Raw genomic sequence first — 57,671 nt, 5'->3', positions numbered from 1 at the left:
AACAGAACTGGGAATCTTTTTGGAAGGACAAGTCCGACGTCAAGGAGGTGTACGCAAACACGGACCGCATCCGTCGAAATCTTCGATCCGTAATGGATGTGTCCGGCAAGCGCATCCTTGAAGTCGGAGCCGGCACCGGACGCGACAGCTTCTATATGGCTGGCGATGGTGCCGAGCTTTTCCTGCTCGATTATTCCATGAACTCGCTCAAGATCATCCGGTCCGCCGCGCCGCCCGATACCCGCGTGCATGCCATCGGCGGTGACGCTTTTGCTCTGCCGTTTCATGACGGGACCTTCGACGTTGTGTTTCATCAGGGTTTGCTGGAGCACTTCCGCAAGCCCGCCGCAGAAGCGCTGCTGAAGGAAAATGTACGTGTCCTCCGCACCGGAGGCCTGTTGGTGGTCGATGTGCCGCAGCGCTGGCACGTCTACACCGTCATCAAACATGCACTTATTGCAGCGAATGCCTGGTTTGCGGGCTGGGAGCGCGAATTCTCCGTGCGTGAATTGAGGACTTTACTGCGTTCGCTCGGACTTACCCCGAAGGCCGCCTACGGTGAGTGGATGTATCCAAGTTTGTTTTATCGCACCTTCAGAGAAGCGGCAGGTAAAATTGGGCTCAAGATGCCATTATACCCGCAACTTCTGCCGCCTGTGTCAAGGCTGCGAAAGCAGATCAGAGAGAAACTTGATGGGAGCCCACTGAAGCTGAATACGTCCTTGTCGATCGGTATCATTGCAGAAAAGCAATAAACGAACTACGTCGAATAAGATTTAATACAGCGCCGTATTGCATTGAAAATACTTGTACTTAACTGGCAGGATATCACGAATCCACTCGCGGGTGGAGCCGAGGTCCATCTCCACGAAGTCTTCGAACGGATCGCAGCCCGCGGCCACGAGGTAACGCTGTTCTGCCACCGCTATGAGGGTTCGAAAGCGGAAGAAATGCGGAATGGGATCCGAATCGTCCGACATGGCGGTCGCAGCGTATTTAATCTGCATGTCCCACTGGCTTGGTGGAAACGGTTCAAAAAAGAGGGCTACGACGTGGTTGTGGACGACGTCAATAAAATCCCCTTTTTCACTCCCCTGTTTGTGAATGCTCCGATTCAGGGTGTCACGCATCATCTATTCGGGAAGAGCATTTTCCTGGAAACAATCTTTCCTCTTGCGCTCTACGTCCATCTTTGCGAAAAACTCATCAAGCCGGTATACCGGCACGTCCATTTTATCATCGGATCACCGAGCACACACAAGGAATACCTTGAATGGGGCTTTCCACCCGAGCAGGTGACCATCATCAATTACTGCGTCAATCGAACCGTGTACTTCCCTGCTGAAAAGGACGTCCATGATCCCGACCGCATATGCTACTTCGGCCGACTGAAAAAGTACAAGTCGGTCGATCATCTGCTCCGCGCGTTCGACGGGCTCCGTCATGAGTACCCGCGCCTCACGTTGCATATCATCGGCGATGGCGACGACCGCCCGCGTCTCGAGGCGCTGGCGGCGGAACTCGGTCTGGGGGATCGTCTCGTCTTCCACGGCTTCATCGATGAGGATCAAAAGGCGCCCTTGCTGCAGACGATGAATTTTGTGGTCAACACGTCTTCCAAGGAGGGCTGGGGACTGACCGTGGTCGAGGCCAACGCCTGCGGGATTCCGGTTATAGCCGCCGACGTGCCTGGCCTGCGCGACTCGGTCGTGAACGGCTCCACCGGATTGCTCTATGAATTCGGAAACATTCAGCAGCTCGGAGCCCACATGCGGACCCTGCTCGAGAATCCAACGCGGCGCGCGGAACTGAGCGAGGCGGCGCTTCAATGGGCCGACAAGTTCGACTGGGAAAAGGCCGCCGACGAGACGCTCGGTTTCCTGCAGGCTGCCATCAATAAAAAGAGAAAACGATCCTGATGTCCGTATAGCGCGGGCTCAATACCCGAGTCCGCCGAGAAAATCCGGAGTGATACGCCCCGGCGCGGCGGCATCGCCTCGGCGTGCGAGTGCGGCGAGCACGTATTTCCCCAGCACGTCGAACTCGATATTCACGAGACGGCCCGGCCTGCTATCCTCGAATACTGTGGCGTGATAGGTGTGCGGTATCACCGACACGGTGAAGGAATTGCCGCCCAATTCGGCGATGGTGAGCGAGACACCGTCGACAGCGATGCTGCCCTGAGGCACCAGGAGCGCTGCGTCCGCGGGGTCGTATTCAATATCAATCAACCAGCTCTCGGCCTTTTCGCGGATCTGCACAATACGCGCGACACGATCAGCATGGCCCTGCACAAAATGCCCGCCGAGTTTTCCATCCGCGCGGAGCGCGGCCTCGAGATTCACACGATCACCCGCCTGCAGGCCTCCGAGTGTGGTATTTGAGACGGTGTGTTCGACCGCTTCGGCAGAAAACGAGGAGGCGGTGAATGCGGTGACCGTAAGGCACACGCCATTGATGCTGATACTGTCTCCGAAAGCCGCATCGGCAAGAACCGTATGCGCTTCCACAACGAGGCGCCGGCCGTTGCCGAAACGCTCCGTGACGCGGATGATGCCTCGTTCGGCGATGATACCTGTGAACATGTCTCAATCCCTGCTGTGTGGTCGAAGCACAAGATGCACATCTCCGCCGGAGCGGTGTATTTCGTCGACACGCATACGAAGAGCTGCCGGAAGGTCGCGTGCCGGGAGCTGTGCGGCGCTTGCCAGGCCCGCGCCAAGAAACAATGGACCGATAAAAATATCGAGGCGGTCCGCAAGATCCTGTTTCAGGAAGGACGAGAAGACTCCCGCGCCACCTTCCACCATCAGAGTATTGACGCCCTTCTCGAAGAGTAAGGTCAGCATCGAGGGGAGAAAGTCCCTGAAGCCGCGGCCCGGGGCGATCGGGAGTAAGGTGATGCCGCGTCCCGCGAGTGACGCCGCCGCTCTCGGTGCGCCGCGCAGTGCGGCGGGAGTTGTGGCCACTATCGTTCGATGTGCGTCGGTATCGGAGAACACCGCGGCGCCGAGCGGCAGGTGCATGGTGCGTGTCACCACGATGCGGCGCGGATTCGAGCCGTGAATGCCGCGCACCGTGAGAGCCGGATTGTCGGCGCGCACAGTGCCCGCGCCAACCAGTATCGCATCACTTGCCGCGCGCATAGAATGTACGCGTGCGCGCGAGGCCTCGGAGCTGATCCATTGCGAGGACCCGCGCAGTGGTGCGATGAAGCCGTCTAGGGTTTGCGCGATTTTCAGGAGAATCAAAGGACGCCCGAGTGTGGTGTTCACGATGAATCGCTCGTTCAGGCGGCGAGCGGCAATGTCGGACAGGCCCGTGATACATGGTATGCCTGCTTTCTCGAGCACCGCTATACCGCCCCCGCGTACGGAGGGATTGGGATCCCTCATGCCGATGATCACTCGTCCGACACCCGCCGCAATCAGGGCATCGGTGCACGGAGGCGTTTTACCGTGATGATTGCACGGCTCGAGGGTCACGTACACGTCGGCTCCGCGCGCGGCGTCTCCCGCCTCGCGGAGAGCAAACACTTCGGCGTGCGGACCGCCATACTTCTTGTGCCACCCCTGTCCCACAACACGTCCGTCCCGAACGACGATGCAACCGACAAGGGGATTGGGCTCCACCGCCCTTCCCCCGCGACGCGCGAGCCGCAGACAGCGATCCATGATCGCGGCATCGACGGGCGCGTCCCGCAGCGTGATGCGCGTGGAATATCGGCCTTTCATCGCTCGTTGGTACTGCGCACTACCATCAGCGCGGTGGATATTTTACGGCTGTATGGATTACCAGCCGGAGGCGAGACGGTTGCGTCGCCAACCACCATCGTCGCGGATCCTCCTCCGTCGAAGTTAAAGGCGTCCCATGCGCCGCGCTCGATCATCAGTGAAGCCAGATCCGGCAACGATATGCCTTTGCGGCGTTGCCGACGGTTGGGCGGCTCGACGGTGACAAGCACCGCGCGTTTCCCGTCCCGCGAGAGGCCGAAGGCGGTGCGGCCGTATCCCGACTGCACGAAGCGCAACTTGCGCAATCCCTCCTGCTGCCACTCGACGCTTACACGCCCGTCGCGCACGAGGCGCGGGGTGCCTGTTGTCATTTCTACCACGGGGCCCTGCACCGCGGGAGTCAGACGGCTGACCAGAGTCACCGTATCACCGACACCCATCGTGAACAACCACGGCAACGGTCCTTTCCCGAGGGAGATCACGCCTCCGTTTTTTGGAACCATGACAAAACCGGTGTCGATGTACGTGATGCGACAGGGCACCTCTCCATTCGCCACGGGCTGCGACAGGTATTCGAATTGGGCCTTGAGGGAGCCGCTCTCGATGCTGATGGACCAAATAGAATCGACAGCGGCGCCAAGGGAACCGATCTCCGTTTCGGAATCGTCTGTGATCGTGTCGGCGCTCGCCATCGCGATCCAGGATGTATCGATGTACGGTACAGTCGTTCCGTAGTAGGAATTGTACACCACGATGCTCGAGGTGTCGTGACGCTCATTGAATCGCGCTACCGGCATCACACCGTATCGTGTGCGCAGTTCCGCCTCGATACGGAAGGTGTCGAGGTACAACTGTTTGTTCTGTGTGATCGCGAGAGCCGACCAGTTCTTGTACTTGCGGTTGTTGAGTATCACGCCGTTCGACACTGTCGGACCGATCGGGTGATTTGAACCGGCGGCCCAGTAATTTGCGTTCACTCCCGCCACGACGCTCTGAAACGCCGTGACGCTGTCGTAGCGGTGCATGATGGAATGAACACGCTCGAGTCCCGCGATGTTGTCGAGTCCCTTGCCAACCTTCAGCGACACGTCGTTGCGACCCAGATCCACAAGCACGGTGTGAACGGTACATCGGAGTTTCGGATATGATTGTACGTAATACGAGACGCCGTCGGCAACACGGCGGACAGGCGCGTCGCCCGGCGTGGAGGCGGTTGGCGGATCACCCGGGGCCGCCGAAAGCCGTGTGAAGAATGCCGTGCACACCAGGAGGCAGAACACGGTGATGCTGCGGCGGCGGAACATGGCGCGTCCCGCGTGGAGCTGTCTCCGCGTGCTCGTGTCCGCCACCATGTTCTACTCCGCGGGCTCCACGCTCTGGCCGAGTGCCGATGCGCGGTACGCGGCGTCGACGAGGCGCATCCGCGCGGCGGCCTCGGCGCCCGTCGAAATGGTGGGGTGTAATCCGCGGATGGCGCCAAGAAAATGGCGCAACTGATGCTCGTAGGAGCGGCGGAAAATACTTGCGTTCGATTCGGGAAGAACCGGCGTCACGTTCGACGGCACGCCGGCGATGATCTTGCGGATGCGCAACGGATTGACACTCGCACTTCCTTTTGTGCCGACAATATCGAGCGACAATTGCGATTTCTCGACCGGGGCGTTCCAACTGCAGTGAAGCGACACGGCGGTGCCGCCTTCGAGACGGAAAAAACAACTCGCGGAGTCTTCCACGTCGCGAACCTTTCCATGCTGCATCACTGCGCTCACGCTATGTGCGACGGGAAAATCGAGCAGCCATAAGACAAGGTCGAGCATGACGAGACCGAGGTCCATGAACACACCGCCGCCCGAACGTTCCCGCTTTCGTAGCCAGCTCTGATTGGTGCTCTGATAGTTCAGCCAGCTTGCCTGCACGAGGAAAATGTCGCCCAACTCGCCGCTTTGGATAAAACTCCGCAAGGTGGTGTTGTCCTGCTTGAACCTGTGATTCATGCCCACCATCAACACCACACCCCGCTTCTCCGCGGCACGTGTCAGCGCGGCAGCGTCTTTGTGCGAGGTTGCCAGGGGCTTCTCGATCAACAGATGTTTGCCTGCCTCGATCGCCGCCAGGCCGATCGGGAGATGTGTATCGGTCGGTGTGGCAATCACCACGGCATCGATATCGGACCGCGCAAGCAGACGCTGATGGTCGGTGTCGATCGCCGTGATGCCGTACTGCCCGGCCACGTTTGTGACTGTGCTTTTGCGGGAGTCGCACAGAGCCGCGACCGTCGCGTCCTGCATGCGGGACAGGATGGGCAGATGCGCTGTCTGTGCGATATGTCCGGCGCCGATAACGCCGATGGAGAGCGGTTTCATGGTGTCAGCGTTCCTCGTGTTCCACCGGAAGTGTTGCCGCTTTGCCCATGAATCCCAGCGCGGTCCGGGCGATACCCAGAGGATCGAGATCGATGCTCCGGTACAACTCTTCCTGCGTTCCCTGTTCAACGAACGAATCGGGCAGTCCGTGCACACGCACTCGCGTTTCGTGCTTCCCGTTCTCGCTCAGATACTCGGCCACGGCGCTTCCGAAGCCGCCGATCCGCGCATTGTCCTCCACCGTCAGGATGAACGGATGTGTCTCAGCGATACGGTCTATCAGGTCGGTATCGAGCGGTTTGACAAAACGCATGTTCACAACTGTCGCCTGCACACCCTGATTTGCAAGCAAATCCGCGGCCTTCAAACAATGTTGCGACATCGAACCGATGCCGAGCAGCGCGATCCCGGATCCTTCACGCCAGACCACGCCCTTCCCCACGGGCACGTTCTCATACTCTTCGCGCAACTGTTTTCCGGTCCCGTTTCCGCGTGGATATCGCAGTGCGACCGGACCATGAACGTGCTCGACGGCGGTATAGAGCATGTCACGCAGTTCCTGCTCGTCCGCCGGAGCCATGATGACCATGCCGGGTATCACGCGCAGATAGGACAGATCGAAAGAACCGTGATGTGTGGGACCGTCGGCGCCCACCAAACCTGCGCGATCGATCGCAAAGACCACGTGCAAGTCCTGAATGGCGATATCGTGAATGATCTGGTCGTACGCGCGCTGGAGGAAGGTGGAATAAATCGCCGCGACGGGAATGAAGCCCTCGGTTGCAAGACCCGCAGCGAATGTGATGGCATGTGGTTCGGCGATGCCCACGTCGAAGCAGCGGTCGGGCATCTCGTTCTTCAGTATGTCAAGCCCGGTACCGGTGAGCATGGCGGCGGTAATTCCGACAACCTTGTCGTTTTTTTGTGCGAGATCCGTCAGGGTTTTCCCGAAGATCGTCGTGTATGCCGGAGGTGCATCCTTCACCTTGGGCGATTTCCCCGTGATTTTATCGAAGGGATTCACGCCGTGGAGATTCATGCCGTCCTTCTCGGCAGGTTCGTACCCCTTCCCCTTCTGGGTGACGACGTGCACGAGGATGGGTCCGCTCCACTGCTGCACCTCGCGGAACATGTGCACTAGTGTGACGATGTTGTGCCCGTTCACCGGACCGAAGTACCGGAAGCCGAGTGCTTCAAAGAGCATGCCGGGAGTGAGCACGGCTTTGAGGCCGCCTTCGAGTTTTGCGGCCACTTTTCTGAAGCGGTCGCCGAGGTGATCAAAATGTCCGGCGAGGTCCCACACGTTGTTACGAAAACGATTATAGGTGGGTGACGCGATCACCTCGTTGAAGTGATTCGCGATCGACCACATGTTCGGCGAAATCGACATCTGGTTGTCGTTTAAAACGACGATCACGTCTTTCTTGAGGAGGCCGCAATTGTTCATCGCCTCGTACGCCATGCCGCCGGTCATGGATCCGTCGCCGATGACCGCGACAACCTTGAACTTCTCGTGTTTGTAGTCGCGAGCCGTTGCGATGCCCAGCGCTGTCGAGATCGAGGTGGTGGCGTGACCCGCTCCCATCACGTCGTATTCGCTCTCCTTCCGTTTCAGAAAGCCGCTGATACCGCCGAACTGTCGCAGGGTCGAAAAGCGGTCCTTGCGTCCGGTCAGGACTTTGTGCGGATAGGCCTGATGACCGACGTCCCATACGATTTTATCGGTGGGAGTGTCGAACGCATAATGCAGGGCCACCGCGAGTTCGACCGTACCGAGTCCTGCGCCCAGATGGCCCCCGGTCTTCGACACGTGGTCGATGAGAAACTCGCGCACTTCCGCGCTGACGTGGCGCAAATCGTGAACATCGAGCTTCCTCAGATCCACCGGTGAGTCTATGTGGTCGAGAAAAGAGACGGCTCCGCCTGGGGAGTCGTTATTGCTGGAATCTGCATGCATGGGTTTTAGAATCGGGCGCTCACACCGAGCGTTGGGAGTAAGGGAAACATGGTGACAGTCCTGCGGCCGAGGCGTCCTGATGCGTCAACAAAGTACCGAAAACTGGCCACATTTCCATGATTGTACGCGTTGATGATATCGAGGTAGAAAGACCAGTCCGCGTTCCAGAAACGGGTCGTCGCTGTCGCGCGCAAATCGAGGCGGTGGTACAGCGGTTTGCGGCTCTGATTTATGTTGTCTTCATCCCCATAATCGATGTCGAGAATCACATTGCCGGAAAAATCCCTGGCGAACTGCGGCACACCCTGCTCAAGCACGATACGCGGGCGCACGCCTCGCGGTTGTGTGATGGGGAAATTCGAACCGATCCTCCAAAATGCGCCGATGTCGAGCCATGGCAGCACACGGTAATTCCCCACGATGTTGGCCGTGTGCCGCTGATCGAAATTGAACGGCGTGTGAACTCCGTCGCGCTCGCGGTATGCCCAGGCGAGGGCGTAGCTGACCCATCCCGAGAGGCGATCATCGCCCGCGAGCGAGCGTTTCTCCAGCATGAGTTCCATACCGAACGCGTCGCCGCGCGCCCCATTGATGGGGATCGAGGTCAGGGAATCCCTTCGCACGAGCGAGGGTTGTGACCAGCCGGCGGCTGTGCGGGGATCCACTCCTGTCGGATCCGATTCCCAACGCAGCGCGGACGTTTTTTTCTGCACAATCAAATCGGCGAAACGTTTGTAATATGTCTCTACTCTCGCGAGCCACTGCTCGTCGATCCATCGTTCGAGTCCGAGCACCGCGTGCCAGGCGCGTTCGGGAGAAAGCGTGCGCAGGTTGTCGGAACTGAAATCGAAAAACTGATTTTGATCGAACAGCTTTTCGTATCCGGGCGACTGGTAATACAGCCCCGTGGAGGCGCGAAATGTTGTAACGGGATCAACCGCATAGGAGGCGGACAGCCGTGGGGAAACAACAGCGCTTTCGAGCTGCCCGTAGTAATCCACTCGAATGCCGGGGGTCACTGCGAAGGAAGTGCCAAGGAGAATGCGGTCCTGCACATAGGCATGCGCCTTCACGTACGTTAAACTCTGTGCTATATCGTCCACCAGTGCCGAGGAGCGCGGATTTGCCTCGATGATCTGACGCAGCTCGGGCGATACACGGAAAGCAAAAGTGAGATCCGTCGCGAGCACATCGACACCGACACCTGCATCCAACGCGTGGGATTCGTCTGTGAGTAGAAGCATGTTCTTTACGGAGGTCTTCCGGAAACGGAATTCGTTGTCGAAGGAAATTCCGAACAGACGCGCCATAGCGCGTAAACTGTCAGTCTGTTGTCCCCTGAATTCCTCACGGTTCAGAACCGGATCGAGAAAGCGCCCATCAAATTCGGTCGTGCCCGTGTTGTCGTAATACGACAGCACAAGCTTGTTGACGAGTCGCTCGTTTGGTGTGTAGTACCAGGCCGCACCGAGCACGGTGTTGAACAGCGTGTTGAAGACTGAAACGCTGTCGGGGGTTTCACGCCCCTCACCCGTCACGAGGTCCACGCCATCGCGGCTGCTGAGAGCGTTGACGACAAACCGTGAGTGGTTGAAAGGACCGAATGATAGCTTTGCCTGTACGTCGCGGAAATTCGGGAAAGCCACATCGCCAGTGACGAGGCCTGTCTGCCGTGCTATGGGACCGAGTATGAGATCGTAATACGTCCTGCGTGTCGACAGCAACCACGACCCCGGAATCGACCCAGGGTTGCTCCCCTCGAGCACCACGTTCGCATTCGTTATGCTCATGTTGATGTTCGCCCCGATGGCACGATCCGCGTTGCCATTCCTGTTTGTCACATCGAGGACGGCGGAGAGCCGATCGCCGTAACGCGCGGGGAAACCGCCTGAAATGAGACTGATGTCTGTGATGGTCTCGGGATTGAACATGCTCACGGCTCCGTACAGCCGGTACGGGTTGAACACTTCGATCTCGTCCATGACAATAAGATTTTGATCGGGTCCGCTGCCGCGAATGATAAGCTGTGAACTGAAATCGTTCGGAGCCACAACACCGGGCAATGATTGAAGTGATCGCATGACGTCTTCACCCGCGCCGGGTAATATCTTCGCTTCGCGCGGCTGAAGCTGTTGCACACTGACGCGTGTGTCTTCCGCAGGCCGCCGTAACGCGTCCGATACGACCTCGACGGCATCGAGAACGACAGGACGCTCGATGAGCTGCACCCGCTGCGGTGCCGGATCTGAGGATGCGGTCATTCGAACGTTCCTCGATTCGAAACCGATCATCGACACCTGCACCTGATACACTCGAGCCTCGAGTCTGTCGATACGGAATCGCCCGTCCGCATCGGTCAATCCTCCCGACCCTGTGCCGAGTACACGCACGGTTGCGCCGACAAGTGGTCCGACCTCGGATAAAACAACGCCCTCGAGACGGGCGTTTTGCCCCTGCGCGTAGCTTCCCGCGCCCAGCATCATGCAGAGGTGCAAAATAGCCCAAATTGCGCCGAATCGGTTTGTGTGCGTACGGAGTATCATCACCTCCCGCAACACGTGTTACGCCGGGATAATTCCGCAGAAGTGGTGAAATCGGCAGTATTGCCACGCGGGAGTACCGGCCGAGAGTGCGGATTTTTGTTGATGGACGTGGCGTCTCAGCGTGTGCTGGCGTCCGCTGCCAGAATCGTGTCGCGTGTGCTCAGTGCGGGATCGGACGCGGGAAAATCGGTGGTAAAATGAAGCCCCCTGCTCTCCTTCCGAAGCAGGGCGCAATCGACGATGAGCCGCGCGACGAGTGTGAGGTTGCGGAGTTCCACCAGCGCTTCCGATACCCTGTTCCGTTTGTAAAAACTCTCGACTTCTCCGTGGAGCATTTCTATACGACGCCTCGCGCGTTCGAGTCTAAGCGTCGAACGCACAATGCCGACAAAATCCCACATCAGGGATTGCAATTCCCGTCGATTATGCGAAATAAGAATCCATTCCTCTGTGTTGTAGGTGCCGCTGTCGTCCCACGGCAGGATCTCCGAGGGATCCGGCGCGCTGCGGGGTTCGGCGAGAGTGCTGCGTGCTGCGCGCTCTGCAAACACGAGCGCTTCGAGAAGCGAATTGCTCGCGAGCCGATTGGCGCCATGCAAACCGGTCATGCTTACTTCGCCGCAGGCGAGAAGTCCGTCGATCGATGTACGCGCGTCGATATCACACACGACGCCGCCGCACACGTAATGCGCCGCGGGGACAACAGGGATCCACTGTTTCGTGATATCGATGCCGAAGCGCGAGCATGTTTCGGTGATATGGGGAAAACGACTGGTGACGTCCTTGGGATCCAGATGTGTCATGTCGAGGTACACGCAATCGTCGCCACGGCGCTTCAACTCGGTGTCGATGGCGCGTGCCACTATGTCGCGCGGCGCCAGTTCCGCCCGCGTGTCGTATCTTTCCATAAAGCGCACGCCGTCGGCGGTACGGAGCATGGCTCCATGCCCGCGCACCGCTTCCGAAATGAGGAACGATCGGGCCGCGGGATGGTAGAGCGAGGTGGGATGGAATTGGATGAATTCCATGTTCGCCACCGTGGCTCCGGCCCGGTACGCCATGGCGATCCCGTCGCCCGTGGCGATGTCGGGATTGGTGGTGTGGAGATACACCTGTCCGCAGCCGCCGCTGCTCAGGACCGTTGTGCCTGCAAGGAAGGTGCGCACGACGCCGTGTTCCTTGTCCAGAACATACGCACCCCAGCAGGTGACACCACCATTCTGTGAGGAGTTGTCGCGCAGGTTGTGCTGCGTGATCAGCTCGACTGCAACGTGATCCTCGAGCACGGTGATACGCGGATGTTTCCGAGCCCGGGCTACGAGAGCCCGTTCGATTTCCTTGCCGGTCAAGTCCTTCGCATGGACGATACGGTTGCGTGAATGTCCGCCTTCCCTGCCGAGGTCCAGGTGTCCATCGCTTTCCGTGAATCGTACACCCATCTCCATGAGTTCGCGCACAAGAAGCGGACCGTCGCGTATGACGAGCTCCACGATCTCGCGACGGCACAGGCCGGCGCCTGCCGTCAGCGTGTCTTCGACGTGCAGATCAAAAGAGTCGCTGTCGGAGAACACGGAGGCGATGCCGCCCTGCGCGTAATTAGTGTTCGATTCGACGGTCTGTTTTTTTGTGACCAGGATCACGCGCCGGTGATCTGCGACGCGGAGCGCGTAAAAAAGGCCCGCGATCCCGCTGCCGATGACCAGCACATCGGATTGTGTCGTGGTCGTGGATGTGTGTTTCATGCGGCGTCCTCGAACGCAGCGGGGATGCACCCACGGAGCGTCTCGACTGCAACATCACATTGTTCGTCGCTGAGTATCAGCGGGGGCAGCAGCCGGATGACCCGTTCTCTCGTCACATTGATCAGTACGCCCTGCTCGAGACAGCGGCGCAGTACTGGATAGGCCGGAGCTGCGAGCTCTATGCCGATCATACATCCGCGACCGCGCACATCCACGATCATATGCGATGATTCCTGCGCAAACGCGCGCATCGCGTTCATGAATGTTTCACCGATGTGGAGCGCGCGCGCCATGAGCTTCTCATCGCGGATGACATCGAGCACCGCGAGTCCGGCCGCACATGCCACCGGATTTCCTCCGAAGGTGCTTCCATGCCCGCCGCGTCCGAACACTCCCGAGAGCTCCTCGCGTACGAGCAGTGCACCCAGAGGAAGGCCGCCACCGATTCCCTTTGCAAGCATGACCACGTCGGGGCGGAGGAGTCCCGGATCCGCGGCGAGGAACGTGCCCGTGCGTCCGACACCGGTCTGCACTTCATCTGCCACAATAAGGAAGCCGTATTTTTCGCGTAGTCGTGACAGGGCTTCTATGAAGGTTTCGCTCGCGGGGACTATCCCGCCCTCGCCCTGTATGGGTTCGAGAAAGACAGCCGCTGTGTCTGAATGCACTGAGCGTTCGAGTGCGGCTGTGTCGTTCCAAGGCAGATGGAGACAGCCATCGAGGAAGGGCTGATACCCCTCTCGGTACGGTGCGTGAGACATCAGGGAGAGCGGGCTCATGCTCCGGCCGTGGAACGCACCGGAAAATCCGATGAGGGTCGTTTTACTGCGCGTGCTTCCCCACTTCCGTGCCAGTTTCACCGCGGCTTCGGCCGCTTCGGTACCAGAATTACAGAAATAAACCGCTGGATATCCGGTAAGTTCCTTCAGCCGTTCCGCCAACAACACCTGTGGTTCCTGCGCGAAGTAATTCGACAGGTGTGCGTACAAACGCAACTGTTTTTCCGCCGCCGCCACCATGCGTGGATGTGCGTTCCCAAGCAGATTCACCGCGAGGCCGCCGAAAAGATCGAGGTACCTGTTCCCCGCGCGATCAAATATGTACGCCCCTTCGCCGTGCGTGATGTCGAGGGGAAGGCGCCCGTATGTTGGCATGATGGCGCGCGCGTCGCGCTCAGGCACCTGCATGTTTCCTCGCAATCGCCTCGAGTACGATGAGCGCCATGGTTGTTGCACCCCGCAACTCTTCCATCGTCCCATCGTTGTGCAGCACGATGTCTGCGCGGGCCGCCTTTTCTTCTGGAGCGAGTTGTCGCGCAAGGCGCGCCAGGACATCGTGCTCTGTGAATCTCCCAGCTTCCGCCGCTCGGCGCAGCACAGTCTCCTGCCGAGCCACCACGGCGATTACGGCGTCAAAATGGTTTTCGAGCCGCGCTTCATACACGAGTGCTGATTCCACGATGACAACGCCGCCAGCACGCGCGACGCCATGTGCGCGGCTTTCGATTTCGGCGATGGTTGGAGGATGGACGATACGGTTCAACTTCGAGGCGTGTGCGTCGTCGGCGAAGGCCACGCGCGCCAATGCCGTGCGGTCGAGACGGCCGGATGAATCAAACACGGCACCCCCGAACGCCTCGCGGATCTGCATGCGGACCGAGTCAGATCCGGCGATCACCTCGGCGGCAATGAGATCACTGTTCAGAACGGGATACCGCTCGGCAACCATGGCCGAGACGGTAGACTTCCCGCTGCCGAATCCGCCCGTTAAGGCGACAAGCAGATACGGGCGTTTCGGATATTTACGATCGGGCATACAAGGCGGAGCTTACTTCGCATAGGCGATGGATCGTTTCTCGCGGATTACCGTCACCTTGATTTGACCGGGGTACTCCATCTCCTGTTGGATTTTGTCGGCGATATCGTTCGCAAGCTGATCGGCCAGCGAATCGTCCACACGGTCGTGTTCCACCACCACGCGCACCTCGCGGCCCGCCTGTATCGCGTATGTTTTTGCGACACCTTCGAAACTCTTTGCCACGGTCTCGAGCTTCTCAAGGCGTTTCACATACCCCTCCAGCGATTCGCGTCTCGCGCCGGGACGGGCGCCGCTGATTGCATCGGCCGCCTGCACGAGCGCGGCAAAGGGGGTCTCCATCTCGATGTCTTCGTGATGGGAACCAATCGCATTGATGACCGCGGCGTGCTCGCGATATTTCTTCGCGATTTCCATGCCGAGCAAGGCGTGCGGACCCTCGATGTTCCTGTCGACACATTTGCCTATGTCATGCAGGAGGCCGCAACGAACCGCCATTTTGCTGTCGAGATCCAGCTCCGTCGCCATGATGCCGCAAAGCCAGGCCACCTCCACTGAGTGCTGCAGAAGATTCTGCCCGTAGCTCGAACGGAATTTCATCTTGCCGACATGGCGCTTTATTTCGGGGTGCGCAGAATGTATGCCGAGATCGAGCAGCGTGTTCTCGCCCACGCGGAAAACTTCCTCTTCGAGATCCTTTCGAACCTTCTCCACGACTTCTTCGATGCGCGCCGGATGGATGCGGCCGTCGGCCATCAACGTTTCCAGTGAAATGCGCGCAACCTCACGACGGAAGGGATCGAAGCCGGATAGGATGACCGCCTCGGGCGTGTCGTCGACGATGACATCGATTCCCGTGGCCGCCTCAAACGCGCGGATGTTCCGGCCTTCGCGGCCGATGATACGGCCCTTCATTTCCTCACTCTGAAGGTTGAGCACGCTGACGGTGGTTTCGACCGAGTGGTCGGAGGCGGTGCGCTGAATGGCCTGGATGATCACTCTGCGTGCTTCCTTCTTCGCGGTCGCCTTCATCTCGTCGCGCACTTCCTTGAGCTGCTGCGCGGCGGCCAGCTTGGCGTCGTTCAGAAGATTCTCGATGAGCTGTTTCTTGGCTTCCTCACGCGAAAGACCTGCTATGCGCTCAAGTCGTTCGGTCTGTTCGTCGATGATACGTGTCAATTGGGTCGCGCGCTCGGCGATTTCCGTCTCTTTCTGCTGGAGGCGAAGCTCCACCTGTTTTGCTGCACTTTCCTTCTTATTGATGAGGTCGAACCGGCTGTTAAGCGACTCTTCCTTGTTCTGGAGCTGCTTCTCGGAATTTTGCAGTTTGCTCCGCTGCCTGTTTGCCTCTTTTTCGAACTCCTGCTTTTTCCTGAACCATTCGTCCTTTACTTCAAGCAGTTTTTCCTTCTTCAGGTTGGCGATGTCCTTGTCGGCATCCTCCAGGATCTGCTTTGCACGCAGTTCCGCATCGGCGATTTTGTTTGTGCCGATACGCGCGTAGAGCATCCAGCCAATCCATAAAAACAGGGCTGCGACGGCCACGAGGACCGGCACGAGCCAGTATACTTCAACATTCATCGTGAACCTCCACGGAAATGAATGTGCCGCACTTCTCCGTCACAGAAAAGGAAGGTTTAAGAAAGAACCCCTTCGTGCACATTTGGGTAAATGCCTTATCATCGTTTGCTTCCACTGTCGAACCTTGCGGTCCAAGTCCGCCTCAGCGGACTGAGGCCTGCAATTGATGAAAAGAGTCAGATTCCCATCGTTAAAAAAATGTTGGTTCTTTTTAAACGAGTGTCTGCAACAGGATTGAAGTGCGGCACATACAATGAATGCGGCCGCGGTGGTCGAAGTTTACTCCTCCAGCGCTTCGTCAAGATACCGTGAGAGCGCGTGCACTTCCTGCTCCACTTCCTTCAGCGTCTGCATGGTGAAACGCTGCTCGTGAAACAGGGATTCGGAAACGTTCAATGCCGACAGTACAGCGAGCGTGGCGGGGGGTTGGTCCGGCAATTGGCCGTGTAATTCAGCCATCATCCGGTCGATGTGTTGTGCGGCTCGATAGGTGAGCTGCTCGTCGTCAACCCGGAGGGGATACTCCGTGCCGTATATCCGAACCCGAATGCTCTTCTGTTCCATGGTGACCGTCTGGGTGTAACTGCTTCGAAACGCAATTCAATCGCAATCAGAAACAAACGCTTTTCAAGATCAACGCAGATGGGCTTGCACCCTTTCGAGCAGTTCATTGATCTGCCGTTCGAGTGCCTCTCGTTCATCGGGGGAAAAATATAAAAGTCTGTCGCCAAGTTCAATGGTATTTTGAGATCCGTCTGATTTTCGTTCAGACGTGGCGACCGGACGTTCTTCGAGCCTTCGCACGAGTTCCTCGAGTTCGACGACGCGCGATTCAAGCTGTGCCTTCGATTCTTTCAAACTCCGGATCGTTTCCGCCGCTTTGGTGACTCTCTCGCGTATGGAGGCCATGGCGTTCTGAATGTTCTTCAGAACAATGTTCTCGGCGGCGTGCTGCAGATCGGCATCCATTGTGGCTGCTCCTGAATGATGGGCGGAAACTGGTTCAGGATCGAAGTTTTGCGGAGAAGGTCTTTTCAACAGCGGAAACTATGGCGTCCATCTCCGGGGCGATATCGGCATCAACGAGTGTCTTGCCTTCGGCCTGGAACTGAAGACTCAGAGCGAGACTCTTGTTGCCCTGCCCGAAACTCTCGTGAGTGAACACGTCGATCACTTCCGCATGTACCAGATGCGCAGTCGTGACCTCTTTAACCAGAACAAGGATGTCCGCAGCGCGTGTTTTTACGGGAAGAAGGAAGGCCAGATCACGTTTCACCGCAGGAAAGCGGCTCGGCGCCGCGTATTTCCTGTCTCGATACATGTGTGACCGAAGTGCCTCTGCTTCGAATTCCGCGTAAAAGACCGGACGCTCGATGGAGAACATCGAACGAAAGTTCTGAGGAACTTCCATCATACGTCCAATGATAGCACCGTTGAAATCAATCGGTAAAAAGGAATCCGTTAAAGACTCGCTTCTATCATAACAAATGTCATCACCAATGTCAATATGAATTCGAGCGAGGAACGAGGTGACGAGTCCTTTCATATCGAAGATATCAAAACCGCGCTGCTGCGTGTGCCAGCTCCTCGTGTTGGCGTCGCCGGTCAGGAGAATTCCGATCATGGTCTTTTCGTCGACACCGGCCAGCCCGCTCCCTCCCCCATCCTTCCGTACGTAGGTCGAACCGATTTCGAAAATGCGCATGCTCTCCGCGCCATTGCGCAGATTCAGATCCGCCGCCTCCAGGAGCGACGATAGGATTGTGGAGCGTAGAGCTGGTCTTTCCGTACTGACTGGATTGAGCACGTCGAGCGTCCGTTCCGGGCTGTGACCTATATGAGCAAAGTCACGCGGCACGAGACTGGAGGAGACTACCTCGTCCAAACCGAGTCCCAGCGCGGATGCGCGCATCATCGAAATGTGTTGGAAGTCGTCGTACTGCCTCGCGGTGGTAATTTCGATCTTTGAGGGCGAGGGAATGTTGTCGTAGCCGTGTATACGCGCGATCTCCTCGATCAGATCCACCTCACGATCGATGTCGGAGCGGAAACCAGGAACTGTCACCTCAAGTCTATTATCGACCGAGCGGATTTTATACTGCAAGGCGTTCAGAATTTCGCCAATCCGATCATCGGAAATGTCGATGCCGAGCAATGAACGAACACGTTCAGGTCGTAGAACAACGGATGGCCGCTCCTTAATGTGGGTGTAATTATCGTTGACTGCTATAAGTTTACCACCGGCCACTTCAAGCAGAATATCGATTGCTCTGCGAAGTGCGACCATGGTGCCGTCGGGATCGGTGGTCCGTTCAAAGCGGTAGCTGGATTCGGACGCCGCCGCGATTGCGCGAGCTGTTTTGCGAATGGATGAAGGGTGGAAATGTGCGCTTTCAAGCAGCACGTCCACAGTATTGTTGTTGATCTCTGAATTTTGTCCGCCCATGACTCCACCCAAAGCCACGGGTTTCTCCGCATCACAAATCAGAATGGCACCTTGACGCAGGGTGTGGGTCCTGCCGTCGAGCGTGGTGAAGTTCTCCCCTTCCACGGCGGAACGCACGCGAATTTCGGGTCCGGCCAGTGCCGATAGGTCGAACGCGTGCATCGGCTGGCCGAGTTCAAGCATGATAAAATTGGTCACGTCGACCACCGAATTGATGCTTCTCACTCCGGCTGCTTCAAGAAGACGTGCAAGCCAAGCGGGGGACGGCTTCACCGTCACACCGCGGATGATGGCGCCGGAATACCGGGGGCACAGTACCGGATCAGCAATGTGGATCGGCAGGGCCTCGGGGAAAAGTTGTGCCGAGGTTACCGGAGCGGGAATGCGCATGAGGCGCCCGAGCACAGCCGCCAAATCACGCGCGACGCCGATATGCGAGAGCGCATCCCCCCGGTTCGGTGTGATGCCGATCTCAAGCGAGACGTCGTTCTTTCCCAGGTATTCGGAGAAAGGTTGGCCGAGCTGGGCGGTGTCCGGGAGCACCATTATCCCGCTGTGATCGGCGTTCAGGCCTAGTTCCGACGAGGAACATATCATGCCCGAAGACTCCGCGCCACGTATCGTACGCTTCTCGATGCGGAAGCCGGCGGTGGATATCCATGCGCCGATGCGGGCGAAGGGAACCTTCTGTCCCGCGGCAACATTCGGGGCGCCGCAGATAACCTGCACCACCTCGATGCCATCGTCGACCGTACAGATCGACAGCTTGTCGGCCTTGGGATGTTTCTCGCAGGTCACCACACATCCGACGACTATTCCGTCGAACTGGCGGGCGTGATCTTCGATGGATTCGACTTCGAGTCCGGTGCCCGTGAGGAGCGCCGCGATCTGTTCGGGAGATTCCGGGAGGTCGATGTACCGGCGGAGCCAGGTGAGTGAGACTTTCATATCAGATGAACTGGCGGTTCACGCGTAAGTCGTTTTCGAAAAGAAGGCGAATATCGTCGATGCCGTAGCGGAGCATGGCGGTGCGCTCGACGCCCATGCCGAAGGCGTACCCCGTGTATTCCTCGGGATCGAGGCCGACGCTCCGGAACACATTAGGGTCAACCATGCCGCACCCGAGAATTTCGAGCCACCCGCTGTGTTTGCAGACGCGGCATCCCTCACCACCGCAGAGGTAGCAGGTAATGTCCATCTCGGCGCTCGGTTCCGTAAACGGGAAATAGCTCGGTCGGAAACGGTAGCGCAGGGCTTCGCCGTAAAACCGCTTCGCAAACGTTACCAGCGTCCCCTTCAGATCTGTGAACGTCACACCCTTGTCCACGTACAGCCCGTCCACCTGATGGAACTGCACATGGCTGCGGGCGCTGATGACTTCGTTGCGGAACACACGGCCGGGCATGATGATTCTGATCGGCGGTTTTTCATTCTCCATCACGCGCACCTGGACCGGCGTTGTGTGCGTGCGCAGGAGCAGATCGTCACCGAGAAAGAAGGTATCCTGCATGTCGCGCGCGGGATGGTCCGGCGCGAAATTGAGCGCCTCGAAGTTGTACCAGTCGCTCTCGATTTCCGGACCCGCCGCGACGCTGAATCCCATGCCCGCAAAGATGCGGGTGATGTCGTCGATCGTGCGTGTCACAATATGCTGGTGACCGACGGGCACCGTGCGACCGGGCAGCGTAACATCCACGGCGTCGGCTGCATGCGTGTCACCGCCCTCGAACCGTTCCGCGGCCGCGGCATGAAGCGATTCCGCCTCCGTGCGCAGTTCATTGAGCAAACGGCCTGCTTCGCGGCGCTCCTCCTGCGGGATCGATTTTAGTGTATCAAAAAGCGCCGCGATCCTTCCCTTGCGTCCGAGGTACTCGATGCGGAAATCTTCCGCGTCACGCGCGACGGCAAGGTGTGTCGCAGACGTTCGCATTTCCGCGCGCAGCGCGTCGATGGACTCCTTCACAGCGATATTCCTTGATTGGAAAGTCTGGAATGAACATAAAAACGGGCAGTGCGCCCGCAGGCACACTGCCCGGCGGAAGGGTACCTTACTTTGTCGCGAAAGCGACGATGTCGGCGAAGGCCTTGGCGTCGTTCACCGCGAGATCGGCGAGGATCTTGCGGTTGATGTCGATGTTCTTCTGACTCAGCCCGTGAATGAGCTGCGAGTACGTCACGCCGTGCGAGCGGGAGGCCGCGTTGATACGCGCGATCCACAACTGACGGAACGAGCGTTTCTTCGCGCGACGGTCACGATAGGCGTACTGGAGGCCTTTCTCGACCGTGTGTTTCGCGACGGTGTAAACCTTGCTGCGCCCCTGGAAATATCCTTTCGCGCGCGAAAGCAGTTTTTTGCGGCGCGCGCGGGAGGCGACTTTGTTTTTTGAACGTGGCATGGGGGAATCCTGTAGAATTAATTCGCGAGAATGATCGTCTTGATTCTCTTTTCCTGCGTCGAATCAACGAGCGTGGCTTTGCGGAGACTCCGTTTGCGCTTCGTGGATTTGCTCGTCAGGATGTGGCTGCGGTAGGCCTTCTCGCGTTTCAGCCGGCCGGAGGCCGTGACACTGAACCGCTTCTTCGCTCCTGATTTGCCCTTGTACTTCGGCATGATGCGTCCTCGTGGTGTTGTATCGGAAATGAACGTGTTCGCTATTCGTCTGCCGTATCGTCGGATTTCCCGGTCACGGCTTTGATTTTTTTCTTGTCCGGCGCAAAGATCGCGATCAGCGAGCGCCCTTCCATCAGCGGTTCGCGCTCAACAAGCGCGATGTCTTCGAGCTGCTCACGAAAACGGCGGATCAGTTCGACGCCGAATTCCTGATGCGCCATCTGCCGGCCGCGGAAAACCACCGAGGCCTTCACCTTGTTGCCGTCGAGCAGAAATTGACGCGCGTGTCGGAGCTTGAAGTCGAAATCGTGTGTGTCGATGTTCGGATGAAAGCGGACCTCCTTGACCAGGATGACCTGCTGTTTCTTTCGGAGCAGTTTGTCTTTTTTCTGCTGCTCGTACTTGAACTTTCCGAAGTCCATAATCTTACATACGGGCGGTTGCGCCTGGGGAGCGATCTCGACAAGATCGAGTTCCTGCTCCTCGGCCATACGCAGGGCCTTGTCGGTCTGGAGGATGCCGAGCTGGCTTCCGTCAGACGCAATGACACGGATTTCACGCGCGTTGATGTCGCCGTTGATCCGCGTGCGAGGCTGTTTGTTGTCGTTGTTCGTGGGACCTCCCGCCATGTTACTGTCTGCCCTGCTTTTCTTCCTTGATGCCCGCGATGAATTGATCGAGCGGCATGGCACCCTGGTCTCCGTCCTTGTGCTTGCGCACGGAAACGGAGCGGCCTGCCTGCTCTTTCTCCCCTATCACAAGCATGTAGGGGATTTTATGCATTTCCCAGTCGCGGATTTTATATCCGACTTTTTCACTGCGCAGATCGAGCTCGGAACGGAACCCGGCTTCCTGCAGCGCGGCCTGCACCTCACCCGCATACTCGGCGAAGCTGTCGCTGATAGGCAGGACGGCGAGCTGCACGGGCGCGAGCCAGAGTGGAAATGCCCCGGCGTAATGTTCGACCAGCACGCCGATGAAACGCTCGAGTGAACCCATGATGGCGCGGTGAATCATCACAGGGCGCTTGCGCTCGTTGTTCTCGTCGATGTACTCGAGTTTGAAACGCTCCGGCATCTGAAAATCGAGCTGTATCGTCGCGAGCTGCCACGAACGCCGCAAGGCGTCCTTGATGCTGATATCGATCTTGGGTCCGTAAAAGGCACCGTCGCCGGCATGTAACTGGTACGCTATATCATTTGCTGCGAGAGCGTCCGCGAGTCCTTTCTCCGCGGTATCCCACAGCTCCGCGTCACCCATCGCGTTTTCGGGACGAGTGGAGAGCGCGTAGGTCGGTTCGAAGTGGAAGATGCGGTAGAACGCGTCCACGAGGCGAAGCAGCGCGGTGATTTCGTCGAGTATCTGATCCGGACGCACAAACAGATGCGCGTCGTCCATATGGAACTGGCGCACACGGAACATGCCGTTTAGTACGCCTGAAAGTTCGTTGCGATGATTGCGCCCGATCTCGGAATAACGAAGCGGCAGGTCGCGATAACTGCGCACCTTGTGCCGGTACACCAGCGTGCTCTCGGGACAGTTCATGGGCTTGAGACTGAACGTCTCGTTCTCCGCTTCCACCAGGAACATGTTTTCCTGATAGTGTTCCCAATGGCCGGACTGTTCCCACAAATCCTTCTTCACCATGATCGGTGTCAGGATTTCCTGATACCCTGCGGCGTCGAGAAGTTCGCGGATCAGTTTCTCCAGCTCACGGAACACGATCATGCCGCGCGGAAGCCAGAACGGCGCACCCGGCGCGATATCGTGGAAAGTAAACAGCTCCAGTTCACGGCCGAGTTTCCGATGATCGCGCTTTTTGGCCTCTTCGAGAAGGCGAAGGTATTCCTCGAGATCCTTCTTCTTCGGGAAGGAGATGCCGTATACGCGCTGCATCTGCTTGTTCTTCGCGTCGCCCTTCCAATAGGAACCGGAGACGTGCAGCAGCTTGACGTAGCGGATTTTGCCCGCCGATGGAAGATGCGGACCGCGACACAAATCCGTGAAAGCACCCTCGGTGTACGTGCTGATCGTTTCGGTGGACTCGTCGAGGCCGCCGATGATCTCCAGCTTGTACTGATCACCCTTTTCCGTGAAGAAGGCGAGCGCGTCCTGTTTCGACAGCTCCTGACGGGTGAACGCCTGATTTTCCTTCGACAGCTCTTCCATACGTTTCTCGATCAGGACAAGATCGTCCTGCGTGAGAACATGGTCGACGTCGATGTCGTAATAAAAGCCCTGCTCGATAGCGGGACCGACGCCGAACTTCGCGCCGGGCCACAGCGATTCAACAGCATGCGCCATAAGGTGGCTCGTGCTGTGCCAATACACTTCCTTCCCTTCCACATCCTCGAAGGTCAGTATGCGCAGCGTGCCATCAGCCTCGATGGGGCGATGCAGCTCACGCACTGCGCCGTCGAACATGACGGCGAGCGCATCATCGGCGAGCCGCGGACTGATGCCCTTCGCGATTTCGAAACCGGAGATACCGGCAGCGTATTCGCGTGTGTCGCCGTTGGGAAAGGTTATGCGGATGGTTTGCTTTTCGCTCATATGGTGTTGAAAGTTGTAAATGAAAAAATCGGAATGGATCCGATTTTTTCCTCTTTCGAGAGTGGGTTCTACAGGAGTCGAACCTGTGACCTCTACCATGTCAAGGTAGCGCTCTAACCAACTGAGCTAAGAACCCGACAAATCTTGACAAATATAAGTCCTGTCTTTGAATTACACAAGCAGGTTCAACTTTTTCTTTGAGTGACCGCGCACTTTTTCACGCATGAACAAGCCGGGCCATTTCTTCCACCGCGCGCGGGAGGCCGACGAAGAGCGCGCGTGCCAGGATGGCGTGCCCGATGCTGACTTCGTCGATTTCAAGCACACCCGCGATTGCACGCGCATTGGTGTACGAAATTCCGTGCCCCGCGTTGACTCCGAGACCGAGCGTTTTGGCGTACGCCGCAGCGCCGCGGATTTTCTGCAACTGCATTTCCTGTTCCTCAACGCTGCGCGCATTCGCGAATTCACCGGTGTGGATCTCGATGATGTCGGCGCCGGCTTCCGCCGCCGCCTCGATTTGTGCGTCGAGCGGGTCGATGAAAAGACTCACCTCGATATCGTGCTCGTGCAGCCGCGCGATTGCCGTCGCCACTTCCACAGCGTTGCTCACAACATCGAGACCGCCCTCTGTCGTCAGTTCCTGCCTTCTTTCCGGCACAAAGGTCGCCAAATCCGGCAGCGTTTCGATGCAGATGCCGATGATCTCGTCGGTGATCGCCATCTCGAGATCCAGCTTGGTTTTGACGGTCTCACGCAACAGCCGAAGGTCGCGGTCGTTGATATGGCGGCGGTCCTCCCGCAGATGACAGACAATCCCCTCCGCGCCGTGGAGTTCGCAGATATGTGCAGCGGTGACGGGGTCCGGTTCAAGGCCGCCGCGCGCTTCGCGCAAAGTGGCCACATGATCGATATTGACGCAGAGTCGCATGAGAGGTGTGCTGGTGTGTCTTCGTGCCCCGTGGGTCGTGTGATGAGGTCACATCCCGCGATTCATTCAGGCGGAGCATCACAATATACGACATATCACGATCCGCTCACAATGTGCAGCAGCGCATCGAGGCCGATGCCCGACGCGCCGGTCCGGAAGCGCAGCGTCGCGAAGAGGTCGATAGTCAGCATCACGAGCCAATGCGTAAGCACGCAGTACCAGAACGAGCGCGTGCGGATGGCGAGGGCGCCGAGCGCTATGCCCGCGACAATGGCGCCGAAAGTTTCTGGCATCGGCTTCCCGTTGTGCAATATCACGAACGGGATCATCTGCGCCAGGATTGCGACGGCAGCACCCGTGTGTTTCTCGAGACCAAAAAGCATGTAGCCGCGCCACACAAATTCCCAGCCCGTGAAATACAGGAAAAAGGCGGCCTCGTAGATGAGGAAGAGGGTCCAATCCCCTTTCACCAATTGTGCGTGAGGATACATCGCCTGAAAGTCGGGTGCATCACTCACGATCCACAGCACGGGCAGCATCACCGCGTAAAACACGGCGGTGATTTTCAACCCGAAACGCCAGTCGCCGAAACCGAGCCCGAACGTCGCGAATCGCCTGCGATGCACAAGAAGTACGATAAAGAGCGGCGCAACGAAGTAGATGGTGAATTCGCTCGCAAACCAGTACAGGTACTCATACAACTGATACAGCGGATCCGACGAAAAGTCCTGGCCCCACGTCTGATAGAAGAAGCGCTTGCTGCCGTAGTAGTATGAGACCACACTCAGCACCGCCACGGCGATAAATGTCACCGACACATCCCGCGGCACGGCTCGTGCGGCAGCGAAGAATTCCGTTAGTGCTGCGCGGATGCTTCCCGAACGCTGCTCAGCACGGTGGGGTCCGCGCGGGGCTCCGGAGCGCTGCTGCGGCGCGGGCATCGATCAGAACGCCGCGGAGAGACTCACGCGGTGCAACGATCCGATCTGTCCGAACGACGTGTAGCCGTAGTCGAAGAAGTACTGCGACACGGTGATTCCCACGCCAGCGGAGAAGCCCGCGAGTTTGGCTGTCTCCCCGACTTTCAATTCCCTGCGCATCTCGTTGTTGTATCCGACGCGCGCACGAAGCGCCTTGCTCAGGACAAACTCGCCGCCGATCGAAAAGTCGGACAGATGATCAAACACGCCGTCGCGCTGCTCGTTGAGTTTGTGAAAGTTGAGCATGATGGTGAGAGGCAGATGCTCCAATTTTTTGCCGATGCCCACCTTCACGTCGAGCGGGAGTGCCTCGCTCGTTGTTCCGTACGAGCTGAGCTGCGCACCAAGATTCAGCACACTGAATCCGATGACCAATTCCTGGCCCGGGATCACATAGTCCACACCCGCGTCGAGGGCAAGGCCGCTCGAGGAAAATTCGGCGTACGAGGAGTAGATGATTTTTACGGCGGCGCCGACATGGACGTTATCGAAGGCGCGCCCGTATCCAAGACTGAGTGCGATGTCCGATGCCGAAAATTCCCCCAGCACCGTGCCGAGTTTGTCGGTCTCTTCGAAGCTCCCGTAATTCATGTACACAATACCCGCGGCGAAGTGGCCGAGATCCTCGTACGACTGTGTGTAGGTGGCGTACCCCGCGTTGATGTCGAGGAGGTACTTGACAAACCCTATCGAACCCGCGGGTTTTTCGATGGTACTGAGTCCGCCGGGATTCGTAAATAGGATGGCGGGATCATTACGCATCGTGAGGAAGGTGTTCCCCAGGGACGCCGCGCGCGCGTTCATCGGCACGCGGAGAAAATCGTACACGGCGGTACCGCCGCCTCCGCCGGCCGACGATGACGGACCAGACAGAGCAAATACGAGAAGCAGGATACAGGCGGTTGAGAGTGTGCGGGTCATGCTGATCACGTGTGTGGGCGGAGAAGTACGAAGTTAGGTGCTTGTGTGCCGATGCGCAAGGGATATCGCAATGGGGAACGCCTCAGTGAATGGAATACAGGCGCGCGCGCGCGTCTTCGTATTCACGAAGCAGCCGCTCCATCGCCTCTCGCGCGGTCGGGATGTCGTGTATCAGACCGGCGCTCTGCCCCGCTTCAAATTCGCCTTCCTCCACGTCGCCCTCAAAAATACCGGCGCGTTCACGTTTGCTGCCAAGCAGCGCCCGCAGCTCCTCGTGTCCGGCGCCTCTGCGCTCTGCTTCCAAGGCGCGTGCAGCGAAAGGTGTTTTTATCAGACGAACAGGGGCGAGAGAGCGCAGCGCAAGCACCGTTCCCGCGTCGCCGCTCTCCACAACGAGACGCTTGTACGTTTCATGTGCCGACGATTCCACGGTTGCGGCGAAGCGCGTACCGATCTGGACGGCATCCGCGCCAAGTGCCATGGCGGCGAGCATTCCCCTGCCGTCCGCGATGCCGCCCGCTGCAAGCACGGGGATGGAAACAGCGTCGACAACCTGCGGCACCAGGCACAGCGTTGTGCTTTCGTCCATGCCGTTATGTCCGCCCGCCTCGAATCCCTCGGCCACGATCGCGTCGCATCCGGCCTGCTCGGCCTTGACCGCCTGCTTGACCGACGAGACGACGTGCACCACGATACACCCCGCTTCCTTCAGCCGGCCGATGAACTTCCCCGGATGGCCGGCGGAGGTGAACACGATCCGGAGCCCGCCGTTGATGCTCGTCTCTACCAGTTCCGCCGCGTCTCCGCGCAGAAGCGGAATGTTCACTCCAAGCGGCGCCGTTGTCGCGGACAGGGCTTTCCGGATATGTTCCTCCAGAAGGTCCGGTTTCATGGATCCGGCGCCGATGAGACCGAGCCCGCCGGCATCTGAGATGGCTGTGGCCAGACGCCATCCGGAGACCCAGACCATGCCGGCCTGGATCACCGGATGACGAATGCCCGCAATTGCTGTGAAACGGCTCATCCGCTTATTCGGAGTAATCGAATTGCAGTATGCTGATGCCGCCGTTGTTCGGATTCGAACCCTGCGATTTGAAGTTGAGCAGCGCGAGAGTCTTTGCGTTGAAAGTGATCTTGCTGTAATTGAGAGACACGTTCGTCGCATTCATGAACGCGTCGTAGCTGTTCACGCCATACGTGTTCAGTGCGGCTGCGGGTGCGGAGCCCGCGCCGTCGGTCTTGTCGGCACCGACGTCGAACACGAACATGTGCACGGTGTTTGAACCCTGCGCCGAGACACCCGCGGCGGGCGCGGTCTGTGTGGTGGCCAGTTCCACCTTCTTGTAATCGTAGTAGTCCGGCGGCGTGGCGCCATCGTACGACTCGAGCGTGAGCCGGTCGCGGTTGTTGTAGATTGCGCGGTACGGGCTGAACACCCATGCGAGAGCATGCGTGCTCCCGAGCGTGAATCCCTGCACGATGGCCTGCACATACGCGCTGCCTCCCGTTTTCGGAAGCACACGCAGGCGTTCGTTCTGCGAATTTGCCCGCCATGACTGCCTGAAAATGTGCATGTCGTGATAACCGGACGCGCCGACGGAGATCTCGATGTCGAAGTACGGATTGACGGTGTCAGTCAGCGCGACATACCCCTGCGCATCGGAGGTCGCGACCCGGGGGACGCCCGTAACCTGCCGTTCGGCGGTGCCCTTCTTGATGCGGCGGAACACAACGGTCGCGCCGGACACGGGCGTATTGTCAAAGGCGGTGATGACGCGGAAACGCAAAGTGTACGCCTGCAGATTCATTGATGCGGGCAACGATTTCACTGTGGGATCGGCCCCGGTGCAGAAGGTGTAGACAGCGGAAAACACGTCGTTCGACGCGAGGAGCTGCTGATGATCGGCGCCCGCGATGGTGCGGTTGTCCGCGCCCTGCAGTGTGCCCTTGGCCGCGTCACCGGCCTGCGTCGCGTCCTTGCCGTCGCTGCGAAGTGTGAGGTATTTGCACGGTGACGGGGTGAGACTGCCGTTGAGTGTCTGCGACGCGTCGAACTGCCCGCCGAGGAAAATCACATGCGCCGCAACGTCGGTGCCGCCGTGTTTTACGAGCCACTGCTGCACTGCCTGCGCGCCGATGCCGTGTGCAACGATGTCGATGCGGTCGCTTCCCGTCTGTGCCTTGACTGACGCGGCAAACGCTTTAAACTGATCTGTCATCTTTGCCACATCTGCCTGCGTGCCACTGATACATCCCTCGAAATCGAACTGATGCAGTTGATTCTGCGCGTAGCCGTTCAGCGCAAAGAGCTGCGCCATCGGTGTGAACGCATCGGCCGCCTCGAGGAAGCCGTGGACAAAGACGGTGGGACGCATCTTCTCGGTGACAGTGTTGTTCGACGGCGGAGTGGTCGGAGTATCGTCCTTCGAACATCCGGCTGCGAGCGCGAGGAGCGCGACGGCTGCAAAAAGCGGCATGCGGAGCATGCGGAGCGCGTGTGTCATTGGTTCTCCAGATAATTGTCGCGCGCGCGTTCGAGGGCCACGACGGCCACGACCTGCGCGCGCGTATGCGAGAGGGACAGATGGATCTGATACTGGCTTACTTCGGCCGCAAGAGTGCCGTGCACATGAATCGAGGGTTTGCCCGACTCGTCGTTGCGGACCTCGACATCCTTCCATCGGAATTGCCCGCGCCATCCCGTGCCCAGCGACTTGGCGAAGGCCTCCTTGGCAGCAAAACGGGCGGCGTAGTGCTGCGCGGGATGGAACTTGGATTCGCAATATAGGATCTCCGAATCCGAAAATATTTTCGTGGCGAAGGCCCGGCCCCAGCGCGCAAGCATCTCCTCGATGCGCGCGACGTCCTCCATGTCGATGCCCAGCCCCGCGATCGAACTCATGTGACGCCGTTGAGACCGGTGATGATATCGATGAGTTCGCGTATGTCGCGCAATTCGTGGTCGGCCCTCGTGTCGCCCGTGCCGAATGTGTCGCCGTAGCGGGCGAAAGCGGAGCGCATACCGACGTTGCTTGCGCCCAGTATGTCGCGGTCCTCCCAGTCGCCCACCATGATCGCCTCCTCGGGTTGCACGTCGAGCAGCGAGAGGATGCGTCGGAAAGGCGCGGCGTCCGGTTTTCGTACGCCGGTGTCCTCGAAGGTTACCACCGCGTCGAATATATGGTGCAGCGACAGCGAGCACAGGCGCAGCCAGGCCTCGAGCTGCGGCGCATCGGAAACGACGCCCAGACGAAGGCCCAAGCGCGCGAGCGTGAAGAGCGTGTAATGCACGTGCGGATACGGCACCAGAGTGGCCTCACGCGCGCGGCGGTAGGCGATGATGCCGGCGGCGAGAATTTTAGGATCGACACCGCCGATGAGCTGTTCGAGCAGGCGGTTGAACACCTGCTGATACTCGATCCCCTTCTCCTTGTAAATCGCCGTGATGGTTCGGTCGACCTCCTCCTGCGCGAACGGCAGTCCCGCATCGATCATGCCTCGTATGCCCGCCTCGACGGCGTTGCGTTTCATCAGCATAAAATCGACAAGCGTGTTGTCGAGATCGAACACCACGGCCTTGATCATGCCTGCGCCACCTTGCTCCACTCGTCCTCGACGTAGGAGCGCACCGCGGGCTTCATGAACACGGCGTCCACGCCGATCTCGCGCAGGGCGTGCGCGATGGTCGAAAGTTTTCTGTCAATGTGAAATCGTTTGTTGACAACCAACAGGCGCTGTTCCTTCAGAATGCAGGCGCCGCCCGAAAAATCACCGCGTTCGAAGCGCACGGTGTATCCGACATGGGCGCAGACATCCCGCAGTTCCTGCAACATCGCCTCTTTATCAAGTGCAGCCACGTACATCCTCGTATTGTGAACAAAGAAACGGTGTGCCGCGCAGACCTACACCCGCGCGCGCTCCTCCACCTGCGGTTTCTTCCGCAAAGGCTGAAAGATAAGTACCGCCACGGCGGTAAAATAGCAGAACATCGCCATCACAGGCAGGCCGCCGAGCGCACCGATGCGGTGCGAGAGCGTTTCACGCAGCATCGCGCTGTGCTGTTCGTACACGGGAAGGCCCTGCACGTCGAGTATGTCGAGGGTCTGCATCCACAGCAGAATATACTTCACGTCGAGATAGCCGGTGAACACTTCCACAGGGACGAACAGGAAGAACAGCAGCGAGGCCATGAGCAGCCAGGGGTGTTCCTTGAACGGCAATGGAATGATGCGCACAACCGCGATGGCCGACACCAGCACCACGAAGTACGCGATCAGCACGGTGATCGACGCGGCGTAGATGAGCTGGAACAGGATGCGTTCCATGTCGAGCGATATCGCCGGATCGTACTCGAGCGTACCCGAAAGGAAGAATTCGTTTGCGATCAGCGCACGCATGCTCAGCCCGCCGAGCCAGAAGATCGTGGCGATGGCGAGGAGGAAAAGCCAGAAGCGGAGCGCGGGGGAGAAGGTGTGGGAGTCGGACATGCGGATGCGGGATGATGTCACAGTATGTAGCGGCTGAGATCCTTGTCGCGCGAGAGCGACATGAGCCGCTCCTCGACCATCGCGCCGTCGATAAACACGGGGCGGCCGTCAAAATCGTCGGGGACGCGAAACAGCAGATCGTCAAGCAGCGAACTGAGGATGGTGTGAAGTCGTCGCGCGCCGATATTCTCGACGTTCTCGTTCACCTCGGTGGCGATCCGCGCGACGGCGGCGATGGCTTCGTCGGAAAAAGTGATATCGACTCCTTCTGTCGCCAGAAGCGCGCGATACTGTTTGAGCAGCGCGTTTTCGGGAAGCGTCAGGATCTGAATAAAATCGTCGACGGTCAGACTCTGCAACTCGACGCGTATCGGAAATCGGCCCTGCAGTTCCGGAATGAGGTCGGACGGTTTCGAAACGTGAAAGGCGCCGGAGGCGATAAACAGGACATGGTCGGTCTTCACCGGACCATGTTTAGTGTTCACCGTGGTGCCTTCCACGATGGGCAGCAGATCGCGCTGCACCCCTTCGCGCGACACGTCGATGCCCGCCGCCTTGTTCGAGGATCCGGCGACCTTGTCGATCTCATCAAGAAACACAATTCCGGATGTCTGCACACGCTCGAGGGCAATCCGTGTGACCTGTTCCGGATCGATCAATTTCTGGGCCTCGTCCTGTTTAAGCAGTATACGGGCCTCGCGCACGGGAATCTTTTTGGTCTTGTTCTTCTTCGGCATCATGTTGCCGAGCAGATTCTGGAAATCTATCCCCATGTCGTCCATACCCATGGGACCAAACACCTGCATCATCGGTGCGCTGCTGACGGTGACGTCCACTTCCACCATTCGTTCATCCAGATTGCCCGCACGTAATTGGCCGCGCAGTTTCTCACGGGTTTCGGAATGCATTTCATCGGTGGCCGGAGGAGCCGATGTTTCGCGAGGCCTGTAGGGGAAGAGAATTTCGAGCAGGCGTTCCTCCGCCAGAACTTCGGCTTTGGCGTCCACTTCACGCGCCATCTCGGCTCGTACCTGATTCATCGAAATTTCGACCAGATCGCGTATGATCGATTCGACATCGCGGCCCACGTACCCGACCTCGGTGTACTTGGTGGCTTCAACCTTGACAAACGGGGCTCCGGCGAGTTTTGCCAGTCGCCGGGCAATTTCTGTTTTTCCAACCCCCGTCGGGCCGATGAGGATGATGTTGTTCGGCATGATCTCATCGCGGAGTGACACGTCCACATTCTGCCGACGCCACCTGTTGCGGAGGGCTATTGCGACCGAGCGTTTTGCGTCGCGCTGCCCGATGATGTACTTGTCGAGTTCCGCGACGATACGGCCGGGGGTGAGTGATGCTTCAAGCTGTTGACGGTATTCTTCGTTCATACAAGGGGTTGCAGTTCTTCCACGAGAATCTGGGTATTGGTATAGATACAAATTTCCGCGGCGGCTCCGAGAGCGTCGCGGACGATGTGGCCAGCCGCCAGCGTGGTGTGCCGAACGAGCATCCGCGCGGCGGCAAGCGCATAGGGTCCGCCCGAGCCGATGGCGATGATGCCGTCGTCGGGTTCTATCACATCACCCGTGCCGGAGATGATGTACGCCTTCTCCCGATTCAGCACGGCAAGCAGAGCTTCGAGCCGACGCAGGTACTTGTCGCCACGCCACTCGCGGGCGAGTTCCACCGCCGCGCGCTCGAAGTTTCCGCGGTATTGCTCGAGCTTCTCCTCGAATTTTTCCGACAGCGTGAGAGCGTCGGCGGCCGAGCCGGCAAAACCCGTGAGGACCTGGCCGTGATACATAGTGCGGATCTTCCGCGCGTTGTGCTTCATGACCGTCTGGCCCACGGTCACCTGCCCGTCGGCACCGATCACCGCGTGTCCATCACGAATGAGTCCCACGACAGTCGTGGATCGAATGAGGCGTTCTGGCTGCGTGCCCATGGGATACCGATTTCCTGTTTACAATTTCACGCGGAGGCGCGACACGGGGATGCCCAGCGCCTCGCGGTACTTTGCCACCGTGCGACGGGCGATGTCGAAGCCGCGTTCACGAAGGATTTGCATTATGGCCTCGTCGCTGAGGGGTTTCTTTTCCTCTTCCGCCGCGATGATGTCACGGATGATGCTCTTCACCTCGGTGTTCGAGACTTCTCCGCCCGTGGCCGTCGGAATTCCCTCGCTGAAGAAACGGCGCAGTTCGAAGACACCCCATTCCGTCTGCGCGTATTTGCCGTTCACCACGCGGGAAATTGTTGAGATGTCCATGCCGATCACGTCGGCAATGTCGCGGTAGATCAGGGGCTTCAGGAAGCCCGGACCCTGCTCGAACCAGTCGCGCTGCTTCTCGACGATGGTCTGCATCACGCCGAGCATGGTCTGCCGCCTTTGATTGATGGACTGTATGAACCACTTCGCGGACTCCATCTTCTGGCGCAGAAACTGCCGCGCCTCGGGATTGATGCCGCTGCGGCGGTTCGAGAGCATTTCGCGATACGCGCGGCTCACACGCAGCGGAGGCACGCCACGGTCGTTGAGTGTGATGACAAAATCGTCCTTCTCGCGCACGATGAAAAAATCGGGAATGACGTAATTCAGCGTCGTGGTGATGTTGCCTTCGCCGGGCTTCGGATTGAGATGTGTGATAAAATCGAAGGCCTTGCGGAGGAGCTTGTCGTCGATATGCAGTTCCTGCTTGATCTTCTCGAAGTGTTTCTTGACGAGATGATCGTAGCAATCGCGCAGGATGAGCTGTGCGTAGATGCGCGCCGTGCTGTGCTCGGTCGACACCTCGGCCTGCACGAGCAGGCATTCCCGAAGATTCCGCGCTCCAATACCGGCGGGATCCAGGCGCTGGATTTTGCCGAGCACAAACTCGGCTTCCTCCCGCGTGATGGCAAGCGCGTGTTCGTGATTCACGTCCAGCACCAGATCTTCAAGATCCCGGTGCAAGTAGCCGTCTTCATCGATGTTCCCGAGAATTTCCTCCGCAAGATGGGTCAGGCGCGCGTCGAGGTCCAGCATGTGCACCTGGTCGGTGAGCTGTTCGATCATGCTCACCGAGGCGGGTGTCGGTATCTCGCGATCGTCCTCCTCGTCGTACCAGTTCCTCGTTGTCGGTCCTTCGTTATCGTCGAGAAATTCCTCCCACGAATATTCGTCATCCTTCGACGCAAACTCGTCACGCTCGTCGAAGTTTTCGATCTTCTCAATTTCGGATGCTTCCGTCTGTTTTTCGGCGGCGGCTTCCGCCGTCACGGGTGCTTCGGCGGCGATGTCCGTGTCCAGTTTCACATCCTCGAGTTCCATGTCCATGGAATCGTCCTGGACTTCCTCCTGATCCATTCCCTCTTCGAGTAGCGGATTCAATTCGAGTTCGTCCTTGATGCGCTGTTCGAGCGCGAGGACGGGCAATTGGAGGATTTTCAGATACTGCACCTGTGCGGGTGTCAGTTTCTGCTGGAGGCGCTGGGTTTGTGTGAGATGGAGCATGGCAAATCCTAGCGAGGCAGTGATGTGCGCGCAGCTTCTTCGCGCAACGCATCGGAAAATGGCTGCCCGAAAGCGCGGGCAAGCGCGGGAGCGAGGAAATCGGCAAGTCGTGTATCACTCTTCTCCCCATTGGCGAGCGCCGGAGTACATTCTGAAAACTCCTCGAAGCGCAAAGCCGTGACAGTATCCTGCGCACGGCTGACGCGGATCGGAAAGAGATGGCAGGATATGGGTTTCATCCAGCCGAAGGCGCCACGTTCATAGGCGCGCTGTATGCTGCAGACCGCGATGTCGCCCTCATACACCACAAACACGCAGGCGCGGCGGTCCACGCAGCGGATATGCAGCGTCTTCCCGTGCCGCTCCACAAGTCCGTCGCGATCGATCACCGCAACATGCGTTTCCGGCAACACGCTCCGCACCACGGCAAGCGCCTCATGAAGCCGCGGCACCTCTTCCTCCAGAATGGGTGCACCGTAGCCGCCGGGGAACGTACAGCAGGCCCCCTTGCATGCGCTCAGATCACAGGCGAAGCGCGTCTGTAAAATGCGTGATTCGATGCTATTTATGCTGTTTTTTTGCATACGGACGTGATGTACGGGCACGGTCAACATAGGCAATTGACGAGGAATGCGCAAGATGGTGAAGCATTTTGGTGCAATAATTGCATGTAGGGAAATCGGATGTTTGAGGGAACCCGTGGAACGGCTCGCGCGTATAACAGGCGGGAGGATTTTCTATGACAGAAGTACACGACTTTCTACGCCTCACGATGCTTCCGAAGATCGGTCCGACACGCGGACGGGCACTCGCAGTACGTTTCGATACGTGGGGTGATCTATGCCGCGCCAGTCTGCGCGATTTGATGCAGGTGCCCGGGATACACCTGGGTCTGGCACGGACGCTGCTCGAAACCGTCCGGTCCCGACAGGCGCGCGATCAGATTGAGGCGGGTGTATTGCGAAGCATTACACTCGCGGCCCAGAAAAACGCCCGTCTGATCACACCAGCGGATGCGGCATTTCCGGAACCGCTGAAGCACCTCTATGACGCTCCCCTTTTCCTGTTCATGCAGGGAGAATTCCGTCAATGTGACGGACGTTCGGCAGCCATTGTCGGCACACGCGCGCCGACGGAATACGGACGCCGCGTCGCGGAACAACTGGGCCGCGAATTTGCCGACGCCGGAGTAACCACTGCCAGCGGATTGGCGATAGGCATCGATACAGCGGCGCATCAGGCGACTCTCGCACAGGGCGGTCGCACAATCGCGGTGCTCGGCAGCGGACTGGCCAACCTCTACCCGCCGTCGAACCGCCTGCTTGCGGAACGTATCGCGGATAATGGATGTCTCCTGTCTGAATTTTTGATGGATGCCGCGCCCGACGCGCCGAATTTCCCGCGACGGAACCGCATCATCAGCGGCGTAACGCTAGCAACCATCGTTGTGGAAAGCGGCGCCAAGGGCGGAGCCATCATCACCGCGCGGATGGCGTTCGATCAGAATCGCGATGTGTTCGCCGTCCCGGGAAGCGTGTACAGTCCGGCGTCGATCGGAACCAACCTGCTTCTGCGTCGCGGAAACGCGCGTGTATGCACGCGCGCGCAGGATGTCTTTGACGAGGTGCCCCTGCTCGCGGGAAGAATCCGGAAGCAACGAATCCCCGCAATTCAGCTCACACTCACCGAGCAATCCATCGTGGGAGCACTGTCGGACAGTCCGGTACACATCGACGATATCGCCATTCAAACAGGGCTCGGCCCCGCGGAACTTCTGGTGCAGATGTTGGCACTCGAATTCAAAGGCATCGTCCGTCAGCACCCGGGAAAACACTTCACACGGGAATGATGGAATGCGGCAATTCAGGACATTTTATTACCTTTTCCGCTTCACGGGTATTTCCCACATTGCCGGATGGCCTCACGGCCGTCATCGACCTTCCTCACGAAGCCTTCCCTATGAAACGCACACGCCTCTATCAGTCAGCGGCCGCGGTCGCGCTCATCCTCATCCTCTGGTGGATATTCTCGCCGTCCGAAGGACCGAACATTCCGACTGCCCCGGTGTTATCCGGAGATTTCCGAATACTCGTCATCGAGAGCGGTTCCATCCGCGCGAAAAAATCGTATACCATCACGGCGCCGCGACTCATGCAGGGCGGCAATCTGCAGGTCGTATTCCTCGCGCCGGAGGGCACCATTGCGCAGCCGGAGCAGCCGCTGGTAGGTTTCGATCCGAGCACGGCCATGAAACGCATCAACGACAAACAGACCGAGTTGAAAACCGCGCAGGCCGATATGGCAAAGCTTCGGGCCCAGCAAGCCGGTGACGAGGCGCAGGCAAAAACGGATTTTGAAACGGCGAAACTGAACTTTCAACTTGCAGAAATCGCCCAGAAGCGCATGCAGTTCGAGCCCGACGCCAAGAAACGTGAGGCGGATCTGGAATTCGAACGATCACGTCTCGCCTTCGAACAGGCGCGGCTGAATCTGGAGAACAGGTCCATCGTGCGCAAATCGGAACTCGGCAATCTGCAGCTTCGGTTGTCGCAGATACAGTCCGACATAGCGGCTTCAACCAAGGAGATGGAACAGCTCACGATGAAGGCGCCCATCAGCGGCCTTATCGTGTACGAGAACAACTGGAGCACAGGCCGGAAGATCGCGGTGGGCGACCAGCCATGGCCGGGCATGCCCATCATCAGTCTGCCCGACCTTTCGGCAGCGCAGGTTGAAGCGAGTGTGAATGAAATGGAGATCTCCCGCGTCAAGGTGGGACAGAAAGTGGAGATCGTGCCGGACGCTTTTCCCGACCGGAAATTCACCGGAACGATCACCTCGGTGTCGCAGATCGGACGTGAAAAGGGATCCGGATCAAACGTGAAGGTTTTTGACGTGGTAATCGACATCGACAAAACCGCCGACATTTTAAAGCCGGGAATCACCACCACAAACAAGATCATCGTGGGCACAGTGAAAAAGACGCTGTCGATTCCCATCGTGGCCGTGTTCGAGAAGGAGAAGAAGACGTATGTGTATGTGAAGGACGGCGCGGGTTTCGACAAGCGCGAAGTGACACTCGGCGAAAAGAACGACACTTACGTGGTGGTGAAAACGGGACTCAAGGCCGGAGAGGAAGTGGCCCTGCGTGATCCCGATGAAGCCGAGGAGCCCGCCGCCGAGAACGATAAAAACAGCGGCAACGACGCCGTGCGGATGCCGTGATGCGCCCGACCATTCTGACACGTCACCGCGAGTCGCTCAGCATCGCGCTACAGAGTCTCGCGCTGCACAAGACCCGCTCCTTCCTCACCATGCTGGGCATCATCTTCGGCGTGGGAGCGGTGATCGCCATGCTGTCCATCGGTGAAGGTGCGCGGCGCGAGACCCTCGAACAGATCGAGGTGCTCGGCGTGCGGAACATCATCATACGCAGCGCGGCGATGGACGAGGCGCAGCAGGAGGACGAGGAGGCCGCCTCGCGTCCGATGGGCATTTCGTTGAAAGACGCACGCGCCATCGAGGACGTGTGTCCCTTCGTGGAGAATCTGTCCGTAACCTGGGAGAGCGAAATCGAGGCTCGGACATACGAAGGCAAGACCGACGCGACACTTGTCGGATGCACACCGGCCTACGAGCACATCTTTAACGTGCGCCTCTCCGCCGGATCCTTCATCGCACCGGTGCACATGCTCTCCACAGCAAATGTTTGCGTGATCGGGTCTGAGGCAAAGCAGGATCTTTTCGGATTCCGCGATCCGATGTATCAGCTCGTGAAGCTCAAGGACCGCTGGTTTACGGTGGTGGGGGTGGTGGAGCCGAAACGCAGCGCAAAAATTGCGGACGTTGCGATGCCGCGCGCGAACAACACCATCTTCATTCCACTGAGCACGGCCATGGCGAAATTCCCGCGCGAGCAGCAGGCCGGGGCGCAGTTTTTCATGGGACGTGGCCGCCGCTTCCGGTTCTCGAACAATGAAAGCGCGTATCTCGACAGGAATACCATCGACCAAATCGCAGTGCAGGTGAAGGCCGAGACCCCCGTCGAAGAGGCCGCACGGGTTATAACGCGCCTGCTGCGCCAGCGTCACGCGGAACAGACGGATTTTACCGTGACCATACCGGACCAGCTCATCGAGCAGAGCCAGAAAACACAGGGGATTTTCAACATTGTGATGGGCGCCATAGCGGGGATTTCCCTGCTTGTCGGAGGCATCGGCATCATGAACATCATGCTGGCGGGTGTGCTTGAACGCACACGCGAGATCGGTGTGCGGCGGGCCATCGGCGCAACACGTTCGATGATCGTCGTGCAATTTCTCGCGGAGGCCACTCTGCTGTCGATCGTGGGAGGGATAGCAGGCATCGGCGTTGGATGGGGCCTGACCGAAGCGATTACCGCCTATGCCGGCTGGCGCACGATAGTCAGTCTCTGGGCAGTTCTCCTCGCCTTTGGCGTCGCCGCGGCCACGGGTATTCTCTTCGGATGGTACCCGGCGCGCCGTGCGGCCGACAAGGACGTGATCGAGGCGCTCCGGTATGAATAACGGCGAGTCCGCCACGACACAACGCGGTGTGCGCAACAAGCCGCAATTCCGGCATCGCATCGGGACCACGATGCACCCGGCTCCCATTCACACTCGACATGATTCACGGATGCTTCGAATTTCCGGATTCCGGTATATGACCCGCCTTACTCTCATGCGACTTGGCCTCATGGCCGCCTGCATTCCCGTGCTGCTTTCCGCCTCCGCGTCCGCACAGCAGACACTCACACTCGAGAAAGCGTTGCGCATCGCTTTCGAAAACAGCTACCAGGCCCGTGTGGCGCGCGAACAACTGCGCGCTTCCGAAGCAGCGGCGGAAGCGTCGCGCAAGGCCCTGTACTCGACGGTGGACCTCAACTTCGAGGCGCCGAGTTACGATTCGCGGCTGAAACAGCAATTCAACAGTGTGACCCGCCGCGACGAATATTTTCGTGTGGAGAACCTGCGCTGGTTCGGAGGCGTCTCCATCAACCAGCCGCTGATCTGGACCAACAGCACCATCACGCTCAGCGGGCAAATGTACCGGCTCGATCAGAAGGACGCGTCCGCCGGTTCGTTTTTCCGCAATTACTACGGCGACCTCGTGGTGCGTCTCGAGCAGCCGCTGTTTGTGCCGAACAGTCAGCGCATCGCGTTACGCCGCGCCGAACTCGAGTTCGAGGAGGCGAAATCCGACTACCGCCGCGCCACGCTCGACCTCCTGTACACCGTCACGGAAAGTTTCTACCGCGGTTATTCGAGCCAGGAGCAGCTTGCGATTCAAAGCGACCGCGTGCAGCAGCAGGAGGAATCGTACACCACCGCAATGCGGAAATACCGTGCGGGGCTCATCGCCGAAGTCGACGCCCTGCAGTTTGAGGTGGATCTTGCGGCGGCCCGCAACGATTTGCTTACCGCAGGCAACACACACAGCGGCAGGATGAACAACTTCAAGCTGCTGATCGGACTGCCTCTGGCGGACAGCCTCCGACTTACACTGACCGACACGTCCTTCGTACCCGTCCAGATCGATCCAGCGCGCGCCATCGGTGAGGCCAAACGCACACGTGTGGATCTGCAGCGCGCGCGCAACAACGTCGAACGCAGCACCCTGTCCCTCGACGAGATCGACGGCCAGCGCGGCATCCGTGGCGACATCTCGGTGAATTACGGGCTGAACGACGCGGCCGACAAGGTGCGGTCGCTGTTCCTGTCCCCCACCGAGTCGCGTGGCGCCACACTCCGCATCACGGTACCCGTTTTCGACTGGGGCAAACACGGACGTGATGTCGAAGCCGCGGAGGCGCGGCTGCGCAGCGCGCAATACACGGCCGAGAATACCGAACTCACCATCGAGCAGGAAATCACGGACCTCGTGCGCCGTATAGGTTCAGCCGCCGAGCGTGTGAACGTCCTGTTCAAGTCGCGACTTGTGGCGGAAAAGGCGAACGGCATCAACACCAGCCGCTACGAAGTGGGGACCATCGGCTCGCTCGAACTCTCTCAATCGCAGACGCGTCTGCTTCAGGCCCGGCTCAGCGCCCTCGAGGCGTGGATCGACTACAACGTGGCCCTCGCCGACCTTGCGCGGCGGACGGCGTTCGACTTCAGCACCGGCAGCGAGGTCGAACCTCCGAGGTAAAACACAAGGTCGCGCGCCATGCCCCACTGTGCGGCAGCGGACGAGCGAGCACGCGTGCAGCGGCGTGGAGTGACTGTCGCGACGATATTTTTACGCCGGACACGGGCCATCGGGACGCAACCGCGTGCGGTTGTTTTTCCCTCGACGCGGCACTACTTTGCCGTGACGTTTGAGAATCGCTTTTTCCTGACGAAAACCACCACCACGTATGCTTGAATTCGGCGCATCACTGCGCAAGGCGCGAGAAGCTTCCGGCGTGACGCTCGATGAAATCTACGAGCAGACCCGGATCAACATGCGCCATTTGCGGGCCATCGAGGCGGGAGATTTCCCCTCGGTGCCGCAGACATACGTACGTGCGTTCATCCGCGAGTACGCGCGTATGGTGGGACTCGACGAGGAAGAGACGCTGCAGCACTACAACGATGAAGCCGAGCGGGAGAAAGGAATACCAAAACCGCCGGATGTGCTCGACAATTCGAACATCCTCCCGCATCTCGATGACACGATCGAGATCATAACGCCGGGCTCGGTGACACCCCGTCATGTCGAGGTGCAGGGCCGAGCGGAAGTGGAAACACAGGAGCCGTTCGTCGCACCAGTACGCGTATCCGAGGCCGCGCAGGGCGCCGCGTCCGTGGTGGACATCAGTAATACCGCGGCAAAATCTCCCGAAACCACCCCCGTTTTATCACCGACGAAACCGCCCGCAGAAAAATCCGCACCCGAACAGACTCCCCCACCCGCGACCGAATCGTCCGACCCATCGGCCGATGTGACCGTGATCCCCCCACCTTCAAGCGCCGGGCCTCCGAAGCAGTCCGAGTCGAGCAGCGCCGAGCACGAGAAGACTCCCGATGCGACAATACCGGCGTCGCGTTCTCATGCCTCGCAGGTGCGCGATACATTTTCGGGACGGGAAACATCCGCGGCGGGCGCGTCCTTAAAACGTCCGAGTGTGTACGACACAAAACCGCCGATACCCGGGGAGGCCACGCCGCGTCCCCAGAAGGCGGAGCCCACCCCAGCGACGAAAACCAAAACGACGCCCGTCACCGCGGCTCCCCCGAAAGCCGGCACCGATGTATCGACACGCGGTGCGGCGCTCACAGGGATCGCGATACTCATCGCGCTGCTCGCCATCGCGTCCTACTTCTATTTTCGGACCGATGTGTCCGATACCTCGTCGCAGATGGATTCCACTGCGATCAAAGAGAGTCTGCAGGCCGGGCGATTTATCGATTCGTCCCTGACCACCATGCCCGATCCGGTGCTGCCTCCGATCGACACGGCGACAATCGCAACCGCGCCGACCGAGACGCGTGACGACGAGCGGGGCCGCGTGAAGGAGGACAGTCTCGTGCTCGAGGCGATATCCAACGCGCCCGTGTGGTTTTCCGTAAAGATGGACACGACACGCACCGAACGTGGCAACATGAGCAGCAACGAACACAGGGTCTGGCGCGCGCGCGACCGTTTCGTTCTCACGCTCGGCGACGCGGGAGCGATCACGTTCTTTTTGAACGGTAAGCAGTTGCCCGCACTCGGCGACGAAGGCGCGGTGATAAAGAACGTGACCATTTCGCGGCGTAATCTCTCGGCTCCCGACTGACCGTGGCCTCCAAGGCGAGACAGCAGGAATACGCCGGCCTCTGCCGCGCCATCGCGGAACACGACTACCGCTACTACGCGCTCGCGGATCCGGCAATCAGCGACGAGGGGTACGACACGCTGATGCGCCGTGTCGCACAACTCGAGGAGGAGTATCCGGAACTGCGCGGTCCCGACTCGCCGACGCAGCGCGTCGGAGGCGGCATCACGAAGGAGTTTCCCACGGTACAACATGCCGTCCCGATGTTGAGCCTGGCGAACACATATTCCGAAGCCGATTTGCGCGACTTCCATCGCCGGGTGACCGAGGCGCTGGGACACGACGACGTGGCGTATCATGCCGAACTGAAAATCGACGGCGTCGCCGTGTCGCTGCAGTACGAAGACGGCCTGCTGGTACGCGGCGCCACCCGCGGCGACGGGACACAGGGAGACGAGATCACCGCGAATATTCGCACGGTGCGCGGCCTCCCCTTCCGCGTCCTTTCCGGCCCCCTCGCGGGTGCACGATTTGAAGCGCGCGGCGAAGTGTACATGGACGCGCACTCCTTCGAGCGTCTCAATACCGAGCGCGAGCGCGACGGCGAGAAGCTCTTTGCAAATCCGCGCAACTCGGCGGCCGGCTCATTAAAGATGCAGGACTCGGCCCTCGTCGCGGCGCGCGGGCTTCGCATTTTTGTCTACTCCCTGCTTGGTGTCGAAGGCGCCATACACAGCCAGGACGCCGCATTCGCCGCGCTTCGCGAGGCGGGATTCCCGGTCAATCCTCACGCGCGCCTCTGCGCCGGCGTAGGGGAACTGCTGGCCTTTATTGATGAATGGGAGGCCGGGCGTGATACTCTACCCTACGACATCGACGGGGTGGTGATTAAAGTGAACGAATTCGCGCTGCAGGACAAACTCGGCGCCATCGCCAAGAGTCCGCGTTGGGCAATCGCGTACAAGTTCACCGCGAGGAAGGCGTCCACCGTGTTACGCGGCATCACGTTCCAGGTGGGGCGCACAGGTGCAGTGACACCCGTGGCGGAACTCGAGCCGGTCCCGCTCGCGGGTTCCACCATCAGCCGTGCAACACTGCACAACGAGGACTTCGTCCGCCAGCTCGACCTGCACATCGGCGACCGTGTGTTCATCGAAAAAGGCGGCGACGTCATTCCCAAGGTAAGCGGCGTCGACACCGAGGCGCGACCGCCGGAAGCGGAACCGTTCGTATTCACACGGGAGTGTCCCTCCTGCGGCACCGGCCTGTACCGCGCCGAGGGTGACGCCGCCTGGTTCTGCGGGAATCCCGTTTGCCCCGCGCAGGTGCGCGCGCGCATCGAACATTTTGCATCCCGCGCCGCGATGGACATCGAGGGTCTCGGCGAGGCCGTTGTTGACACACTCGTGGCACGCGGACTGCTCGATTCGTTCGCCGACCTCTACGATTTGTACGAACACCGGGCAGAGCTCGAAGCCATCGACCGCTTCGGCGAAAAAAGCGTCGCACGATTGCTCGACGGCATCGAGGCCAGCAAGAGCAGACCCTTCGACCGCGTGTTGTACGCGATCGGGATCCGCTTCGTCGGCGAGGGCACGGCACGTCTGCTTGCGCGCGCGCTGCCCTCCTTCGAGCTGCTTCGCGCGGCCGACGCGGTGACACTCGCGGCGGTGCCCGGCGTGGGGCCGCGAATAGCGGACAGCATTGTCCGATACTTCGCCGATCCGCATTCACGCGCCCTCGTCGACCGGCTGATCGCGCGCGGCGTGACGGCGGAGGCCGACACGCAGGACGCGGTGCTGGATCCTTTCTTCGCGGGTCGTACTTTCGTGCTGACGGGCACGCTCACGCGATTCACCCGCGACGAGGCCCGTGCCGAGATCGAGCGCCGCGGAGGCAAGGTGTCGGGCAGCGTCAGCGCGCGCACCGCGCATGTGATCGCGGGAGCCGAGGCAGGTTCGAAACTCGACAAGGCGCTGGCCCTCGGCATCCCCGTACTGACTGAAGAAGAATTCCTTTCGCGTATAACCTGACCACTCCCACACGGAGGACACATGAACTTTACCATCGACAAGGAAAACGAGCTTGCCATCTTCCGCCTGAAGGAGACGCGTCTCGATTCGCTCACCTCGCCCGCGCTCAAGGCCGAGCTGCTCATCCTCAGCCAGGAAGCCATACAGGTGCTGATCATCGACCTCAGCAGCGTCGAATTCTGCGACAGCACCGGCCTCAGCGCCCTGTTGCTGGCCGAGCGGCAACTGCGCGAGAAGGACGGCGGCGTCCTGATAGTGGATGCGATTGGCAAGGTGCGCACACTTATCGAGGTAGCGAAGCTCGACGCGATACTCCCCGTGTTTCCGACCGTCGACGTGGCGCGCAACGCCCTCGAAGACTGACACACGCAGGCAGGACGCGCCCCGGCCATGCATCTGTCGGTTCTCGACATCGTCGTCATTCTCGCGTATCTCGCGGGCATCGTCCTGTTCGGCATACTGAGCGGCGGACGCCAGCGATCCGCGCGCGATTATTTTCTCAGCGACGCGGCCGTGCCCTGGTGGGCCGTGTGTTTTGCGATCGTGGCCACGGAAACGAGCGCCATTACCTTTCTGTCCATCCCCGGAGTGGCCTATGCCGGCAATCTGTCCTTCCTCCAGGTGACAGTGGGCTACATACTCGGACGCTTCATCGTGTCGAGGTACTTCCTGCCTCGATATTTCCAAGGTGAACTTTCGACCGCGTACGTGTTTCTTGAGACACGGTTTGGTCCGGCGACGCGGCGCACGGCGTCGGTCACATTCATGGGTACGCGCGTGTTTGCGGACGGGGTCCGTCTCTACACCACCGCCATTCCGTTGGCCCTCTTTCTGCAGGGCAGTTCCTTTCTGCCCGCGGGTGACACACACACAGCGTATGTCGTCTCCATCGCCGTGATGGCCGCGCTGACCCTGGCCTATGTGTATTTCGGCGGCGTGCGCGCGGTGATCTGGACCGACGTGATACAATTCGGCGTGTACATTCTCGGCGCGGCAGCAGCCCTTGCCATTCTCGCGGCCATGCTCGGCGACGGACTCGACGCGGGATTGTCGCGCGCCATCGCCGCCGGAAAGGGCGTCATTTTTCCTCCCTGGCCCGAGGGCGGGTTCGCGGGATTCTTCTCGACACCATACACAACCATCGCCAGCATCGCCGGCGGCATGTTTCTGTCGATGGCATCGCACGGAACCGATCATTTGTTGATACAGCGAGTGCTCACCACAAACGATCTTCGTGCATCGCAGCGCGCAATGTCGCTGAGCGGGATCATCGTGCTCATGCAATTCGCGGTCTTCCTCGCTGTCGGCCTGCTGCTGTGGATCTTTTACAACGGCGCGCCGAATTCGGCCAATGAGGTTTTTGCGCGCTTCATTCTGGATCATCTCCCGTCCGGTGTCAAAGGCCTGATTGTTGCGGCCATACTCGCCGCGGCGATGTCCACGCTGTCTGGATCGATCAGCGCCCTGTCGTCGGCCACAATCATGGACATCTGGCTGCCCCTGTCGGGAAAAACGCCGGATGACGCGACGCTGCTGCGTCGTTCGCGTGCCGTGTCGATCGTGTGGTGCCTCGTGCTCGTTCTCGTTGCATCCCTCTTCATCCAAACACCCGCCACCGTCATCGAACTCGCGCTCGGCATCGCATCCTACACGTATGGAGCGCTGCTGGGCGTGTTCCTGCTCGGCCTGTTGTTCCGCCACACGCAGCAGAGCGCCGCCATCGCCGGATTCTTCACCGCCATCGCCGGTATGGCAGCGGTGATTCTTTTCACGCCCATCGCGTGGACCTGGTACGTGCTTCTCGGTTCGGCGATGTGTATCGCCACGGGCCTCGCGACACAGGCGATTTTTCCCCGACCACAAACCCGCACCTGACATGGACCTTTTCGACTGGATTCTCGTTGGCATATACTTCGCGGGCACCGCGGTGGTCGGGTTCTATTTCTCGAAACGCGCGGGACGCAACACGCAGGAATTTTTCCTCGGCGGTCGGCGGATGACATGGTGGCTCGCGGGATTGTCGATGGTTGCGACGACGTTCGCCGCCGACACACCGCTCGCCGTCACAGAACTGGTGTCCACACACGGTGTTTCGGGAAACTGGCTGTGGTGGAACATGCTGATCGGCGGCATGCTCACCGTGTTTTTCTTCGCGCGCCTGTGGCACCGCAGCGGCGTGCTGACGGATCTCGAACTGATTGAACTCCGATATTCCGGGGCACCCGCGGCAGTGCTGCGCGCGTTTCGCTCGGTGTACCTGGGCCTGTTCATGAACACCGTGATCATGGGATGGGTAAACCTTGCCATGGCCGCCGTGCTCGAGGGATTTTTCGGTCTGCCGCGCAGCGAGGCCTTTCTCTACACGGGACTGGCGCTGGTCCTGACCGCCGTGTATTCCTCGATGTCGGGCCTCTGGGGCGTGGCCGTGACTGATGCCGTACAATTCCTCATCGCGATGACGGGATGTATCGTGCTTGCAGTGCTCGTTGTGAATGCGCCGCAGATTGGCGGACTCGCCGGACTGCGCCAGGCGCTGCCGCCCGAGACACTCTCCATACTGCCCCGTATCGGCTCCGCATCCGACGGCGCCGTCGGCGTGCTCTCGCTTTCCGCGGGAGCCTTCCTCGCGTACGTGGGTGTGCAATGGTGGGCCTCCTGGTATCCGGGGGCGGAACCGGGCGGCGGGGGGTACGTCGCACAGCGTATGATGTCGACACGCAGCGAGAAAGATTCGGTATTTGCAGTCCTGTTCTTCCAAATTGCTCACTATGCGCTGCGCCCATGGCCGTGGATCCTCGTCGGACTCGCAACCATCATCCTGTATCCGCAGCTTCCCGCGGCAGAGAAGAAGCTCGGGTATATCTACGCGATGCGCGACTTCCTCCCTTCTGGTTTTCGCGGACTCATGATCGCAGCATTTTTTGCCGCGTACATGTCGACCATCGCAACACATCTCAACTGGGGCACCTCGTACATCGTCAACGATTTCTGGCGACGATTCGTGCAGAAGGGACGCGAGGAAAAAAGCTATGTGCGCATCTCGCGTATTGCGACGATCGGCATCATGGTCCTGTCAATGGCAGTGACGAGCATCATGACATCCATCTCCGACGCATGGATCTTTATCATCGAATGCGGCGCGGGGTTGGGTCTGGTACTCATCCTGCGCTGGTACTGGTGGCGCGTAAACGCGTGGAGCGAAATAGCCGCGACGCTGACACCCATCATCACCTACGGCGCCATCGCCCTGTACAACGCGGGAAATCCCGAGGCGGCACGCATTCTTTTCCCAAACAGCCTGTTCCTCACCGCCGGCATCACCACCGTCGTCTGGATCACACTCACCTTTCTGACGCCCGCCACTGAGCGCAGCGTGCTGGACGCGTTCTACCTGAAAGTGCGACCGGGAGGACCCTTCTGGAAACCGGTGGAGCAGCGTTGCGGCGCGGGTCCCTCACACGCGCCCTTCGGCCGTATGCTGGCCGCCTGGGTTTCGGGGATACTGCTCGTGTATTCCGCGCTGTTCTCCGTGGGAGAATTCCTTATTGGCACTCCCGGCGGGGGTGCGGCTTGGGCGGGCGTTTCGCTTGTGTCGGCTTTCGGCGTATTTTTCGCCGTCAGATCATTTGATACATAACTCAATCGGTGCGTTCCTGTTTTCATTTCTCTCTTCCGACAAACGATTTCTTGCGCGGCTGAAACACATCCGGCTGGTCGCAAGCGACCTCGACGGCACGCTGCTGAATGATGAGAACGGCATCGGGCCCGAGAGCGTGCGGGCGATCCGGGAACTGAATTCGCATGGCGTCGCGCTGCTGCTTGCATCGGGACGGAGTGATGGTTTCATACGACATTTCTCGCGCGCACTCGGGAGTCCGCACCCCATCGTCTCGCTCAACGGCGCGCTGATCAAGGACGCGAGCGGAATCGTCCTGTGGCAGTCGCTGCTCGGCATGGAAGTGGGAGCGCGTATAGCAGAGATCATGCGCCGTCATCCGGAGATGGACGTTGCCGCGTTCACCGGAGACGGAGTCCACGCAACGGGTGATCCCTCGGAACTCCCCCGCTACCTCGCCGCCTATCCCCCCGAGCAGCGTGTTGTGCAGGATTTGCTTCCTCTGCTCGACCGCGCGGTGATGTGTGTGGCGCGAGGGTCCTATTCCGCGATACAGGATCTGAGCGTGGGACTGGCGAAGGACTTCCACACACGCGTCGATCGCTCGATGTACCAGAGTAAAAGTGCCGAGAACACCTATTTCCTCGAGATCCGGAACAGCGGCGTACACAAAGGCACCGCTCTGCGATTTCTTGCGCGCCATCTCGGGCTCCGCCCGCGCGAGGTGGCCGCGATCGGCGACTATTCGAACGATGTCGAAATGCTGAAATTCGCGGGTGTCGCCGCGGCCATGCGCAACGGCATAGAACAGGTGAAGCGGCACGCCGATTTTGTTACCCGGGCAACGTCGAGTGAAGATGGCGCGGCGGAATTTTTTGCTCTGATCGCCTCCGCGCGGGAGCCGCACACATGACGCCCAACACATTCCGCGGCTACCGGCTCGCCGTACTCGCGCGTCTGTCGAAGTTCGACGACAACGGCCGAGCACGTATAGCCCTTGGAGTAGGCCTGGTCCTGTTCATCGCCCTGTTGTTCCCGAAGGGCCTGTCGAAGTACTACGAGTACTCCGAAGGCACGATATGGAATGAAGAAGACCTTATCGCCCCGTTTTCATACCCCATTCATCGCATTCCGGCGGTGATCGACGACGAGGTGCACGAGGCGACCCGGGCAACGCCGCTCAGCTTCGATCGCATCGACACCGTGGGACGGCGCGCCGTCGACAGTCTCGATGTCATTCTCTCCGTCATCGCCTCGGTGATCGACAGCACCGTGCCTCTGAGGCCCGGGTTGGATGCAACGTCGCGTGCAGCGCCTTTGGTCCTGCGTTCCATCGCCCGGCGCGGACTTGCCGTTCCATTAAGCAGCGACGACGCCATGATACTGCTGCGTCTCCGTCTGGCCGACCGGCCGCGTCGCGGATCGACAGCCCGTCCCTACGGTGCATTACGCGCCTTCATCATGCCCCTGCTCGACGATCTGTACACACGAGGCCTGCTCGACCGCAGCCGCGCGTCTTTCGAACAGCCAACGCTCGCCCTGCAGAACGCGGAGTACGAGGAACTGCATCCCGTGAGGGACTTCCTCGACCGGGGAGACATCGACGGATTTGTCCGCGCACGCGCGCACAGCGACGTGTTCCCCGCCCCGTTGGTCGTGGCGTTGATACGATCCGTGGCCGCGCCCAACATCGTGCACAATCCCCGCCGCTCGCAGGTCGCCCTGCAGGCCGCGACCGCCGCAGTTCCGCGCACGGATGGCATCGTCAAGCAGAACGAGCGTATCGTGAGCAGGCACGAACGCATCACACCCGCAATCAAGGCCAAACTCGATTCGTATCAGCGGGCGCGTATCGAGCGCGCGGGCGAAGTCAACACGCTGCTTCAGGTGCTCGGGCGCGCGGGACATACCGCGACCATCCTCAGCTTCCTCGGAATTTATCTCGCCCTGTTCCGCAAACGTATTTTCCGCAGCACGCAAAAACTCCTGCTCCTGGGCCTGATCATACTGATACCGACGATGTTTGCGTACCTGTCGTTCAGCGTGCCCATCTCCGGGCCCGTGCAGTATCTGATTCTCGTGCCCATTGCGTCGATGCTCGTGGCAATCATTTTCGATTCGCGCGTGGCATTCTACACCACAGTGACCGTGAGTTTCCTGGTGGGCGCGCTTCGTGGCAATGATTACACCATCATACTCGCATCGGCGATGGCCGGTTCGCTCGCACTGTACACCGTGCGCGACATCAAACACCGCACGCAGATCTTCCGGTCACTGACCTTCATCTTTCTCGGTTACGCGATCGTGATCGGTTTCGACGGCCTGCAGCGCGCCGTGCCGATGGGCCAGGTCACGACCGACTTGTTGTATGCCGCCGCCAACGCGCTTCTCTCATCCATCCTGACGTTCGGACTTCTGTATTTCTTCGAACGATTGTTCGGCATCGACACCGATCTGACACTGCTCGAGCTGTCCGATTTTAACCATCCTCTTCTGCGGGAATTGTCGTCGCGCGCGCCGGGCACCTTCCATCACAGCATCGTGATGGGTACACTTGCCGAGGCGGCCGCGCTGGCCATCGGTGCGAATCCCATCCTGGCACGTGTCGGCGCGTATTATCACGATATCGGCAAATGCCCGCATCCCGAGGCCTTCGTCGAAAACCAGCTCGGCACGAACAACATCCACGAATCTCTCCCGCCTGTCGAAAGTGCGCGCCGCATCATCAAACATGTGGAGGACGGCATTACGATGGCGCGCGAGGCCGGTTTGCCGCAACGTGTGATCGATTTTATTCCCGCGCATCACGGCACAACGACGGTCGCCTATTTCCTCGAGAAGGAAAGACAGGAGCGGCCCGAGTCGCTTGTCGCGGGCGAATTCCGATATCCCGGCCCATCCCCGCTCACCAAAGAAACGGCGATCGTCATGCTGGCCGACACGATCGAAGCGGCGGCGCGCGCACTCGAGGAACCCACGGTGGATTCCATCGAGAAGCTGATCGACCACACCGTGAACAAACGCCTCGCGGAGGGACAGCTCGAGTACTGCGATCTGACGTTCCGCGAACTGATGCTCGTGAAGAAGAGCTTCCTGACGATTCTCACAGGCATACATCACAACAGAATCAAATACCCGACCGAGGCCGATGCCGAGGCGGCGCAGAAAAACGCGGAGCGCACCGCGAAGCTGTTGAAACTGCCCTCGACCGCCGACGCCATCTCGAGCCGCATCAGGAGAATCGACCAACTGTGACACTCGACGCCGCATTGCGCCGTTTCCGCCAGCACATCGCGCTGGAGCGGGGGCTCTCCGCAAACACGGTCGATGCGTACCGCGGCGATCTGCAACGTTACGCGGCATGGCTTGCCGGACTCGAGGTGACTCACACAGGGGCGGTGTCGCAGAAGCACGTGTCGCAATACCTCAAGGCGTTGCACGACGCGGGTCTCGCGCCATCGAGCGCCGCGCGCATTTTATCGGCGTTGAAACAGTTTCACCGCTTCCTCCTGGAGGAGCGGTACGCGGATGCCGACCCGACCGTCCTTATCGAATCGCCGACACTTACCAAACACCTCCCGATGGTACTCACGCAGGACGAAGTTGCGCGCATACTCGAGGCACCCGAGACGCAGACTCCTCGCGGCCTGCGCGACCGTTCTCTGCTCGAGACCCTGTACGCCTCCGGCATGCGGGTGACGGAACTTGCAACCTTCCGACTCGAGCAACTGCATCTCGACGAGGAACTGATTCGTGTGCTGGGGAAAGGCAGCAAGGAGCGTCTCGTTCCGTTGGGCGACATCGCCGCCGAGTGGCTGCGCAAATACCTCCGCGACGCGCGTCCCCTGCTCGCGCGCAGCGCGCGGCCGCATTCCATCGTGTACCTCAACCATCGCGGCGGAGGTCTCACGCGCATGAGCATCCTCACGATTGTCAAGAAATACGCATCGGCCGCGGGCATTCGCAGCGATGTACACCCGCACACGTTCCGCCATTCCTTCGCGACGCACCTGCTCGAGGGAGGCGCCGATCTGCGGGCCGTGCAGGAAATGCTCGGCCACGCCGACATCGGCACGACGCAGATATACACGCATGTCGACCGCGAATACCTGCGCGACGTGCACCGCACCTATCATCCCCGCGCGCACTGATCCCATCGTTATGCACTCCTTCCCCGCACGATTCATTACCTTCGAGGGCATCGACTCCTCGGGCAAATCCACGCAGTGCTCTCGCACGCGTGCCTGGCTCGAAAAACACGACATTCCGCATCTCTTTGTCCGTGAACCGGGAGGCACGACGGTGTCGGAACGCGTGCGCGACATACTTCTGGACCGGGACCATCACGCGCTGCGGCCTGTTGCGGAACTGCTGTTGTTTTCCGCCGCGCGGGCGCAATTGATCGAGGAGGTCATCCGCCCCGCCCTCGCGCGCGGCACGAGTGTCATCGCGGACCGTTTTCTCGACTCGACCACCGCCTATCAGGGTCACGGGCGCGGCATCGATCTGTCGTCCATCGCCGAAGTGCACCGCCTCGCCACGGGCGGGCTGTTGCCGGACATCACCTTCCTGCTCGACATCGACGTGGCCGAGAGCAGACGGAGACGCGCGGCGCAGGGCCGGGACGACGACCGCATGGAAGCGGCTGACGAGGAATTCTTCGCGCGGGTCGCCGCTGGCTACCGCAGTATCGCGGGCGCCGAACCCTGGCGTATCTCGCTCTTCGACGGCCGCGACAATCCCGACGCCATATTCGACCGCATTGAACGAATTCTCAGACACACCTACTTCGAATGACACGTCCCATGCCCAAACTCCCCCGCAGGTACCGTCGCCGCGCGAAGGCCGTTGTACTCGCCTGCGCGACCCTCAGCGTGCTGCTGTTCCTGACCGGTTTCCGCGGCCGTCCCGACGATCCGTCCTCCATCGCGCGCGGCATGTCGCTGCTGGGCCGCGTGTATCAGGAAATCGCCGGGAACTATGTGGAGCCGGTGCAACAGACCCAGTTGATGAAGGCCGGAATAAAAGGGATGCTCTCCACACTCGATCCGTATTCTTCGTTCATCGATGAACAGGAGCGCGCCGATCTCGACATGCTGACCTTCGGCAAGTATGGAGGACTCGGCATTTCCATCACCAATCGCGCGAGCAAATACCTGATCTCCGCCGTTGTGGACGACGAAGGCCAGCGGCTTATTCCCCTGCGCATCGGCGACGAAATTCTGCGCATCGACTCGATACGTGTGGAAGGGGTAGCCGGCCTCGATCTCCGCCGTTTCCTGCGCGGACCCGCGGGCAGCGCCGTCCGTATCGTCGTACGCAGGCCCGGGCATGCCGGCGTAAAAAACCTCGATCTCACCCGTCGCGATATTCCGGTCCGCGGCATGGCCTTCTCCGAACGGCTCGACAACGGCGTGCTGTACATCAAGCTCGACCGCTTCACCCACTCCACGTCGAGCGAAGTGCGCGACGTGCTCGCGCCCTTCCTTCAAACACGCGACGCACGTGGTGTGATCATCGACCTGCGCGACAACAGCGGCGGACTCCTCGACGCGGCCGTGCGTCTGCTCGAGTATTTCGCCCCGCGAGGCAGCATCCTCGTTTCGACGCGCGGAAGGCATCCCGCCTACACGCGCGAGTACCGCTCCGCCGAAACCCCTCTCAGCGCCGATATACCGCTGGTGGTGCTCGTCAACGGCAACAGCGCGAGCGCAAGCGAGATCGTCGCCGGCGCCGTTCAGGATCTTGACCGGGGTGTCATTGTCGGCACGCGTACGTTCGGCAAAGGACTCGTGCAGAGCATTCTGCCGCTCGACGGCGAGAACCAGCTCAAACTGACAACATCCAAATACTACACACCGTCTGGGCGCTGCATTCAGAAGAGTGATTTCGGAAAGCGTGGACCCGAAGGTGTACTGCCGGACATGGGTGCCGACACGCAGCAGGTGTACCGGACACTCGTGAAGCGCCGCCTCCTGCGCGGCGCGGGCGGCATCGAACCCGACGTGACACTCGCAGACGATTCCCTCCATCCGTTTGTTCGGCAGGTATCACAAAGCGGTGCTTTGCTGGTGTTTACCGCCGAACGCATCAATCGCCTGAATCTGCGCACCGTGCCGTCCATGGAAAACTCGATGCGTGACGCGTTCAGAAAACACATCGACTCGATGAAAACATTTGCGGAAACCGATGCCGAGGCCGCATCACGAAAATTGCTCACCGCCCTGCAGGACGAGGGCTACGGACACAAGACGGTGCAGCAGGCCGAGGCCCTTGCCGCTGGTCTGCGCGCAGCGCGTCCGAATCGTGTCGAGTTTTTCTGGGCGCATCTTGCCCGACTGCTTCGCAAGGAATTCGCCTTTCAACTCGGCGGATCCAAGCTGCGTTTCCGCACGACGCGTGATTCCGACATTCAATTGCAGAAGGCGCTTGCGCTGCTCCGGGATCCCGCCTCCTACGAAGTCGCGTTAAGCCAGGCGCACTAAAACGCGGTGCCGCGGGGGAGGTATCCATCGTTGGCCGACACCTCCCTGAGCCGTTTCCCGTCTACCAACAGCGGGAGTAGCCGCTGCATGTGTACGAGCAGTGAATCGAGCCGCTCCGCTTCGGTACGGAGTTCCAGCAGCCGCTGCCTGCCGAGCAGATCGAGGCCGGCTTTCTCGGCCATCGCATAGGAGATGCCGAGCCCGAGTGTCTCGTCCATGCGGAGTTTCAGATCCTCCTGTCCGGAAAACACCGCGTCGATGATGCTGTTGTAGGCTTCCGCGGCATCAAGACGCAGACGCTCCGGCACCTCCGAGGCCGTGTCGGTAAACAGTTCGACCACTCCCTCGAAGTATCCGGCGGGCGCCTCGTGATAGTCCGTCACCGTGTAACGGTCCACGCCGCGCACAACCACGTCGAAACTCCCGTCGGGATAACTGCGCGAAACACGCTCGACCTCCGCCGTGCAGCCGACAGGATGCATGTAGCGGTCCTGTAGAAGATTGATTCCGAACACGACGCCCTCCGCGATCGAAGCGCGGATCATCGTCTTGTAGCGCTCCTCGAATATGTGCAGGTGCAAGCGCGAATCCGGAAAGAGGACCAGACCCAGAGGAAAGAGCGGGATCGTGCGTGTGGGTTCGGACATGAGCGGGGAAAAAAGACGGCGTCCGGCTCCACAAGGAAACCGGACGCACGTGGACGGAATATTCGGATTACTTGGTCTTGAATTTCAGGAACTGCTCGTTGATGCGGCCCCAGTGCAGATTCGCGAGAAAATTGTCGATGTATTTTGCGCGGCCCGGGCCGTCCTTGTGATAATACGCATGCTCGAACACGTCACAGGCGATGAGCGGAATGCCGCCCCAGATCGCGCCGTACTGATGTTCGTCGACAAGCACGTTGAGGAGGCGGCCCGAGTAGAGCTGATCCCACACGAGCAGGCCCCAGCCGCTCAATTTTGCAGCGACAGCGGCCGCCTTGAAGTCGGCCTTCCATGCGTCGAACGAACCGAAGTTCTCCTCGATGGCTTTCAGCACGTCGGGTCCTTTGGAGGGATCGCCGTCGCCGCCGAGGTTGTTCCAGTACAGATCGTGCAGAAGCGCGCCCGAGTGGTTCCAGGTCAAGCGACGTTTGAGTTCGCCGATTTCGCTGTAGTTGCCATTTGCCGCGGAGCGGTCGGCGGTCTCGAGAGCCGCTTCGATCTTGTTGAGGAAGGTCACGTATCCTTTGTGATGCGTGTTGTAGTGCCAGTCCGACGTTTCGGGCGAGACGACATCCTTCAGCAGGGTCTTCGCTTCTTCATCCGAGTAGGGCCTGGGATTGAACTTCCATTCGTACGCCATGTGAATCCTCCGAGATATAAACGTGTGGTGTGTGAGTGTCGGTATCGTACGGAAAACGGGGTCCGTCGTGGACCCCGCCTGTGTCACACCCCGAAGGAACTCCCGCACCCGCAGGTACGGACCGCATTCGGATTGTTGAAGACAAAGCCCCTTCCGTTCAGACCGTCGGAGAAATCGAGTTCCGTGCCGCCGAGATAGAACAGGCTCTTGGCATCGATCACGAACTTGATCCCCTTCAACTCCATCACCGCATCGGTCTCACGGATTTCTCCATCGAAGCCGAGGGAGTACGAGAGCCCGGAACAGCCGCCGCCCTTCACGCCGATGCGCAGGCCGTAGGTGTCGGGAATGTTGTTGTCCTTCATGATCGACTGGATCTCGGCAGCCGCCTTTTCAGTCAGCGTGATTTCCTGGCCGGTTTCGGTGAGCATATCAGACATGGGAATTGCCTTTCAACTTGTGTGTGACTGATCGCGCAGAGCGCTCACATCATCAAACACCAATTATGCCGCGGGAGTTTCCGCCTTTTTCTCTTCCGCCTTTGGAGGATTCAGATACTCCTCCATGTGCAGGATCCACACGTTCGGTGTTGCGGGTACGAGGATGCCGGCCGTCTCGAGGGCGCGGATCACGGCTTCACCGCGCGCATCACTCTCACGCGATCCGATGTCGACCTTGTGTTTGTCGCGGTAGTAATCCCGCACCGCATACTGAAAATCGCGGTAGAACATGTTGGAACGATGGAACACCGGGTAGCCGGTTTCTTTCATGAATGCAAGGATTTCCTTCTCCTTGCCGGTGATGGGAGGGACGTTCATGCGAGGTCCGGAATGTGTGTGAGATGAACGGAATTGATCGTCAGGATTGGCGTCCGCCTGCAAGTCAGGCAGAAGCGGAAAGCACGCGGCGGAACTCATCGAGTGCGGTTTTCAGATCCGATTCGCCGCTCGGGCGACCGAAACAGATACGCAAAGTAGCGGCGGCGTCTTCGGCAAACAAACCAACGGCCGTCAACACGCGCGATGGTACGGCCTCGCCGGATGCGCAAGCGGACCCGCTCGAGATGGCGATGCCGTTCAGCGCGCGGAGCAGACGGTCAGCCCTGCGGCCCGGAAATGTCACGGATGTCGCACCGGGCAGACGCTGCACAGGATGACCGTTGATACGCACGGACGGCTCGATCTCTCGAAGGCCGGTTTCGCAGCGGTCGCGCAGCGTGCCGAGACGCGACATCTCGTCTGGAAGTAGCGCGCGAGCGAGTTCTGCGGCTCTCCCGAAACCGACGATGGCTGGAACATTCAGGGTTCCGGCGCGCAGACCTCGTTCCTGGCCCCCGCCCTCCACAATCGGATCGAGGTGTACGCGCGGCCGTCCGGGCCGTATGAACAGCGCCGCGGCGCCTTTGGGGCCGTACATCTTGTGTGCACTGAACGTCAGCAGATCCGCGCCGAGAGCCGCCACGTCGAGAGGGATCTTGCCCGCGCTTTGCGCCGCGTCTGTATGCAGAAGTACCCCGCGCGCGTGGCACAGCGCGGATATGAGCGGCAGATCCTGCACCGTTCCGATTTCGTTGTTCGCGTGCTGGATGCTGACAAGCGTCGCGGGGGCATCGAGAGCCCTCTCCAGCGCCGCCACATCGAGACGACCCGATCCGTCGTTTGGAATCGTGACAAGCTCGGCCCCGGAACGCACCAGCGCCTCGCAGGCGGCTCGAACGGAACTGTGTTCGATAGAACTCGTGATAATGCGCCCGCCCGCCTTCCCCGCGGCGGTGTACACGCCTCGAATCGCGAGATTGTTCGCCTCGGTTGCGCTTGCGGTGAAGATCACATCGCCCGGATCGGCGGCGATGAGTGAGGCAACACGATCGCGGGCACGCCGCACTGCATTGCCTGCCTCCCAGCCGTAGAAATGCGGACTTCCGGTATTGCCGAAGTTCACGGAGAAATACGGCAGCATTTCCTCGAGCACCAGCGGATCGACCGGGGTCGTGGAGAGATAATCCAGATATATGGGTGCTGTCCGGGGCATGGCTACATGTGATTGTGGAAGGAAAATACCCCCGCCGCCGGCCCTGCGCAACGCACTCCGGCCGCTTTGTTTCCCCGCCAACATTTACGTACTTTTTGTGATGATTTTTTCCGGAGAATCGTGCTGAATCTCGCCATATTCGCCTCAGGAAACGGCTCCAATTTCCGTTCCATACACCGGGCTGTCTCCGAAGGACGGCTTGCGGCGCGTATTGTGCTGCTCGTGACCGACAAGGCCACGTGTGGA

The 57,671-nt window shown here is 59.6% G+C and carries 53 protein-coding genes and 1 tRNA gene (2 of these 54 cut by a window edge); 17 read left to right on the top strand and 37 right to left on the bottom strand.

What is annotated here, in order from left to right; all coding sequences use genetic code 11:
* Both HY962_13670 and HY962_13665 read left to right on the top strand, forming a co-directional pair.
* Window positions 1-755, top strand: the 3' portion of a protein-coding gene (locus tag HY962_13670; protein MBI5647973.1) for a class I SAM-dependent methyltransferase. 16 nt of this gene lie to the left of the window's left edge; 755 of the gene's 771 nt are visible here — the last part of the coding sequence; the start codon falls outside the window, past its left edge; it ends in the stop codon at window positions 753-755.
* Between the two features lie 42 nt (window positions 756-797).
* Complete coding sequence (locus HY962_13665) at window positions 798-1,919, top strand: glycosyltransferase family 4 protein (GenBank protein MBI5647972.1); 1,122 nt, start codon at window positions 798-800, stop codon at window positions 1,917-1,919.
* Window positions 1,920-1,937: 18 nt separating this feature from the next.
* Here HY962_13665 and HY962_13660 read toward each other — a convergent pair whose 3' ends face one another.
* The 32 genes from HY962_13660 to HY962_13505 form a co-directional block, all read right to left on the bottom strand.
* Entirely contained in the window at window positions 1,938-2,585 is a 648-nt protein-coding gene (locus tag HY962_13660; protein ID MBI5647971.1) for a riboflavin synthase, read from the bottom strand.
* A gap of 3 nt (window positions 2,586-2,588) precedes the next feature.
* Window positions 2,589-3,734: a bifunctional diaminohydroxyphosphoribosylaminopyrimidine deaminase/5-amino-6-(5-phosphoribosylamino)uracil reductase RibD gene (gene ribD / locus HY962_13655; GenBank protein MBI5647970.1), complete on the bottom strand. Its 1,146-nt coding sequence runs from the start codon at window positions 3,732-3,734 to the stop codon at window positions 2,589-2,591.
* A complete protein-coding gene (locus HY962_13650; protein MBI5647969.1) occupies window positions 3,731-5,086 on the bottom strand; it encodes a phosphodiester glycosidase family protein in 1,356 nt (451 codons plus the stop codon). The genes ribD and HY962_13650 overlap by 4 nt, the downstream gene beginning before the upstream one ends.
* Before the next feature lie 3 nt (window positions 5,087-5,089).
* Window positions 5,090-6,097: a Gfo/Idh/MocA family oxidoreductase gene (locus HY962_13645; GenBank protein MBI5647968.1), complete on the bottom strand. Its 1,008-nt coding sequence runs from the start codon at window positions 6,095-6,097 to the stop codon at window positions 5,090-5,092.
* Window positions 6,098-6,101: 4 nt separating this feature from the next.
* Window positions 6,102-8,054, bottom strand: a complete 1,953-nt coding sequence (locus tag HY962_13640; protein ID MBI5647967.1) for a 1-deoxy-D-xylulose-5-phosphate synthase — start codon at window positions 8,052-8,054, stop codon at window positions 6,102-6,104.
* 5 nt (window positions 8,055-8,059) lie between these two features.
* A complete protein-coding gene (locus tag HY962_13635; GenBank protein ID MBI5647966.1) occupies window positions 8,060-10,597 on the bottom strand; it encodes a TonB-dependent receptor in 2,538 nt (845 codons plus the stop codon).
* A gap of 116 nt (window positions 10,598-10,713) precedes the next feature.
* Entirely contained in the window at window positions 10,714-12,339 is a 1,626-nt protein-coding gene (gene nadB, locus HY962_13630; GenBank protein MBI5647965.1) for an L-aspartate oxidase, read from the bottom strand.
* The gene (locus HY962_13625) at window positions 12,336-13,526 is read right to left on the bottom strand and encodes an acetylornithine transaminase (protein MBI5647964.1); all 1,191 of its coding nucleotides are present in this window, start codon (window positions 13,524-13,526) and stop codon (window positions 12,336-12,338) included. Before HY962_13625 ends, nadB begins: the two co-directional genes overlap by 4 nt.
* Window positions 13,513-14,154 carry a dephospho-CoA kinase gene (locus tag HY962_13620; protein ID MBI5647963.1) on the bottom strand — a complete coding sequence of 214 codons (642 nt, stop codon included), beginning with the start codon at window positions 14,152-14,154 and terminating at the stop codon, window positions 13,513-13,515. The genes HY962_13625 and HY962_13620 overlap by 14 nt, the downstream gene beginning before the upstream one ends.
* 12 nt (window positions 14,155-14,166) lie before the next feature.
* Window positions 14,167-15,735, bottom strand: a complete 1,569-nt coding sequence (gene rny / locus HY962_13615) for a ribonuclease Y (protein MBI5647962.1) — start codon at window positions 15,733-15,735, stop codon at window positions 14,167-14,169.
* A 279-nt stretch (window positions 15,736-16,014) separates the two neighbouring features.
* Window positions 16,015-16,299 (bottom strand): cell division protein ZapA, encoded by a 285-nt coding sequence (locus HY962_13610; protein ID MBI5647961.1) that lies wholly within the window; start codon window positions 16,297-16,299, stop codon window positions 16,015-16,017.
* Between the two features lie 69 nt (window positions 16,300-16,368).
* On the bottom strand, window positions 16,369-16,704 hold the full coding sequence (locus HY962_13605; GenBank protein MBI5647960.1) for a hypothetical protein: 336 nt from the start codon (window positions 16,702-16,704) through the stop codon (window positions 16,369-16,371).
* Window positions 16,705-16,738: 34 nt separating this feature from the next.
* Window positions 16,739-19,129, bottom strand: coding sequence for a phenylalanine--tRNA ligase subunit beta (locus HY962_13600; GenBank protein MBI5647959.1), 2,391 nt, complete (start codon window positions 19,127-19,129; stop codon window positions 16,739-16,741).
* Window position 19,130: 1 nt separating this feature from the next.
* Window positions 19,131-20,144 (bottom strand): phenylalanine--tRNA ligase subunit alpha, encoded by a 1,014-nt coding sequence (pheS, locus tag HY962_13595; protein MBI5647958.1) that lies wholly within the window; start codon window positions 20,142-20,144, stop codon window positions 19,131-19,133.
* Between the two features lie 85 nt (window positions 20,145-20,229).
* Window positions 20,230-20,577, bottom strand: coding sequence for a 50S ribosomal protein L20 (gene rplT, locus HY962_13590; GenBank protein MBI5647957.1), 348 nt, complete (start codon window positions 20,575-20,577; stop codon window positions 20,230-20,232).
* 17 nt (window positions 20,578-20,594) lie between these two features.
* Entirely contained in the window at window positions 20,595-20,792 is a 198-nt protein-coding gene (gene rpmI / locus HY962_13585; GenBank protein ID MBI5647956.1) for a 50S ribosomal protein L35, read from the bottom strand.
* Window positions 20,793-20,833: 41 nt separating this feature from the next.
* Complete coding sequence (locus tag HY962_13580; protein MBI5647955.1) at window positions 20,834-21,421, bottom strand: translation initiation factor IF-3; 588 nt, start codon at window positions 21,419-21,421, stop codon at window positions 20,834-20,836.
* 1 nt (window position 21,422) lies between these two features.
* Window positions 21,423-23,345, bottom strand: a complete 1,923-nt coding sequence (thrS, locus tag HY962_13575) for a threonine--tRNA ligase (protein ID MBI5647954.1) — start codon at window positions 23,343-23,345, stop codon at window positions 21,423-21,425.
* Window positions 23,346-23,407: 62 nt separating this feature from the next.
* A tRNA-Val gene (locus HY962_13570) sits at window positions 23,408-23,481 on the bottom strand.
* An 81-nt stretch (window positions 23,482-23,562) separates the two neighbouring features.
* Complete coding sequence (locus HY962_13565) at window positions 23,563-24,276, bottom strand: pyridoxine 5'-phosphate synthase (GenBank protein ID MBI5647953.1); 714 nt, start codon at window positions 24,274-24,276, stop codon at window positions 23,563-23,565.
* Window positions 24,277-24,371: 95 nt separating this feature from the next.
* The gene (locus HY962_13560) at window positions 24,372-25,088 is read right to left on the bottom strand and encodes a CPBP family intramembrane metalloprotease (GenBank protein MBI5647952.1); all 717 of its coding nucleotides are present in this window, start codon (window positions 25,086-25,088) and stop codon (window positions 24,372-24,374) included.
* A 132-nt stretch (window positions 25,089-25,220) separates the two neighbouring features.
* Entirely contained in the window at window positions 25,221-26,177 is a 957-nt protein-coding gene (porQ, locus tag HY962_13555; GenBank protein ID MBI5647951.1) for a type IX secretion system protein PorQ, read from the bottom strand.
* A gap of 82 nt (window positions 26,178-26,259) precedes the next feature.
* A complete protein-coding gene (locus HY962_13550; GenBank protein MBI5647950.1) occupies window positions 26,260-27,201 on the bottom strand; it encodes a nitronate monooxygenase in 942 nt (313 codons plus the stop codon).
* Window positions 27,202-27,205: 4 nt separating this feature from the next.
* Entirely contained in the window at window positions 27,206-28,681 is a 1,476-nt protein-coding gene (locus tag HY962_13545; GenBank protein ID MBI5647949.1) for a hypothetical protein, read from the bottom strand.
* Complete coding sequence (gene acpS, locus HY962_13540; GenBank protein MBI5647948.1) at window positions 28,678-29,079, bottom strand: holo-ACP synthase; 402 nt, start codon at window positions 29,077-29,079, stop codon at window positions 28,678-28,680. Before acpS ends, HY962_13545 begins: the two co-directional genes overlap by 4 nt.
* Window positions 29,076-29,783, bottom strand: a complete 708-nt coding sequence (locus HY962_13535) for an HAD-IA family hydrolase (protein MBI5647947.1) — start codon at window positions 29,781-29,783, stop codon at window positions 29,076-29,078. Before HY962_13535 ends, acpS begins: the two co-directional genes overlap by 4 nt.
* Entirely contained in the window at window positions 29,759-30,034 is a 276-nt protein-coding gene (locus HY962_13530) for a hypothetical protein (protein ID MBI5647946.1), read from the bottom strand. The genes HY962_13535 and HY962_13530 overlap by 25 nt, the downstream gene beginning before the upstream one ends.
* Before the next feature lie 45 nt (window positions 30,035-30,079).
* Window positions 30,080-30,664 (bottom strand): hypothetical protein, encoded by a 585-nt coding sequence (locus HY962_13525; GenBank protein MBI5647945.1) that lies wholly within the window; start codon window positions 30,662-30,664, stop codon window positions 30,080-30,082.
* A 17-nt stretch (window positions 30,665-30,681) separates the two neighbouring features.
* On the bottom strand, window positions 30,682-32,052 hold the full coding sequence (gene hslU / locus HY962_13520; protein ID MBI5647944.1) for an ATP-dependent protease ATPase subunit HslU: 1,371 nt from the start codon (window positions 32,050-32,052) through the stop codon (window positions 30,682-30,684).
* Complete coding sequence (hslV, locus tag HY962_13515) at window positions 32,049-32,609, bottom strand: ATP-dependent protease subunit HslV (protein ID MBI5647943.1); 561 nt, start codon at window positions 32,607-32,609, stop codon at window positions 32,049-32,051. The genes hslU and hslV overlap by 4 nt, the downstream gene beginning before the upstream one ends.
* 18 nt (window positions 32,610-32,627) lie before the next feature.
* Window positions 32,628-34,157: an RNA polymerase factor sigma-54 gene (rpoN, locus tag HY962_13510; protein MBI5647942.1), complete on the bottom strand. Its 1,530-nt coding sequence runs from the start codon at window positions 34,155-34,157 to the stop codon at window positions 32,628-32,630.
* An 8-nt stretch (window positions 34,158-34,165) separates the two neighbouring features.
* The gene (locus HY962_13505; GenBank protein ID MBI5647941.1) at window positions 34,166-34,741 is read right to left on the bottom strand and encodes a DUF3109 family protein; all 576 of its coding nucleotides are present in this window, start codon (window positions 34,739-34,741) and stop codon (window positions 34,166-34,168) included.
* 155 nt (window positions 34,742-34,896) lie between these two features.
* Here HY962_13505 and dprA point away from each other — a divergent pair, with 155 nt between their 5' ends.
* The 14 genes from dprA (at window position 34,897) to HY962_13435 (ending at window position 54,050) form a co-directional block, all read left to right on the top strand.
* On the top strand, window positions 34,897-36,006 hold the full coding sequence (gene dprA / locus HY962_13500; protein MBI5647940.1) for a DNA-protecting protein DprA: 1,110 nt from the start codon (window positions 34,897-34,899) through the stop codon (window positions 36,004-36,006).
* A 110-nt stretch (window positions 36,007-36,116) separates the two neighbouring features.
* Entirely contained in the window at window positions 36,117-37,382 is a 1,266-nt protein-coding gene (locus tag HY962_13495) for an efflux RND transporter periplasmic adaptor subunit (GenBank protein ID MBI5647939.1), read from the top strand.
* Window positions 37,382-38,704, top strand: a complete 1,323-nt coding sequence (locus HY962_13490) for an ABC transporter permease (protein ID MBI5647938.1) — start codon at window positions 37,382-37,384, stop codon at window positions 38,702-38,704. Before HY962_13495 ends, HY962_13490 begins: the two co-directional genes overlap by 1 nt.
* Window positions 38,705-38,840: 136 nt before the next feature.
* On the top strand, window positions 38,841-40,325 hold the full coding sequence (locus HY962_13485; protein MBI5647937.1) for a TolC family protein: 1,485 nt from the start codon (window positions 38,841-38,843) through the stop codon (window positions 40,323-40,325).
* Window positions 40,326-40,533: 208 nt separating this feature from the next.
* Entirely contained in the window at window positions 40,534-41,937 is a 1,404-nt protein-coding gene (locus HY962_13480) for a DUF4115 domain-containing protein (GenBank protein ID MBI5647936.1), read from the top strand.
* Between the two features lie 2 nt (window positions 41,938-41,939).
* On the top strand, window positions 41,940-43,949 hold the full coding sequence (ligA, locus tag HY962_13475; protein MBI5647935.1) for an NAD-dependent DNA ligase LigA: 2,010 nt from the start codon (window positions 41,940-41,942) through the stop codon (window positions 43,947-43,949).
* Between the two features lie 21 nt (window positions 43,950-43,970).
* Window positions 43,971-44,312 (top strand): STAS domain-containing protein, encoded by a 342-nt coding sequence (locus HY962_13470; GenBank protein MBI5647934.1) that lies wholly within the window; start codon window positions 43,971-43,973, stop codon window positions 44,310-44,312.
* Window positions 44,313-44,339: 27 nt separating this feature from the next.
* Entirely contained in the window at window positions 44,340-45,824 is a 1,485-nt protein-coding gene (locus HY962_13465) for a sodium:solute symporter (GenBank protein ID MBI5647933.1), read from the top strand.
* Window position 45,825: 1 nt separating this feature from the next.
* Window positions 45,826-47,586: a Na+:solute symporter gene (locus HY962_13460; protein ID MBI5647932.1), complete on the top strand. Its 1,761-nt coding sequence runs from the start codon at window positions 45,826-45,828 to the stop codon at window positions 47,584-47,586.
* Window positions 47,576-48,478: an HAD family phosphatase gene (locus HY962_13455; protein ID MBI5647931.1), complete on the top strand. Its 903-nt coding sequence runs from the start codon at window positions 47,576-47,578 to the stop codon at window positions 48,476-48,478. Before HY962_13460 ends, HY962_13455 begins: the two co-directional genes overlap by 11 nt.
* Window positions 48,475-50,820 (top strand): HDIG domain-containing protein, encoded by a 2,346-nt coding sequence (locus tag HY962_13450; protein MBI5647930.1) that lies wholly within the window; start codon window positions 48,475-48,477, stop codon window positions 50,818-50,820. Before HY962_13455 ends, HY962_13450 begins: the two co-directional genes overlap by 4 nt.
* Window positions 50,817-51,716: a site-specific tyrosine recombinase XerD gene (gene xerD / locus HY962_13445; protein MBI5647929.1), complete on the top strand. Its 900-nt coding sequence runs from the start codon at window positions 50,817-50,819 to the stop codon at window positions 51,714-51,716. Before HY962_13450 ends, xerD begins: the two co-directional genes overlap by 4 nt.
* Before the next feature lie 10 nt (window positions 51,717-51,726).
* The gene (tmk, locus tag HY962_13440; protein MBI5647928.1) at window positions 51,727-52,362 is read left to right on the top strand and encodes a dTMP kinase; all 636 of its coding nucleotides are present in this window, start codon (window positions 51,727-51,729) and stop codon (window positions 52,360-52,362) included.
* A gap of 8 nt (window positions 52,363-52,370) precedes the next feature.
* The gene (locus HY962_13435; GenBank protein MBI5647927.1) at window positions 52,371-54,050 is read left to right on the top strand and encodes a S41 family peptidase; all 1,680 of its coding nucleotides are present in this window, start codon (window positions 52,371-52,373) and stop codon (window positions 54,048-54,050) included.
* Here the strand turns inward: HY962_13435 and HY962_13430 are convergent.
* The 5 genes from HY962_13430 to HY962_13410 form a co-directional block, all read right to left on the bottom strand.
* On the bottom strand, window positions 54,047-54,697 hold the full coding sequence (locus HY962_13430; GenBank protein ID MBI5647926.1) for an LON peptidase substrate-binding domain-containing protein: 651 nt from the start codon (window positions 54,695-54,697) through the stop codon (window positions 54,047-54,049). The genes HY962_13435 and HY962_13430 overlap by 4 nt on opposite strands.
* 67 nt (window positions 54,698-54,764) lie before the next feature.
* Window positions 54,765-55,394, bottom strand: coding sequence for a superoxide dismutase (locus HY962_13425; GenBank protein ID MBI5647925.1), 630 nt, complete (start codon window positions 55,392-55,394; stop codon window positions 54,765-54,767).
* An 83-nt stretch (window positions 55,395-55,477) separates the two neighbouring features.
* Window positions 55,478-55,825 carry an iron-sulfur cluster assembly accessory protein gene (locus HY962_13420; protein MBI5647924.1) on the bottom strand — a complete coding sequence of 116 codons (348 nt, stop codon included), beginning with the start codon at window positions 55,823-55,825 and terminating at the stop codon, window positions 55,478-55,480.
* A 72-nt stretch (window positions 55,826-55,897) separates the two neighbouring features.
* Window positions 55,898-56,212: a hypothetical protein gene (locus HY962_13415; protein MBI5647923.1), complete on the bottom strand. Its 315-nt coding sequence runs from the start codon at window positions 56,210-56,212 to the stop codon at window positions 55,898-55,900.
* Between the two features lie 64 nt (window positions 56,213-56,276).
* Window positions 56,277-57,425, bottom strand: a complete 1,149-nt coding sequence (locus HY962_13410) for a cysteine desulfurase (GenBank protein MBI5647922.1) — start codon at window positions 57,423-57,425, stop codon at window positions 56,277-56,279.
* Window positions 57,426-57,545: 120 nt separating this feature from the next.
* Here HY962_13410 and HY962_13405 point away from each other — a divergent pair, with 120 nt between their 5' ends.
* Window positions 57,546-57,671: the 5' end (the start) of a phosphoribosylglycinamide formyltransferase gene (locus HY962_13405; GenBank protein MBI5647921.1), read on the top strand. 504 nt of this gene lie beyond the right edge of the window; only the first 126 of its 630 coding nucleotides appear in the window; the start codon lies at window positions 57,546-57,548; the stop codon falls past the right edge of the window.

It is taken from the genome of Ignavibacteriota bacterium, from assembly GCA_016218045.1.
GTDB lineage: Bacteria > Bacteroidota > Ignavibacteria > SZUA-365 > SZUA-365 > JACRFB01.
Note: the sequence above shows the minus strand (reverse complement) of the source record. Positions and strands in the feature narration are given on the sequence as shown.

Coding starts and splice junctions, on each gene's coding strand:
- HY962_13660 (MBI5647971.1), bottom strand. CDS start 2,585: ATGTTCACAGGTATCATCGCCGAACGAGGCATCATCCGCGTCACGGAG.
- ribD (MBI5647970.1), bottom strand. CDS start 3,734: ATGAAAGGCCGATATTCCACGCGCATCACGCTGCGGGACGCGCCCGTC.
- HY962_13650 (MBI5647969.1), bottom strand. CDS start 5,086: ATGGTGGCGGACACGAGCACGCGGAGACAGCTCCACGCGGGACGCGCC.
- HY962_13645 (MBI5647968.1), bottom strand. CDS start 6,097: ATGAAACCGCTCTCCATCGGCGTTATCGGCGCCGGACATATCGCACAG.
- HY962_13640 (MBI5647967.1), bottom strand. CDS start 8,054: ATGCATGCAGATTCCAGCAATAACGACTCCCCAGGCGGAGCCGTCTCT.
- HY962_13635 (MBI5647966.1), bottom strand. CDS start 10,597: ATGATACTCCGTACGCACACAAACCGATTCGGCGCAATTTGGGCTATT.
- nadB (MBI5647965.1), bottom strand. CDS start 12,339: ATGAAACACACATCCACGACCACGACACAATCCGATGTGCTGGTCATC.
- HY962_13625 (MBI5647964.1), bottom strand. CDS start 13,526: ATGCAGGTGCCTGAGCGCGACGCGCGCGCCATCATGCCAACATACGGG.
- HY962_13620 (MBI5647963.1), bottom strand. CDS start 14,154: ATGCCCGATCGTAAATATCCGAAACGCCCGTATCTGCTTGTCGCCTTA.
- rny (MBI5647962.1), bottom strand. CDS start 15,735: ATGAATGTTGAAGTATACTGGCTCGTGCCGGTCCTCGTGGCCGTCGCA.
- HY962_13610 (MBI5647961.1), bottom strand. CDS start 16,299: ATGGAACAGAAGAGCATTCGGGTTCGGATATACGGCACGGAGTATCCC.
- HY962_13605 (MBI5647960.1), bottom strand. CDS start 16,704: ATGGATGCCGATCTGCAGCACGCCGCCGAGAACATTGTTCTGAAGAAC.
- HY962_13600 (MBI5647959.1), bottom strand. CDS start 19,129: ATGAAAGTCTCACTCACCTGGCTCCGCCGGTACATCGACCTCCCGGAA.
- rplT (MBI5647957.1), bottom strand. CDS start 20,577: ATGCCACGTTCAAAAAACAAAGTCGCCTCCCGCGCGCGCCGCAAAAAA.
- rpmI (MBI5647956.1), bottom strand. CDS start 20,792: ATGCCGAAGTACAAGGGCAAATCAGGAGCGAAGAAGCGGTTCAGTGTC.
- HY962_13580 (MBI5647955.1), bottom strand. CDS start 21,421: ATGGCGGGAGGTCCCACGAACAACGACAACAAACAGCCTCGCACGCGG.
- thrS (MBI5647954.1), bottom strand. CDS start 23,345: ATGAGCGAAAAGCAAACCATCCGCATAACCTTTCCCAACGGCGACACA.
- HY962_13565 (MBI5647953.1), bottom strand. CDS start 24,276: ATGCGACTCTGCGTCAATATCGATCATGTGGCCACTTTGCGCGAAGCG.
- porQ (MBI5647951.1), bottom strand. CDS start 26,177: ATGACCCGCACACTCTCAACCGCCTGTATCCTGCTTCTCGTATTTGCT.
- HY962_13550 (MBI5647950.1), bottom strand. CDS start 27,201: ATGAGCCGTTTCACAGCAATTGCGGGCATTCGTCATCCGGTGATCCAG.
- HY962_13545 (MBI5647949.1), bottom strand. CDS start 28,681: ATGACACACGCGCTCCGCATGCTCCGCATGCCGCTTTTTGCAGCCGTC.
- acpS (MBI5647948.1), bottom strand. CDS start 29,079: ATGAGTTCGATCGCGGGGCTGGGCATCGACATGGAGGACGTCGCGCGC.
- HY962_13525 (MBI5647945.1), bottom strand. CDS start 30,664: ATGTCCGACTCCCACACCTTCTCCCCCGCGCTCCGCTTCTGGCTTTTC.
- hslU (MBI5647944.1), bottom strand. CDS start 32,052: ATGAACGAAGAATACCGTCAACAGCTTGAAGCATCACTCACCCCCGGC.
- hslV (MBI5647943.1), bottom strand. CDS start 32,609: ATGGGCACGCAGCCAGAACGCCTCATTCGATCCACGACTGTCGTGGGA.
- rpoN (MBI5647942.1), bottom strand. CDS start 34,157: ATGCTCCATCTCACACAAACCCAGCGCCTCCAGCAGAAACTGACACCC.
- HY962_13505 (MBI5647941.1), bottom strand. CDS start 34,741: ATGCAAAAAAACAGCATAAATAGCATCGAATCACGCATTTTACAGACG.
- dprA (MBI5647940.1), top strand. CDS start 34,897: ATGACAGAAGTACACGACTTTCTACGCCTCACGATGCTTCCGAAGATC.
- HY962_13495 (MBI5647939.1), top strand. CDS start 36,117: ATGAAACGCACACGCCTCTATCAGTCAGCGGCCGCGGTCGCGCTCATC.
- HY962_13490 (MBI5647938.1), top strand. CDS start 37,382: ATGCGCCCGACCATTCTGACACGTCACCGCGAGTCGCTCAGCATCGCG.
- HY962_13485 (MBI5647937.1), top strand. CDS start 38,841: ATGACCCGCCTTACTCTCATGCGACTTGGCCTCATGGCCGCCTGCATT.
- HY962_13480 (MBI5647936.1), top strand. CDS start 40,534: ATGCTTGAATTCGGCGCATCACTGCGCAAGGCGCGAGAAGCTTCCGGC.
- HY962_13470 (MBI5647934.1), top strand. CDS start 43,971: ATGAACTTTACCATCGACAAGGAAAACGAGCTTGCCATCTTCCGCCTG.
- HY962_13465 (MBI5647933.1), top strand. CDS start 44,340: ATGCATCTGTCGGTTCTCGACATCGTCGTCATTCTCGCGTATCTCGCG.
- HY962_13460 (MBI5647932.1), top strand. CDS start 45,826: ATGGACCTTTTCGACTGGATTCTCGTTGGCATATACTTCGCGGGCACC.
- HY962_13450 (MBI5647930.1), top strand. CDS start 48,475: ATGACGCCCAACACATTCCGCGGCTACCGGCTCGCCGTACTCGCGCGT.
- tmk (MBI5647928.1), top strand. CDS start 51,727: ATGCACTCCTTCCCCGCACGATTCATTACCTTCGAGGGCATCGACTCC.
- HY962_13435 (MBI5647927.1), top strand. CDS start 52,371: ATGCCCAAACTCCCCCGCAGGTACCGTCGCCGCGCGAAGGCCGTTGTA.
- HY962_13430 (MBI5647926.1), bottom strand. CDS start 54,697: ATGTCCGAACCCACACGCACGATCCCGCTCTTTCCTCTGGGTCTGGTC.
- HY962_13425 (MBI5647925.1), bottom strand. CDS start 55,394: ATGGCGTACGAATGGAAGTTCAATCCCAGGCCCTACTCGGATGAAGAA.
- HY962_13420 (MBI5647924.1), bottom strand. CDS start 55,825: ATGCTCACCGAAACCGGCCAGGAAATCACGCTGACTGAAAAGGCGGCT.
- HY962_13415 (MBI5647923.1), bottom strand. CDS start 56,212: ATGAACGTCCCTCCCATCACCGGCAAGGAGAAGGAAATCCTTGCATTC.
- HY962_13410 (MBI5647922.1), bottom strand. CDS start 57,425: ATGCCCCGGACAGCACCCATATATCTGGATTATCTCTCCACGACCCCG.